The following is a 54,643-nucleotide window of genomic DNA, read 5'->3' as shown; positions in this document are numbered from 1 at the left end:
GAGTGTTGTTAGGCACGGTAATCTTACCTGTATGCGGGTCGAGTGTTGGCGTAGCGGTGCCGGGGGCTTTTGGCGTTGCAGGGGTGACTACACCTATAGTTACCGTGTGGGTTGTAGTGGTAGCGGTGCCGATATGGTCGTTATCAATTACTGACTTGGTGCTAGTACCCGTAGTTAAGGTAAAGGTATCTGGTGATGCGGTAATCGTTGGAGTACCTACTACGATAGTAGCAGTAGCTGTATCACAAGCGGTAACTGCTGCAAGCGTAGTACAAATACGGTAACCTATTTGATAAGTACCCGACTTGGTACCTGCTGGTACAGTAATAGTACCATTGCTATTGAGCGTAGGTGTAGCACTGCCGGTTGCCCCTACTGCAGGGGTAGTAACCGTTAAGCTGACCGTACTTGTAGTAGCAGAGCGCGTGTTTGCCTTGTCGTTAGTGAGTACCGTTTGGGTAGTGGTGGTAGCTATAGCTCCGTGAGTTACTGTAATTGTTTCACTATTAGCCTCTACACTTACAATAGTAATTGTAGTAGTTTTAGTAGTGGTATTGCCAAAATTATCTTTAGCGGTATAGGTAACTGTTACAACAGTAGCCTCGCAAAGGTTGGCAGGTTTCACACTCTCATAGTTATGAGTAAGGGTCGCGATGGTAGCACAAGGTGCACTAACAGTAGCTGTAGCTGCTTGTTGCAACCAATTGCTGATAGCAGTGGTTACATTAGAATCCTTACAACTTACTACTAAGGTAGGTGATACAGTAAGCGCAGGTGCAGGTACCGCTTTCACCAATACCGTTACCGTTTGAGTAGCCTCGCAACCGTTGGTGCGTTTTACTACTAAGTTATAAGTAACGGTTAGCGCACTGCTAAGTGGAGCTCCCATATAAGCAAAGGTAGGGGTAGGCGTATTGATGTTATTTAAGTAGCCCAATGCATTTGCTGGACTTACCGCCTTCCACTCGTAGCCCGCATAAGCAGGTGCTTGTGTACTATATTGGAAGGTTACACTATCGGTAGCACAAGTAGTAAGGCTATTCACCAATCCGTTAATCTCGGTAGGAGCCGTTACTTTAGTAGCTACATCACCGCAGAGGCATACATTATCTTCATTTTTGAGTACCAAGAGCAAGCGACATACTTTATTTTGGTCTGCTAAATAGTCAAAACTTCTTTCAGGTGAAGTAACTCCTTTGTTCAAAGTTTCGGTAGCGGTATAGGTAGTGAGCTTAGTGTCGCCGCTATCTACCTGACCGTTGTTATTAGCATCGTAATAAAGGCTTGCCACTACAGGGCGCGCAGTAAGAGTAGCTGAAGCGGTAGCTGCATTGGTTACCTTATATTTAATAGTAAGTTTTTCTTTACCGCTTTGAGGTACAGTAGTAACTTTAATATCTTTAAATGAGAGTTCAGGGCGATCGTTTTTCACTTGTATTGTTCTTTCGAGCGAAGTACCTACCGTTAGTGCAGGACAAGTACTTGGAGGTGGTAAAAGACTACAAGTAACCCCTGTAACTGTATCAGTTGTAAAGGCTTTTAGGGTTTTAGGGGTAGTGCAATCTATAAGTGTATTGGCTTTTTGTATTATCTTAATACCAAACTCAAAGAACTGTCCGTTTGACATTCCAGCAGGAATATCTAATACCAATTCACTACCACTGGCTAAAGTGCGTTCTTCAGCTTGTTTTCTGACTGGATTAGACCAATGTGCTCCAGGCCCGTAAGGAGTTCTAGCACCATAAAAAGCAAACGAAGAGGCTAACTCATACCCTTCGGGAATAGTAAATCTTAAACGGGCGTTACTACCCATTGCAAAAGTTGGGTCGCTACTGTTTACTGTTACCCTTGTTTTATAAACTACCCCCGAATCGCATTGGGTTCCATTACCACTTACATAGGTAAGAGGATCAAGGGTAATATTATATTTATTAACATTTACGCCAGCGATACCCGCAATGATAGCACGGCTTTTATCGCCAGAAGCAGGGTTGCTACAGAGGTCATTGCCTTCAATATCAATATCAAAAGAAGAACCAGCTGAGAAATCACAATCAGGCATTACCTTAAAGGTAAGTTTAAGCTGACGATTAGCAGCTATTGTTGGCTCTGATAGTGACCCTGGCAAGCTACCTCCTGGCAAGATGGCACTAATATCAAAGGTATGTTTACTACCTGTGATAGTATGTCCTATTTTTTTACCATTTACAGGGGTAGTAGTATTATATTTAACACCACTACCAAGCGGATATTCCACTTCTATGTCGTGGAAAGTAATACCAGCTGCTTGTGTAACTACCAATTTAGCATCATAAATATCTCCTTCATCGGCACTATTGATAATATAACTATAAGGTGTTTTAGCACACATAGAAATACTACCTACTTTGTTAGGATCGTGATAACCAGGGTTAGAAGGGTCGGCTGCTATTTCTTTTTTGCTTTTAGCTATCGAAATATTATAGGTGATAGATTTATCGCTACAAGTGCTTTTATAGCCACCAATAGGGTTTCCGTTACAATTCCAACCCGCGTATACTTTTAGCGCGTAGTTAGCATTGCAGTTGGTAATCTTGTAATTTACCTTAAAATAACGAGTGGCATTTTTAGCAATCGTACCAGGTGCACCTCCTTGGTTTAAGAAGAACATCTTTTCGCCCGAAATGCTAGTTTGGGCAGTATAGGTGCGCACGTGAGCCCCTACGTTATCTATTTCGGTAAGCGAAAGTATCTCTACCCCTGTAACATCAGGAATAGACACCCAGCTATAAGGCGCATCAGATTGGGTAGAGTTTGCCAAGCTAAAACGCAGATCTTGTTCGCGCTTGTTCACTTTTACCGTTAGTGGGGTAAGAGTGGTTAGGGTTACATCAGGTTTATAGCGGTGGAATACAGCTGTTTGTCCTTCAGGCATTGCATAGGTTCTGACATCAGAGCCTCCTTGTGCTGCGTAATGATAGTAGAAATCTTCGTATTGTATTTCCGATTTCACCAGCATATTATTAGCTTTTGATTTTGTAAAGTTATCCCACACTTTTGTTTTGCAGGTAGCTTGTAAGGCTGTTTTGATGTAGCTATCGTAGAAGTTTTCTACTGATATTTCACCCGCAGGTAAGTGCCCTGGCTGTCCTTTAGCAGGGTTTATATAGGTATAGGTTTTATAGGTACCGTCATCTGACACCAAAGTAAGGACAAAAGGAATAGGTGATGATTCTGTACCATACTTTTGTCGGTATACATAGGTTGGATTAGCTACGTAATTCATTGAACTCGGTATCTTAAAGGTCAGTTTTTTTATCAAACGTGATGGACGGAACTCATCAAGGAAATAGTTACCTCCTGAATCAAAACGACGTCCTGCAAACACTTGGTTACTTGCTCCTATAGCTGCTGGGGTACAACCATCTACATAATAGGTGTTAGTATTGAGGTGGCTCCACAAGTTGGCGTAAAAGAAAGTAGCATATAGGTTTACCCCACAGTGTTTTTGGGCTATATGATAGCCTTGTGCGTTAAGGGCGGTATCGGTAGCTGGATTATCTAAGCGATAGAAGAAGTTTTCACCACCTGATTCTATGTCGTGAGAACTAGCTCTATCGGTATCGCTATTATTAGTAACCTGATAGGTAGCTACTACCGTAAAAGTACCGTTAGCAGGGATGCCTCCTGTAGGTAGTGCCGAAGTGAGATCCCAGCGGAAATTATCTCTATCGCCTACCGTTGTTTTAACGGCAGTAGTACCCGCTAAAGTAACCGAATGGGTACCCATTGTAAAGACAATTGATTTAGGTTTTAACCCTGGTCGTTTTGAAAAAGAAGCGTGATAATAAAGGTTGTTAGTCGGTACGTTTAGCTCTTTACCGGTAGAAATCACTTCTATATCGTCTAAATACAGTGCACGCTGGCGTTGTAGTTCTGACACTTGGTCGCGGGTTTGGCGTACTGCCATTGTATAGTTTTTCCAACCGTAAGAGTTATCAGCACGTTCTATCTTAGTGCTAAGCATCGTAGGGCCATCTACCGTACAAGAAGTAGTACAAACGGTATTAATCACCGTACTATTACATACATAAGGTATTTCAGAATAGGTATTGGTAGCCCCATTTTTATCTAAATACGAAACACTATAATCTATACTAGCATTGGTACCCGAACAGTTAGTTAGTAGTATATCAAAAGTGATATAACCATAAGCTGTAGTAGTTGTAGTATAAGTAAGTTCTCCTCCTGCTGGCACATTACCTAAAGAGGTGGGTGCTTCGGTAGCTGTACCGTATTTAAATCCTTTGTGAAACTTCACATTTTTAAGTTCTATTCCAGAAGGTAGTTTTATTTTGTATTTATACAAACGAGGATTTTGAAGAGAAGCACCTCCTTTAAGGCGTTGGTTATGGGTGTAGCCCGAAACATTGAAGTTGGCTATAAGATAACCTTGTTTAGATACATTTTCTACCAATTGCTTAGGAAAATAAGACCCGTCAGACACTCCATTTACAAAACGTTCAAAAGTCTGTTCGTGCAGATAGGCACCTCCATTATCTCCAGGAACGCCACAAACATTTTCACAGTACATTTCAGAACTTGGGTTGATAAGGAATTCTTTAAAACCTGAAGATAAACAAGTAATACCGTTATTCTTTACATAGTCAAAACGAAGAGTAAAGCCTGCACTCTTTTTTAATTCATCGCGATAGCCATCGCCATCTTCATCAGTAAAACCTATATTTTTGCTGCCATAAGTAGCGTGAGTAGCCAATAGTTCTGGCATATTGTCAAAACTGATAATTATTGCTTGATTAGCAACCGGTTGACTAATAGCTGTCGCAGGAATGGGAATCTCTTTTTCCACTCCTCCATCAGTATATACTAAGCGGAAGTTAGTAGGTTTATGCGAACGAAAAACACCTATATGTCGTTCAAAAAGTTTAATTCTAATCTTAGAAGCGGTAGGGTTCAACCCTGTACCTATGTTATGATATCTAACCGTATAAGTACCTAATTTATTGCCTGAAAGCCCATCGCCCCAAGTAAAATAGGTGTTGTTAGAATTATTTCTATCTAAATCAATTAACGGCTTACCTGAATCGATATTGAGGGTTTTACTGGCTACTGGACTACTCTCAAAGAGGTTATTAGAGGCTACACCCCAATAGGCGTAGTACATTATTTGTCGCCCACTGGTACAACCTGTAACGGTATAGTTTTCGCGTATCTTCACACTTTGCCCTTTAGCCAAATGTATCGCAGGTGCTTTGTACAAGGGTTTGCCTGCATTAGGGAAACCAGTAGGTACCGTACCTACCTGAGTGAGTGCAGTATAAGTACCACTTCCTATTTTATAGGCTACCGAATTGCCTGTTACTCCTGAGGGATAAGCAATAGAAAAGTACACATCACGCACTATTCCATTCCCTGTATTTTGAATTTCATATTCTTTGTTGTGTGTTCCCGCCGCATTCCCTTGTGTTCCTTCAGGTTGTTGTACTGTAAGGGTAGGACGTGGTAAATTGTAACCTTGTGTATTTTTAGCGGGCGGATTAGTAGAGACACCACCAATGGTAAGCACAGCTTCATCAAACAAACCTGTAGCAAGTTCAGAATTAGTAAGCACAGCTTTAGTAGCCTTACGCTTTAAGCTTACTACTACAGTAGCTCCACCAGCAGCATTGATAGTAAACACTGGTTTATTGGCATTAGTAGCGCCCGCTTTGAGAGCTATAGTGCCCCCCGTAGCTGCCACAGAACCAGAGATATACTCAATACCAGCTGCAAGTCTTACCTCCAACTCACCTGTAGTTTTACCTGCAGGCATATTGAAAGTAATAGTGAGTGTACCTACCGAAAAATCAGCATTATTAGCAAAATGTACAGGGCTCTGAGGAATAATCCCACTGATAACCTGCCCTGTTACTACTATTGGAAGAATTAAAAGGGTAAACATTACCCACTTAAAAAAGATTTTTGACATCATTTGTCGATCCATTGGTTTTATTAATTTCTATTTAATAGAGATATTGATATGTTATTGAAAATATTGTTGTTGGGTATAAAACATAATAAGCGGGCGCAAAAGTATAACTTTTTTGATAGAACACAAATCTTTTTGTGAATTTTTTTTCCAAATTAAATTTTTATATTCATTTTTAAATATTTAACATTTTTGCAATCTACTTTTAAAGTCTAAAAACTCCTGTTTTTTAAAGTTTTTCGCTTCTGTTATTCGTCGTAATTCTTTTAAATATTAGTGACTGAGAATAAAAATATTACATTCATAACAAGTGTTAAAAGAGAGTAAAAACTTTTAGTGTTATAATTAGACTTCTAACAACTAACTCTTTCTAAATTTTGCTATTTCAAAAAAATGTTGTACTTTGCGCCCAATAAACTGCTATCATCTATGCAAACAAAAGAAAAATATCAATTGGAAGTGACTGTAAATGCCTCTCCTCAACTGATTTACCAGTATATTGCTACTCCCGCCGGACTCGCATCGTGGTATGCCGATGATGTGCGTGCTAACGAGGATACCTATACTTTTGTGTGGAATGGCATTGAAGAAACTGCCCAACTACTACGCCAAAAATTAGATGACCACATCCGCTTTCATTGGAAAGAAGATGAAGAGGCTGCTACTTATTTTGAAATTAGAATTAGAGTGAACGATCTCACTCAAGAGGTTTCTCTCGCTATTACCGATTTCGCTCCCGCCGATGAAATTGAAGAAGCTAAACAATTATGGTTAATGCAAATAGCCGACCTCAAAGCTAAAATAGGAGCTGTTTAGATATTAGCTTTCAAGTGTTAGGTATTAGTAACAAATAACAATGAAGATCAATTATAACGGTAATATTATCGGTGAGAATGACCCTATTCTCACCATCCACAACCGCGCTTTTCGCTATGGTGACGGCGTGTACGACATTTGTAAATACAGCTACCAAAAACTCATCTTTTGGGAAGAACACTACCTCCGACTAATGGCCGGAATGCGCATTTTGCGTATGAATATCCCAATGAGCTTTGCTATGGAATTCCTCGAAGAAGAAATGCTCAACCTCATCAAAGCCAATGGTATAGAAACCAAACCTGCAAAAGTGCGATTGAGCATCTTCCGCAAAGAGGGAACTTCTAATGAAATTGACTATCTCATCGAAACCAAAGTTATTGAAAACCCTTTCTACGTACTAAATGAAGAACCCTACGAGGTAGAACTCTTCAAAGATTTCTTCGTACAACCCGACTTGCTTGCTAATGTAAATCATCTCAACCGCAACGCAAATGTATTGGGGCGCATTTTTGCCGACGAAAATGACTATCATAATTGTATCTTGCTCAACAGCAACAAGAGTATTGCAGGAATGCTCGACGGCAATTTGTTTGTAGTAAATGGCAATACCCTCAAAACCCCTGCTCTCACCGATGGCGCTCTCAATGGTATCACCCGCAAGATGCTTATCAAAACCCTTAGTAAAACCAAAGATTACGAGGTGGCAGAGACTTCTATTTCACCTTTTGAACTCCAAAAAGCTGATGAGCTTTTCTTTACCAATAGCATTGTGGGGATACAGCCTATTCGTCAATATAGAAAAAAAGCGTATCCTTGTGAGGTAGCAAAAAGTTTGATAGGAAAATTGAATACCAGTGCGAGATTTGGGGTTAGTTAAGAGGTAAGATAATGAATTTAATTGAGAGTTGTATATGAAAAACATCGTCTTAATACTCTGTAGCATTCTAACACTCAGTGTATCAGCTCAAAAATCTATTACTGTTACTGGAGAATTTAAAGAAGATTTTATTACAAAAGAACCTTCTAAGCAATTGCGAAAAACACTTTTTGTATTGGAAAAAGGAGACATATACTTTCCTGAGGGAATGCTATTTGACCGAATGTATTTCTTAAAACTTTCTGATAAAGATGCTAAAAAATTAGGCGCAAAAGTTATTTTGATTTACCCCTTTTTTGATAGAGAAATCACCTTTATATACAACACTCCCATCACTTTAGAATTGCTTCCTATCCCTAATCTGCCTGATTGCTACTACAGCAAAAAGGCTTCTTGTGCTCAAGTTTCTTCTACTTATCCTCAAAACTTACCTCTTTCAACAATGAATAAAATCAAACAAGTAGAAGTTTTTTCAGTAGAGAATTTTGAAAGAAACGACTATGATTTTCGCGATCTTCCTGAGTGGATTGAAGCTTTAGACAATGACAAGAAAGTACCTATCACTCGAACTCGAAGACTTTATCTCACCGATGACACAGAAAGAACTGAAGAAGAGCTTGATATGATTGCACTTTCAGATTTAGCTAAAATGAAAATGAAAAATGTAAAGTATTTTTTCGGAGATATTGTACCCTTAGCAGAAAACCCCACTAAAAAGGATTGGCAACAGTGGTGGAAGAAACTAATGTTGATAAAACTACCCTATGAACACCCTAAATCAGCTAAAAAATAAAAAAATACTCCTCGCTATTAGTGGCGGTATTGACAGCGTGGTACTCACGCATTTGCTACATTCTCACGGTACTGAATTATTGTTAGCCCACTGCAATTTCCAACTGCGGGGGGAGGAAAGCGACGGCGATGAGGCTTTTGTGCACGACTTTGCTAAAACGCTCGGCATCCCGCTGGAAGTAAAGCGTTTTGACACTCATCAGTATGCCATAGCACACCAACTCAACACCCAATTGGCTGCCCGCGAGTTGCGCTATGAGTGGTTTTATGAGCTTTTGGAAACACATCATTGTGATGCCCTTGCTACGGCACATCACGCCAACGATAATCTCGAAACTTTTTTGATAAACCTCTCTCGTGGCAGTGGCTTGGACGGACTGTTGGGCATCCCGCAGCAAACCGATAAAATTGTGCGTCCGCTACTGCAATGGTCACGCCAACAGATATACGATTATGCTGAAGCACATCGACTACAATGGCGTGAGGACAGCAGTAATGCGAGCAATAAATATGTACGCAATGTCATTCGGCACGAGATTATCCCACAAATGGCGGCGATACACCCTAATTATTTAGAGAATTTCAACCAAACGCAGGAATATTTACATCAATCGGCGCGATTTATTGATTTTTATATAGAAGAATGGAAAAAATCTTGCTTTAACCCCGAAGGGGGACTATCTGTTCCTATTGCCATAGATACCCAAAAACTACAATCTGCCCCCGAAATAGATTTGGTACTTCACAAACTTTTCTATCCTTATGGTTTTGGCAATGTAAAAGACCTAAAAAATCTCCTCTTCAATGCCGAAGCGGGCAAACAACTCCTTTCGGCTACTCACTCTCTCGTGAAAGATAGTAAAGGAGCGTGGCTAAAAGAACTCACTGCTGAAAGTCTTCCCCCTACACTTACTTATGAGGAACTCACTCCCCCATTCAACATCACTAAAGGCGACCCAAATATTGCCTTTATGGATGCCGATAAACTCACCGCTCCCCTCACTCTCCGACAAAAACAAGCGGGTGACTTTTTCTATCCCATAGGTTTGGGAGTAAAGAAGAAACTCAGCAAGTTTTTTATCGATGAAAAATACAGTCAGGTAGCACGTGAAAACCAATGGTTATTATGTAGTGGAGAAGATATTGTATGGGTTATAGCCAAGCGTTTGGATGAGCGCTTTAAAATTACTGAAAACACTCAAAGAATTCTGAAAGTAGTTGTTAGCTAATTTTCAAATTATGTTGTAATTTCGTAGCTTTAGAAAGAAATAATAATCATTATGAAAAAAGTAGTTCTTTTAGCGTTGTGTATGTTCACTATGGCGTCTTGCCGAAAAGATAGTGAACCCGCTGTTCCTGAACATATTATCGGGCAAATTCGCCCAGAACACCCGCGCCTATTCCTTACCAAAGAGGACATACCCGCAATCAAGAATCGAGCACAAACCTCTAACTTAGAGTATTTTAATCAGACTAAAAAGGATATGGATAAGTTTATAACAGAACCTTTTCACTTTAACAATCCTTTGGTAACAACTCCTTTTGACAACAGTGTGATAGTGAGTAAAATATCACAAGTAGCGATGCTCTACCTCATTACGGAAGACACAAAGTACTTGGATTACGTAAAGAAAACTTTACCTAAAATTGTAGATTATTATCATTTGCGCATTGAGCACAATTTGAATATCGACTGGTACGTGTTTTCACAAATCAGTGTGCTGTGTGCTTATGATTGGGTGTATAACAGCTTGACCCCTGCCGAACGCGAACAAATAGGTCGCCCGCTTTACAATATAATGACCAACATTGCTTGGCACGGCAAAGGGCTCCGACCCGTGCGCAATCGCGAGAATACAGGAGATATTGATACGGGATTTTACGGCACAGCAGGGTTACCCTACTATATAGGTATTGCTTTCCACAACGATGGTTTTGACGATGTACACTGTGAACAGATGTTTCAAAAAGGCTTGGCTTTGAATTGGGAAGTGGTGAATTACCGCCGCAAAATTGCCGATGCCAACGGTGGCCCTGGCGTGATTACGGCTTGTATGGGCTATGCTGTAGCTGCTAATCCTGTGTTTGATTTCAATTTCATCCGTTCTTATCACGCCGCTACAGGAGTAGATATAAAAGGCGAAATGAACTACGTGCTGAAGTATTTGGATTTTATCGACTGGAATCGCTTGCCTAAAAACAAAGAATTTGGACTTGCCGACAGTGCTCATTACGACGGATTGTTACCTGAAGAGGATATCAATTACCACCTCCGCGAAATAGCAACACTCTATGGTAATTCCCCTGATTTGCAACGCCTTTTGGCTGAAATAAACAAAAAACATCACTATGAACGTATGGCTTTTATGCCTTTTTTACAAGAAGTACCCAAAGGTAGCCCCAGTAGCGGACTTTCGGGCAAAGGCACCGTGTATTACAAGGGAATAGGTGAATTGATAATGCGCTCGGGAACAGGTGATAACGATACCTATGCCGTTTTAGTAACAGGTGCGCAGTCTAATTACCACAAACATTTTGACAACAATCACTTTACCATTTACCGCAATGGCTATCGCGCTTTAGATACAGGTACCCGCCCAGAACCCAGTTGGCATCTCTCGCATTACTACCCGCGTACAGTAGCCCATAACTGCATCACTATCAAGATGCCTAACGAACAATTTCCTCTCTATTGGGGCATTAAGGAAGGTGCTGCCAACGAAGCTAAAAATTTGCCCATTCCCAACGACGGCGGTCAATATAAAATGACTGGTTCAGTACTGAAAGAAATGCGCACTACCAATGACTACGTGTATGTAGCATCGGATGCTACTGAAAGTTATAACTCTCAAAAAACCAACTTAGTAATGCGTGAATTTATCTACTTCTACCCCGATCTTTTTGTAATTTTTGATAGAGTGAACGCTACCAATAAAAACTATCCTAAAAAATTCTTGTTGCACACTATCAATGAGCCTGTGATGAAAGGAAGTAACGAATTTTCGGAAACCTCACGCGAGGGCAAGATGATTTGCCGCACCCTCTACCCCACCGATGCCGTGCTTACTAAGGTAGGCGGCACTGGCAAAGACTTCTGGTCCGATGGGCGCAACTGGCCACTACCCGTGCTCACCCCTCAAGATTACGGTTACAATATGCGCGCGGCACGTATCCCTCCTGACCATCCTGAGCTGGGGCACTGGCGGGTAGAGGTAAGCCCAAAAACCGCCGCCAACGACGATTACTTTATGCACCTGCTCCAAGTGGGCGACCTCAGCCTCTCAAGCTTGCCGAACGCTCAAGTGCTGAACCGCCCCAACACCATAGAAGTACAATTCACCTACAACGGCAAACACTATACTTTAACTTTTGACAAAACAAAAACTTACGGCTGTAGCCTAACAACAACTAAAAAATAAAAACAGCTGCTAAGCGTGAGTGCTTAGCAGCTGTTTTATTTTAAATGAAAAACTCAACCTCCTTCGGAAAAGAAAATGAGTTTTATTCATAGGGCTCTACTTTACCATATTTGTAATAGCAAGGTATAAAATTCTTTTCCCTTATTATAGACAATATTTCTGGACTGATTTCGTTGCTCTTAGGGCTACCACTGCTGAGATCTTGTAGTATAATTTTAGCTCCGCTATAATTTTCTTTTTGGTGTAAGCTTTTTACAATGGCTTCCATAGTAGCTTTGTTGAGTTGGTTGTTCATTATGTTGATTTCTCTGATATTAGGTTGCTCACGCCTACTTTCGTTAAGAATTAATTGAGTAAGGGAGTTGTTACTAAGGTCTAATCTCTCTAAGGTACTCAAATGTGAGGCATCTACTGATTTTATCTTGTTATTGCTTATATTCAAATCTAAAATAACCCCATAAAAGGTAATCACAGGGCTATCTGCTACGAAACTCCTTTCTTTTTCACTATCCTTATCATACTCAATTGCTTCCCCTTTGTCTTGTTGCCCATTGTTGTTAAGGTCTATCCAATTGACAAGATCGCCTTTAAATTTAAATTTTTCCCCTTTAGAGAGTTGGGTGTAAAGGGTAAGGTAGTATTTTTCTTCGGTATCGATATTGGGGTTGGTCGCCCAACCTAAGTCGATTGTTTTGATATAGGGGTAGAGCTTGCCGTTAAAAGCGACGAATTTTTCTTTATCTATTATATGGCGGCGCTTTGCGATCCATTTTTTAGCACCGATAAGGTCTAACACTTTTTGGTTGTTCGCATCCCCTTCCGAAGGATCAAAACGGCTGAGTACGATGACCGCCCCTGGCTTTTGAGGCAAACTTTGAACAAGAGCTTCCTTTTGAGCAATAGTAAAGTTTTCGACCTCACTGATATCAACCAAGGAAAGATTTGTATTCTTACTAAGGTCTAATGCGGTAATTGTTACATACATAATATTATAGTTTTTAGTTTACCCCCGTTCCCCCGTAGCCAGCGAATACTTGTAGCTGGGTATGTGAGGGACAATCTGCAAAAGCGACTATGGGGGACTATTATAGGGGTTAGAAGTCAGTGGTCAGGGTTGTGACACATTTTTTGGTTGCAACCACTAACGACTAAGCTTCTTTTTTAATCTATCTTAAAAACATTCTACTTTATTTATTCTTCTACCTCAGAAAAACGCTGTAATTTTGCCCCGTAGAAATAAAAAGTTTTCTTTTATGAAAAAATACACTTTACTATGCCTCTTCGCAATAGGGATAACAGCTTCATTACGAGCGCAATCGCTCTCATTTGATGAAGCCCTTAGCCAAATGCGTTCAGGCAACCAAAAACTCAAAGGCATTGAAAAACAAACTGAAGCCGCCGATTATAACCGCAAGTCGTTCCGCGGGCTATACTTGCCCCAATTGAGTGTTAATGCGAGCTATATGCACCTCGCCGACCCGCTCTATCTCAACTTCAACGACTATAAAGCACCCATACAAAACGGTTTGCAAGGCTTTGCTACCCAAGTACCCGCGCCTATGCGTCCGCTATTTGCCCCGCTACTCGGCAGGGTGCAACCCCTCTTTGCCCAAGATTGGCGCTATGAGTTCCAAGAGCAGGACATCTGGAAAGTGAGTGCCGATGCTAAATGGGTGCTATTTGCTGGCGGAAAGGTGCGCGTAGGGAATCGTGTGAGTGCGCTCAACACCGAAATAGCTACTGTAGAAACCAAAAAAACTGAAAATGCCCTCATCAGTGAGTTGGCGGAACGTTATTTTCAAGTACAGTTAGCCCAAAAAGCGTTGGAAGTGAGAAAACAGTCGTTTGAAACAGCGCAACATCACTACGAGAACGCTCAAAAACTCGAAAAGAACGGAATGATTGCTTCGGTAGAGGTGTTACAGGCTAAAAAAGCCGTTACCGATGCCGAGCGTGAGGTGATGGCTGCTGAAAAGGACATACAATTAGCGCAAACGGCTCTCTATGGCGTAATGGGAACTACCGAGCAACCGCTCACTGCCCTCACCACCGAACTCTTCGAGGTAGCCCCTCTCCAATCGCTTGAGTACTACCAACAGCTAGCCAAAGAGCACTACCCTATGATTGTGCAAGCCAAGCTGAAAGCCCAAATGGCTACCCAAAGCGTAAAAGCGCAACAAGCCGCTTATCTGCCCGATGTAGCCGTGGTAGGCAAGAAATACTTGTGGAGCGAAAATCTACCTTTAACCGAACCCGATAACTGGGTAGTGGGTGTAGGGTTACAGTGGAATCTCTTCAACGGTTTGCAGGATAAGAACAAAATAGCCCAAGCCAAAGCGATGCGTGAGAGTGTGGAACTCATCACTGCACAAGCCGAAAAAGACGTACAAACCTTAGTGAAAAAACAGTACACCGAGATTGAAAAGCAACGTGAACAATACCTCAGCTTAGAAGAGAGTTTGCGTTTTGCCGAAGAGCTCGTACGTGCTCGCGACAAAGCTTTTGCCGAAGGTCTCTCCACCTCCACCGATGTAGCCGATGCCAACCTTTATTTGGCTTCTATCAAAATCAAACGCTACCAAGCTCTTTTTGAAATGGACAAAACACTCGCCCAGCTCCTCGAAACCTGTGGAATGAGTGATAAATTCAGCGAACAAGTAAGGTAGCCCCCCAACCCCCGAAGGGGGAGAAGCCGCAAGCAGAATTAATACATTACAAAAATAATAACCATAATAACCGCCTCACATACGCTGGTGCGAGCTTGTAGCTCGTGCCTCTCATAAACTCTTAACTAAATAAACAATGAAAAAGAAAAACATCACCGGTCTTATTGTAACAATCACTGTATTTGCAGTAGTTCTTATTCTTTCTATCTACTTTTTTAGTAACCGCGAACCTGTATATTTGCAAGGACAAGTAGAAGCCAAACAAATCAACGTTGCCCCAAAAGTACCTGGTAGGGTGAAAGCTATCTACAAGCAGGAAGGCGACCAAGTGCACAAAGGCGACCTCCTTTTGGAACTCGAAAGCACTGAACTCGATGCCAAACTCTCTCAAGCCGAAGCAGCACGTTTAGCTGCACAAGCTCAATCCGACAAAGCTCAACGCGGTGCTCGCAGCGAACAAATTCAAGGGGCATATAATGTATGGCAACAAGCCCAAGCGGCTGCCCAGCTCGCTGAAAAAACTTACCAACGTGTGAGCAACCTCTATAACGAAAAAGTATTACCTGCCCAAAAGAAAGATGAGGCTTATACCCAAATGGTTGCCCTACAAAAACAAGCGGAAGCAGCCAAATCACAATACGAAATGGCGAAAAACGGAGCTCGTGTAGAGGATAAAACTGCTGCCCAAGCCCTTGTAGCTCAAGCGCAAGGGGTGATTACTGAGGTAAATGCTTATAAAGACGGTGCTAAAGTGTTCGCTCCTGCCGATGCCGAGATACAAACCATTATCCCCAACGAGGGCGAAATCGTGAATGCGGGTTACCCTGTGATGAACCTCATCGATACTCAGGACGAGTGGGTGGTGTTCAACATACGCGAAGATAAAATGGCAGATTTCAAGATAGGCACTAAATTCAAAGGTATCGTACCCGCTTTGGGCAATCAGGAGATAGAGATGGAAGTAAAACACATCGCGGTACAAGCCGATTTCGCCACTTGGACAGCCACCAAAAGCAAAGGCGACTTCGACAAGAAAACTTTTGCTATCAAAGCCTACCCTACCCAAAAAGTAAAGGATTTAAGACCGGGTATGTCGGTATTAGTTGAAGATAACAGGTAACAAGTAATAGATAATTAGCAGATTATCACTATGAAAATAGACCACATCGCTTTATATGTAAAAGATTTGGAAGTATCTAAAGCCTTTTATGAGACTTTCTTCGGCGCAAAATCAAACGAGTTGTACCATAATCCTAAAACAGGATTACGCACCTACTTTCTAAGTTTTGATAGTGGCGCTCGTTTGGAAATAATGTGGAGACCCAACCTCAGTGAACCTTTGGACAAGGTGACGAGTGAAGGACTTATACACTTTGCTTTTAGTGTAGGGAGTAAAGAAGCGGTTGATGTGCTTACTCAGAAAATCGTAAATGAAGGTTACGAGTGTTTTAGTGCTCCTCGTACCACAGGTGATGGGTATTACGAAAGCGTGATACTTGACCCCGATGGCAATATGGTAGAGATAACCATCTGATTAGATAATATTAAAAAGCAAGTAAGTTTGTTTGATAAAATGAGAATAACTGAAGGATTATCAACTAAAGATAAGCAAGCTATTATACATTGGACAAATAGCAAAGGCGCTGATTTCTTGCAACAATGGGCAGGAGATGCTTTGCCCTATCCTCTTACAATGGAAGCGCTCAATGCTTTGTCTCATTGTTTTCGTATTGAGGTAGAGGGTAGTTTTATAGGGATGATTCAGCAAATAAGAGTAGAAGGGAGCAACATACATATTGGTAGATTTCTTATCAATCCTTCGCTTACAGGAAAAGGATTAGGCACCTCAGCAATGCAGTTATTTATCGCAATGCTTTTTGAGGATAAAAGAGTTCATTCTATTAGCCTAAATGTATTTGATGACAACCCCATAGCTAAAGCTCTTTATACAAAACTTGGTTTTAAAGTGGTAGCAACTGTAGAGGGAGAAAGGAAGAAATACAAGATGATGAAAAGTAATTCGGCAATTAACTAATTAGCTTATTGCTAAATTAGCTAATTATCACTATCTTTGCCCTATAAAAACCTCATTTTACAATGATTGAATCCAAAAACATAGAATACAAGCGACAAGTTACCCCCACGTATTTTGCAGAGTTATCCTAAAGAATCTTTTAAGTTTATGGAAAACACCTTGCGAGTAATCTTTCCTATAGATGAAGATTTACAAGCACTTATGGAAGAAGAAGCGCAAGATACCATACAAGTACCCCCCAAGTTCCCCCCAAGTACCATGCAAGTACCATGCAAGTACCATGCAAGTTACCATGCAAGTCAAAGATTTATTAAATATATTGGAAGAAGTATCTTATAGAGAAGAAATTCAAGAAAAATTAGGCTTGAAAAATAGAGATTATTTCAGAAAAAACTATCTCAATCCTGCCATAGAACAAGGTTTTGTAGCGCTTACCATTCCTGATAAACCCACAAGTAGCAAGCAACAATACTACCTTACTGATAAAGGCAAGGAATTTTTAAAAACATTAAAATAACCCTTAAAAAATGAACTTCAAACGCTAAGAAACACCCATTTGCTAATTATCTCTATGACCTACGACGAATTTTACAACTGTATAGAACAGCTTCCTAAAGAAGTAACCAACAGAGATTTAGAAGCCTATCTCTTGGCATTATATAGGGTAGTGACTCCACACGAAAACACACCCTTCTCCCCTACTCTTTGCCTTGAACTGCTTAAGGAGGCATTTAGTGCAAAGACTGCCACTTATGAGGAGCAGTGGACAAGTATTCGCTCAATGCCCGAAGAAACTGAACATCTTTCCGCCTTTGCTTATACCCAAGCAGTTATTCTCTTTCAGATAGCTGAACTCCACCGTATGAAAGACAAAGAACTTCATAACGAAATGCGTTCCTTTGGCATCACCTCCGAAATGGGCTATGATTGGTACAATTTCAACCCTTTAGACCTCTTGGAGTGTGGCGCACGAGGCTTGTGTGATTATATAGGTGAAGATGAAGCTATCGCTAATGACTGGCGTTTTTTAGGGCATCTGTTAGACTTGGGAAGGTATTATGAATAATGAGCCAATTAACAAACTAATACTATGAAAAAAGAAGAAGCTAACAAAGACGAACAATTTTATACAGAAATCCGTCAGATTATTGAAACGGCGCGTAATAATGCGATACGAAGTGTTGATTTCAGCAGGGTGCAAATGTATTGGCTCTTAGGTAAGCGTATATTTGAAGAAGAGCAACAGGGCAAAGACCGCGCCGACTATGGGGCTTACCTTATCCGCAACTTAGCCGAAGAGCTAACTCCTTTATATGGTAGTGGTTTCTCGGTAAGACAGTTAGAGCAAAGTCGCCGATTTTATCGGATGTATCCAATTGCGAACGCACTGCGTTCGCAATTGAACTGGACACAGTACAGACTGCTCATTCAGAAAAAGTAGATTTTCAAATTGTCTCGACAGTGTCGAGACAATTGAGTTGGTCTCTGAACTCCCCTCACGAGCCCTTTTGCACCAGCAATTACAGAAAATAGTAACAGAGCATAAAGTTTATTTGTAGCATAAAAAAACATCCAATATGAACCTTTTACAAGAAATAGAACAGACTTATAACTTTCAGTACCCCAAGCTATATCACCAGCTTTATGAGGATGGTATGCTCAATTGGGGACAATTTGGTCCTCGTTGGCGTGAACTTGAGTACCCTAAAATCAAAGATAATCCACCATTACTTTTAGAAGGGCGTATGGATTTTGAAATTTTAGAACTCTCTGAAATATCAGAAGAAATAGAATTCTTACACGGTGCCGAAAGTTTTTATAAAATTAAACCTGAGTACCTCTTCATCCCTTTTGGAAAGAATGGAGCAGGCGACTATTATTGTTTATTTTACAATAAAGAAAATCCTCTCCCTGAACCTTGGGTGGTAGTATTTGCTCACGATTGGATTAATGTAGATGTCTTAGCCGATAACTTTCAAAACTTTATCTTCTATGGATTGTTAGAATGCGTATTATATATAGATGAACTCCTTGCTGATGACGATTCTTTTTATACCGAAATAGCCAATATGTTCCGTACGCACCGTCCTTATTTAAGTGAGGAGCAAGCAAAAATAGTAGAAGATATTTATAAAAGAAAAACTTTTGCCTCTACCTACACCTATACATTTAATGATAGGGAATACACCGAAAAATATATAGGATTACTTTCGCGAGAAGAGTTTGATACTTTGTGTAACAAGTTTATTCCCATTCCGAAAGAAGAAAAACAATTTGAATATAGCAATGACTAAAAAGAAAGCTAATATAATAGAAGAAAGCATCATTTTTGAACAAAGAAGAATTGATAGCTATAAAAGAGCGTTTCCCCAAAAAACCTTTTGCCCTCCATCATTGGTTAGAAGGAGCTAACTTTTATGGGGATGCTACAGATAGTATTGCTATATTAGACAAAGGTAGTCAATTAATATATGCTTCTTCTTCTAAAAGTTCTTTTGAGGTGATAGATAGCTTCTTAAAAGATATAGGGGAAGATATGTGAGAAATTAACATCAAACCTCAGCAATATGACCCCATTACAACATATAGAACAGACTTATAACTTTCAGTACCCAAAACTATATCACCGGCTTTATGAGGATAGAATGCTGGATATGGGCGCAAAATATCCATATCATTCTTATTGTCCTATGGAATACAAAAATGGTGATAGATTGCCTAATAAGGAGTGGTTAGAACAAGAATATCCTAAACTGAAAGAGAACCCGCCTTTGTTTCTGTATGTAGATTGGTTTCAGGTGCTCACCCCCTCGCAACTCGCAAAAGAGTTTGAGTTTTTAAACCAACATTTAACACAATATCCTCAGAACCAAAAGGTCTTCTTCGTTCCCTTTGCAAGGGCTGTAGTAGATGATTATATGGTTTATTGTTTTTGTTATAATAAAGAAAAACCAACACAAGAACCAAGTATAGTATTTATCAGAGAAGATGGAGAGGTGGATATCCTTTCAGCCAATTTGCAGAACTTTATTTTTTACCAATTAATAAAATGGCTGGTAGCACATTTTCACGACATCAGTTTTATCTGTTATGGTGATTTTTATGAAAATCTGCGTCAGACACTTCGCACCCATCGCCCTTATTTAACAGAAGAACAAGCGAAGGTGTTAGAGGAAATTTACAAAAGAGAGATTAAAGAATATACTAAAAAACTTACATCTGGAGGCTGTTATACATTTCTTACCTTGCTACACGAAGGAGAGGAAGAAACATTACTAAATAAGTATAACCCACTGCCTAAAGAAACCATTTTATTGAAAACCCTTTAGTTTTTGAGTAATATATGACAAACTACCATACCTTAAATACTTTTAACAACCCTTTTCGCCATTATAGGGTGGTAGATATTGTCCCTTTTCAGGAGAAAATAGCTGTATTGCAATTTGCCTCAGCTGATGTTTCTAAAAAGATGGTGAAAAACGGAGTGTATGTAGATCGTTATATTCTTGTAGATATCTTTTCAGAAGATTTTACATCACAAAAACGACTTTCTTTCTTTTTTGAGGAAGAAGAAACTTGCTATAATAGTGATGTATACTATTATTGGGAAGACAAACGACTTTTTATGCTCATTGAATACTATAAACTCGGCAACATTTTTGTAACCAATAAAGTATTTGAAATTACTGAAAATGAAGTGATAGAACAATCTTTCTGCGTTATCCCTCAAAAGCGAATTCTCAATGATGCTAAAGTCTATTCTTTTGGAGATAAAGAAGTTTTTATGCAATCTCCCTTTATGATGACCTGCCGAGATAAACAGAACCAAAAAACACTTTGGAAATACAAACTCTCTGCTTATCTTTATACTGAAGTAGAGAATTATAACGATATCTTATATTTTGGTACGGCAGGCAAAGGAGGCTATTTTTATGGAATTTCGTTGAATAACGGACAGATGGTATTTAGTTATAATACGGGACAAACAGTACGCTTTGTACGGAGTGGTGAACATATTATCATAAGTGATAAAAAACAAAAACCTATACTTATCAATGCCTTAACTGGAGAGATAATTCATTCATTAGATATTGGCAAATACACTATTGATTATGAGCAACAAATGCTTTGGTACAAAAATCGTTTTTATGGCATTGTTCGCAATAAGAAAAAAGACCTATCGGTGGTGTGTATCAATATATAAAAAAGTAAATCAACAACAAAAAAATACTGATATTAAAAATTTGGCACACGTGTGTGCTGAATTGATAATGAGGAATGAGCCCCCTCTTACCTCTTATCTCTTATCTCTTACCTAAACAAAATGAACTTAGAAGAACTTAGAGAATATTGCCTTTCCTTGCCCCACGTTACTGAGGATATGCCTTTTGGCGAGGATATTTTAGTATTTCGGATTTGTAATCGTATTTTTGTGCTTACAAGTTTAGAATCAGTACCTTTGCGGGTGAGTCTCAAGTGCGACCCCGAGCGTGCGATAGAACTCCGCGAGCAATACCCCGATAAGATTATAGCGGGCTACCACCTCAACAAAAAACATTGGAATACTGTGCTTTTAGAAGGCTTACCCCCTGCCCTTATCAAGGAGATGATACAGCACTCTTACGACCAAGTACTTGCCAAAGTACCAAAGAAGGAAAGAGAAGCGTTAGGGGTGTAAACTCCGTAATCTTTCTTAGGATTGGGAATATCCGTGATAATTTAGTAAAACAACAAAAATTAATTAAAAATGAAAAAGAAAAAACTTTGGATACTTTTTATCATTACTACTTCAGTATATGCCTATTTGATGTTGGTAACCGTACCAGCTCTTAAAGCAATGGCTGGAGGAATGGATATTTTAGATGTGCCTCCGTTTTATGATGCCTCTTACATTCAAGAGCTACTTAGGCGTTTAGGTGAAGAAGGTCGCCATTTCTATTTATACCGACAAATTCCTGTGGATATGATATATCCCGGTCTGTTTGCTATTACCTACTATCAACTGATACGTTTCTTTTTAGAAAAACTCAACCAAAAAAAGCTCCTTTTCTTATCATATTTCCCAATAATAGGAGGTATTTTTGATTATTTCGAAAATCTTAGTACCATTACAATGCTCACACACTATCCTGAAAACTTATGGATAGAGACCTTAGCGCCCTATTTTTCTCTTATGAAATGTATCTTTGTGGTATTTTCTTGGGTATTATTTTTTGTATTAGGAATTACAACATTCATAAAAACAAGAAAACAATAAAACAACTACAATGAAAGAAACCCCAACTTTTACTTTTGGAGCACAAAACCTCCCTGATAAAGAATACCACCAATGGCTGATAGAAATCAAACAGCGATTTCAACAATCGCAAATCAAAACAGCCATAAAGGTGAATACTGCCCTTTTAGAGTTCTATTGGAGCTTGGGTAGTGATATAGTAAAAATGCAAACCGAAAAGGCTTGGGGTAGTGGCTTTATCAACCAACTGAGTTTGGATTTGAGAGAAGCCTTCCCTGAAGCTACTGGTTTTTCATTAAGTAATATTAAATACATAAGACAATGGTATTTATTTTATTATCAAGAGCTTACAAAAAGCCACCAAGTTGGTGGCTTTTTAGAGATGCCTAAAGATTTTGGTTTAATCCCTTGGAGGCATCACATTGAAATTATATCAAAATGCAAATCTATCTCTGAGGCTCTATTCTACATCAAGCAGACGATCAGTCATAATTGGAGCAGGGTACAATTAGTGCATACCATAGAGAGTAAACTCTTTGAACGACAAGGAAAAGCTATTAGCAATTTCGACACTCAATTGCCTATCCCTCAAGCTAATTTAGCTACTGAACTCCTCAAAGACCCTTATAATTTCGATTTTCTCTCTCTTGCCAAAGACTATTCCGAACGAGAGCTTGAAGAGGCTTTGATGCAGAACATTACTCGCTTTTTGTTGGAATTAGGACAAGGTTTCGCCTTCGTTGGGCGACAAATGGAATTGCGTATGCCCGAAGGACAGAGTTTTTTCCCCGACCTTATTTTTTACCATATCCCAATGAAATGCTATGTAGTAGTAGAACTTAAAGTCACGCTTTTCATCCCTGAATACATTGGAAAATTAAATTTTTATGTAACTGCCGTTGATAAACTCTTGCGCGGAGAAGGTGACAATCCTACCATTGGACTACTCATCTGTAAAGATAAAGACGAATTATTAGTAGAATGGTCACTCACCGATGTGAACAAACCTTTAGGCATCGCCTCTTATCAGATCAAAGAAATCATCGATAACACTATCGCTGAATTTGAAAAAAACAAACTTAAAAACTTTTACGAATAGAATGACACGAAGTAAATTAACTTTTATTGTTTATGGCGATATGTTTGATATAGATGAGTTTTCTAAAATCATAAATATATCCCCTACCGAATTTGCTTACAAAGGTGATAAACTAAAATTTAGGATAAGTACAGAAACATTTTGGCAACATTCATTTAAAGATATTATATCTCTTTATGTAGAAGATAGTTTAAAGCCTCTTGAAAAAATTATAACCACAAGAATTGAGGAAATATCTTCATTTATGCAGAAAAACAATTTAAAATCTATAATGCGTTTTAAAGTTGAAACAAATAAAGAACCTGCTCCAGCAATAGTTTTTGAAAACAATATTATCAATTTGCTAAGCAAACTAAACAGTTCTATTGATTTAGATTTGTATATCTATGATTGATATAAGTCACCAATTACAGAAAATGAAAGAAAGTATAAAACTGCTACAAACTTAAAACCTTATAAACATAGAACAATTAACAAAATGTTTAAAATTTAAAAATATAATTTTGCTCTTGTGAATTACAATATACTTGCCCCTCTATTAATAGCTGTTTTGGCTTGGGCGTTTATACTCATTTGGTTTTCCAAGAAAACCAGACAAGAAAGGAAGAAAAGGCAACAACTTTTAGCCCAGATAAAAGAACAACTCCCTATTCCCACATTCAAAGAGTTGTTACAAGCTTTAGAAGCCTTGAACTATAATCCTGCTCAGTGCTATTTTAAAACAAATACTTTTGAGCAAGGAAATGTAGCTGTGGATAACGCTTGTCTTCTGCAACGAGAAAACCAATGGGTGGTATGCCTTGCCGATACTCGTTTCTTCTGTGATGAACAGTCTTTTGATAGCGAACAAGAAGCCTGCGAAAACTTTGTATATAAATATTTTTTCCTTAGTAAAGAAGAAATTAATTGGTTAAAGCAATGAACACATCTAATTATACCACCAAGTTTGGCACCCTCACTTTCTCACAAAAAGTGGGAGACGAGTATTTTTGGGAGGCTTCATATCAGTGGAAAAGTGATTTCTACAAAAAAACTTTACAGCTGCCTTTTTCTGTGTTTAGCAAAAGTGAAACCCTTACCCCTGATACTATTGCTTTTATTGAACAAATCCTTGACAGCGCAGATAAGTTGGTTGCCAAAGCACTTTCTTATTTTCAAGAACAACTGCTGATAGACTCAGAAGACTTTCATCTTTCGGAAGAAGAAAAACGATTGCTAAGTGTTCCCTTGCAGGAAGTTCCTTTTGAACGCCCGCAGTTCCTGTTCTATGACAACAAAGAATGGATATTGCATTTTGCCGAAGGTGGTTTCAGCTTTTGCGAGCCTTATGGAGTTTCTTTTCATTTTAAAAACAAAGAACCTATCCTAATAGAAAACTTAGAAGATGCTGAAGAAATATAATCAACTTACAATTAAAAACTTTCAAAGAGGCTGTCTGAAAAGTCTCAAAATTGCTTTTGCATCATAAACTTTGTCAAAGTCCCAAAACTTTGATAAATTTTATAAATCTGATAATCAATTACTTTTAGTCACATTGTAAGGGCGTTTTGCAAACGCCCCCACAAAATGAAACTTTTAGGACAACTTTTTTAGAAACACATATAACATCATATGAAAAAAATCATATTCATCATTTTAGACAAGTTTGCCAATTGGGAACTGGCTTATCTTTCTGCTGCCCTTGGCGAAAAACAATTAGGAACAGTACAATACTCTGTTTTGTATGCTTCAACCGATAAAGAGGTGAAAACCTCCATCGGCAATCTCAAAGCCTTACCCGACCTTAGTATCTGGGAAATTCCCGAAGATATTTCGGATCTTGTATTTATTGGGGCTGAAGGTTCGTGGCATAATCTTTCTAAGGAACAAACCTCTCAGCTGGTAACCCTTGCTGAGAAGGTAAAAGCCAATGGCAAAGTATTAGGAGCTATTTGTGATAGTGCACGCTTTTGTGCTGTGAATGGTTTGCTGAATGATGTAAAGCATACCACTAATACTTTTGATGAGATAAAAGATGCCGCACTTTATACCAATGGCGAAAATTTTGTACTTACCGCCAATGAAGCCGTAACTGATCACAAGATAGTAACCGCCAAGGGGGATAGTGCATTGCATTTTGCGGTAAGTGTACTGCGTGCTTTAGGCGATATCCCCGAAGAGAATATACAATTTTTCTATACCCTACACACCAAAGGCTTTCTCAAAGCTATTCAAATGAACTAATTTGCTAATTATACTATGAAATATTTTAAAACCGAATGCAAAAACCTTTTCCTATCACCCAAACGACTGTTTTACGTTTTGGTGTTTCCCTTGGTTATCTTTGGGTTCTTTGCGGCTATTTTCTACAAAGGAGTACCCCGCGACCTGCCTATGGCGTATATCAATTACGACCAAAGTCAGCTGTCCGAAAACCTTTTGCGTATGCTCGATGCTACGCCCAATATTGACCTGAAAATCAAACTCACCGATGAACAAGAAGCCCAACGACTTATCCAGCAACAGCAGATAATGGGCTTTATCGTTATCCCTGCCGATTTTCAGCAGAAACTTTTCAAAGGCGAAAACCAATCAGTGATTTGCTATACCAATAGTCAGTTTATGCTCGGGGCAAGTCTTATCCAAAAGGATTTTCAAACTACTGTAGGAATGTTCTCTGCCGGACTGGTGATGAAAAAGAAAATGCAAAAAGGGCAACAAACCGAGAAGGTACGTGCCGAAGCTCAAACCGTAAAGGTAGACGACCACGGATTGTTTAACCCTTATGCTAACTATGCCTATTACCTGCTCACAGCACTTTTACCTATGATGCTCCAAATGATTGTGATGATGGTAACTGTGTATGTATTAGGAGTAGAATTCCGTTACCGCCAAGGGAAACAGTGGCTCAAAAAGGCAGGCGGCAGTCCGCTAAAAGCCTTGATAGGCAAACTCTTGCCTTATACTTTAGTGCTCCTCTTTGTCGCGTGGTGGATGAACTATCTCCTTTTTGGGCTTATAGGCGCACCCCTCCACATCCCGATGTTCAACGTAGTGCTTATCACCTTTGCTTTAGTCATCATTTATCAAATTATCGCGATTACACTCGTCTCTCTCCTGCCTAATTTTAGGTCAGCACTCACCATAGGCAGTGGTTTTACAGCGATTGCCTTCTCATTTGCCGCTTATACTTTTCCGATGGAAGGATTGCCAAAGAGTATGCAGTATTTAGCGCAAATCTTCCCCTATGCTCATTTTATGAAATACTACGTAAATCGTGCGATCAAAGGGATACCTGTAGAGATGACGTGGCAACCCCTTTTAGCCTTATTGCTCTTCGGCTTATTGCTGATAGTTGCCTACCCTATGTTTGTAAAGAAAATAAAATCAGGAGGATATGAAACAATTTAGAAGTTATATATATCAAAGTTCAGCCGACTTCACCCGTGCAATGCTTTGGGAAGCCAAATACATATTCCGCGACAAAGCGGTGTTCTTTTCGTTTGTTATCGTAGCGGTGGTAGTCTCTTTCTTGTACACCTACCTCTATTCCGAAGAAACGCTACAAAAGCTCCCTATTGGAGTAGTTGATGAAGATAATACAGCGCAAAGTCGCCAGCTATTGCGTATGATAGATGCCAATAGTGGCGTGGCTATCTACAGCAGCTATCTCAACCTCAGCGAAGCAGAAAAGGCTTTTCAGCGCGAGCAAATACGCGGTATCGTAACCATTCCTAACGGTTTTGCACGCGACTTACAACGCGGGGAACAACCCGCCATATCAGTCTACGCCGATGCCTCGTATATGCTCTATTACAAGCAAATACTCACTGCAGCGAAACTCTCGGCTGCCTACCTCAATGCGGGCGTGGAAATGAAACGCTCTTCAGCTCAAGGCAAGCTCCCTACCCAAGCACGTGAGGAAGCAATGCCTGTGAGTGCTAAAGTAGTGAGTTTGTACAACCCTTCATCGGGTTATGCTACTTTCCTAATCCCCATAGTGTTGGTAATTATTTTCCAAACCACCATTCTCACAGCAGTAGGCATTTTAGGAGGTACAATGCGCGAAGGTAACAAGCTACGCAAAATATACCCTAATTCGCATAACTTCTGGGGCGCACTACCTATTGTAATGGGTAAAGCTACTACCTATTTAGGATTTTCAACCGTAATTTTGCTCATTATCTTAGGAATTATAATGCCATTGTTTGGCATTCCAGTACGCAGTTCAATGGTCAGCACCTTGGTATTTATGATACCTTTTATCCTTTCGATAGTGTTTATGGGGCTTTGTCTGCTCAACTTTGTACGCCGCCGTGAAGATGCGATTATGCTCATTATGTACACCTCGTTGCCATCGGTAATGCTCACCGGCTTTTCGTGGCCCTCAGTAGCAATGCCACAATGGCTAAATATCTTTTCGTATATCGTGCCTACCACCTTAGGGGCAAAAGGATTTATTTCCATCACCCAAATGGGGGCTCACCTCACTACCATTATGCCTTATTGGTTGGGAATGTGGGGACTCTGTTTAGTGTATTTAGTATTAGCAACTTTCACCCTAAAGAAGGTTTTGAATAAGTAAGAGATAAAAGAAAAAGCTGCCTGAGCACAATGTTCAGACAGCTTTTTTAGTATCTCCTATAATTTGTCATTCCAAAAGAAAAAAGCTACTACCGATATAAAGATAATACAAAGTATATTCAGTACAAAACCAGCTTTCACCATATCCTTCTGACGCACTTTACCGGTACCATAAGCAATGGCATTAGGCGGAGTCGCAACGGGCAACATAAAGGCACAAGATGCTCCTAAACCTATGATGAGTGAAAGTCCTAACGGATTGAGCCCCATATTTTCGGCTACCGAAATGAAGATAGGCACCAAGAGAGCAGCACTGGCGGTATTGCTGGTGAACTCGGTGAGGAAGATGATAAAAGTAGCCACCACAACTCCAATGACAAAGTAACTACTATCAGAAATGAGGAATTGCACCGAATCTACGAGTGCTTTGCTCGCTCCCGATTGAGTGAGGATTACACTTAATGAAAGTCCACCACCGAAGAGCATTAGCACCCCCCAATCGGTGTTTTCTTGTATTTGTTTCCATTCGGCAACGCCAAACAAACACACAAACACGGCAGCAATCATTGCTACCACAGCATCAAAATCTTTTATTTTTTCGATATGTAAGAAAGAAGTAATCACCTCATTGATTACATCGCCAAATATCCAGCAAAGGGCTGTAATTAAAAAGATGAGAATAGTGAGATACTGTTTAGTATTCAGTTTTTCAGTCATTGCTTCACTCTCTATCTTGATATTCAGCTTAGGGCGAAATACCACATACATTGCTCCAATCATCAGAGGGAACAAACCTAAAACTGTAGGCATACCATAGCGCAACCATTGGGCAAAAGTGATGTCCAATTGAGAAGCGACAATCGCATTAGGTGGGCTACCTACCAAAGTACCCATACCACCTATACTCGCGCTGTAAGCAATCCCCAATATCACAAAGGCATAGGTACCTTTATTAGTTTCATAGTCAATGTTTTTGAGCATTCCCATAGCCAAAGGGATAATCATCGCGGCTGTAGCTGTATTGCTAATCCCCATAGAGAGAACAGCGGTAACCAATAACAAAAGGAATACTGCTACCATAAAATTCCCTTTCGCCAAAGAAATCACCTTATGAGCGATATATTGGTCGAGTTTTTGAACACTTAAGGCTGTAGCAATGGCAAAACCACCAAAAAACAAGAAGATTGTAGGGTTTGCAAAAGCCTGTAGCGCACTTTTAGTATTCTCTAATCCTAAAAGTATTGCCAATACAGGCACTAAAAGTGCCGTGACAGTAATATGTAAGGCTTCAGTAAGCCATAAAATTGCTACAAAGGCAAGTAAAGCCAAACCTTTTTTAGTAGGTTCTTCATAAGGAAGAAACCAATAGAGCAAGAGCCCTATCGCTAATGCGATGGCTATAATAACAGAACGTTTGATGTATTTGGTTAGCATATCAATTAGGTTGTTTTAGTTATTTACAGTGGTATTAGGATTTTAGTTTTACTGCGTATTCCTCTTCCGAGACAATTACAATTCCTTTTTGTAACAAAAGATTGTTTGGCAAACTTATCTGTTCACCTTCGGCAGTTTTCAATAGCGTATAAAACGATTTGATATCTATGATTTTAGCTTCAATAGGAAAATCTTTATCTAAAATCTTGATAGTATCGCCTATTCTAAACGGAGAAGAGAAAAACACAATAATGCCTGCTGTAATATTGCTGAGTATAGACCACTGAGCAAAAAAAGCTACTCCTATTACAGTAAGGACTGAAGTAACAAACAAGAAGAGTTGTTCAGTTTTTATTCCCCAAATAGAGACAATAGTAAGAATAGCCAACGCATAGATAAAATAATCTATATATTTTTTAACCAAACTCGTACGACTCACCCCTAAGCCCGCTCTTTTGCCAAACTTTTCGATGATAGAGTTCACCAAATAGCGCAAGGCAGTGAAAACCACCAATGCAATGGCAGTAGCAATGATTTGGTATATGTAACTTTGTATATAGGTCATACGCTATTTTGCTATATTCACAGCACGAGTTTCACGGATTACCGTTACTTTCACTTGACCTGGGTAGGTCATATCAGTTTGGATTTTTTGTGATAAGTTGAATGATAGTTCTGCGGCTTTATCATCGGTTACTTTTTCGCTTTCTACGATTACGCGCAACTCACGACCCGCTTGAATAGCATAAGCTTTCTTCACACCTTGGAAAGTGAAGGCTGCATCTTCGAGGTCTTTGAGACGTTGAATGTACGAATCGAGTACTTGGCGACGTGCTCCAGGACGTGCTCCACTAATCGCATCGCATACTTGTACGATAGGTGAAAGCAATGAAGTCATTTCTATTTCGTCGTGGTGAGCCCCAATAGCGTTGCACACTTCGGGTTTTTCACCATATTTCTCTGCCCATTCCATACCGAGGAGTGCGTGAGGGGTTTCGGTTTCCACTTGTGGCACTTTACCTATGTCGTGCAGAAGTCCGGCACGTTTAGCGAGTTTAGGGTTCAAGCCTAATTCGGCTGCCATTACCCCGCAAAGTTTGGCTACCTCGCGTGAGTGTTGTAAGAGGTTTTGACCATAAGAAGAACGGTATTTCATACGACCTACACATTTCACTAATTCAGGGTGTAATCCGTGGATACCGAGGTCGATTACAGTGCGTTTTCCTATTTCAACGATTTCTTCTTCTATTTGTTTGGTAGTTTTTTCAACTACTTCTTCAATACGTGCAGGGTGGATACGACCATCGGTTACGAGTTTGTGCAATGAGAGGCGTGCAATTTCGCGGCGTACTGAATCGAAGCAAGAGAGGATAATTGCTTCGGGGGTATCATCTACAATAATTTCGACCCCAGTAGCGGCTTCGAGGGCGCGGATGTTACGACCTTCACGACCGATGATACGACCTTTCACTTCATCGGATTCGAGGTTGAATACTGATACACAGTTGTCTACTGCTTCCTCAGTGCCTATACGCTGTATGGTATTAATGATGATTTTTCGAGCTTCTTGATGAGCGGTGAGTTTAGCTTCCTCAATAGTATTTTGGATATATGCCATTGCATCGGCTTGAGCCTCACTGCGAAGAGAATCGGTGAGTTGTTTTTTAGCTTCTTCGGCGGAGAGTCCGGAAATAACTTCGAGTTGTTGCACTTGGCTTTTGTGTAAACGTTCGATTTCTTCTTGTTTTTTGTCGAGAGTTTGGAGGCGGAAATCAACTTCTTCAGTTTTCTTTTCCAACTCGTCTTTCAGGCGTTTGTTTTGAGCTAACTCATTGGATACTTGTGATTCTTTATCACGGATACGTTTTTCAGCCTCTGCCATTTTTTTATCTTTGGCAGCGATTGTTTTTTCGTGTTCGGCTTTTAGTTCGAGGAACTTTTCTTTAGCTTGGATGATTTTGTCTTTTTTAATGTTTTCGCCTTCAACTTTAGCACTTTTTAGAAGAACGTCGGCTTCATTCTGAGCGTTGAGAATAATTTTAGAGGCGTTCTTCTTTTCCAGCACTTTGGCGATAGCAAACCCTATGGCAAGGGCGATAATAAAAACTGCAATACTTATAATAACTGTACTATCCATCTTGTTGATTTAAAAAAATAAAATATTAATATAAAAAAATGCCTATATTGATTAATGTGTTTCACGTAAAACTCTGAAAAACAGGTTTAGGGATACTCAGTAGGTCAAGTATCCGGCAACTGAAAGACCGGCGCGCTTTAGCTACTGTAACTCACCCTTTTGTGAAATGTTAATGTTGAGTTTACCGAAAGGACAATCAATATAGGCAGTAAGTTTTTGTATGTAAATGTACGTGCTTTTACCCTATTTGATTTAGGGTGTTGTATACCTTTTGCAGGGTATTTTTGAGGGTTTCATCTTCTTGGTTTTCATTGAGGCGAGTTTGTTCTATTTGTCGTGCTAAGGTGATAGCGCACATAGCCAACCCGTCTTGTTTATCACGCAATTGATAAATGGTTTCAAACTCTTGAATCATATCATTTATTTTTTTTGCGGCTTTTCTAAAACCCTCTTCTTGGGTAGGTACAATGGTAAGGGGGTATAGCCTATCGGCTACAGAAAGTTTGATTTTCAATTCGTCCTGTTCCATTGTTATTGTTTTGTAAGCTGAACGATACACGCGTCGATTTCGCGTATAAGGGTATTGATTTTCAGTTTAGTTTCTCTCTTGTGTTCTTTACTGCCTAATATACGGTTAGCAACAGCGAGTGTTTCGTTTTTTTCTTTCAGTGAAGTGATTGTGCTCTGAAGCGATGTTTTTTCACTGCGAAGTTGTTCAATGGTTTGCTTTAATTTGCCATTTTCCTCTCTAATACTTTGAAATTGGGCTTGTAGGGCAATGGCTTTTTCGTTTAATAAGGCTACCAATTGTTTTAAATCACTCATCGGAATAGCAAACTTTGTATATTTGGGGCAAAAATACAATAGTTTTTTTAAAAAAGCAATTTTTTTAGTAAAGAACGTAAGTTCAACTTGATAAAAATATACCTAAAATAATGTATGTCAAATAAATAGATAGTTTTACTATTTTTGAAGGGGCTTACAGATTATACGGGCTTTGATACAGATAATCTTTAATTATCAGTTTATTCAACTTTGGCAAAGTGTAGTGATAAAATAATTTTACGAAACTTAATTCTATTATTAGCCATATCCCCTCTCAATAAAAATTTCTCTGTTTAGAAAATTAGTACTACTTTTGCACTCTAACACTTACAATTAATGAAATTTAGTACTTTTATCAAATATTTTTTCCAAGGAATCCTTATTATCGGTCCCTTGAGTGCTACTATTTGGATTATTTGGTCGATATTCAGGAGCGTTGATAACCTCGTCCCCGATCTCTCTAAGGCTTACCCAGGTTTAGTGTTCGTATTAGTGTTATCAGGTACAGCAATTATCGGATTTATAGGTAGCCGACTCATCTTAGGAAAACTCTTAGTCAGTTTGTTGGACTATCTGGTAGCGCATATCCCTGGCGTAAAAGTTATCTATTCTTCTATCAAAGAGGTATTAGCATCGTTTGTTGGTGATAAACGCAAGTTTTCCAATCCCGTATGGGTTCGTGTAAACGAAACTCCTGAAGTATGGCGCATAGGCTTCCTTACTCAATCCTCAATGGATTTTGCTAATCTTGAGGGGATGGTAAGTGTATATTTGCCCCATTCATACGCTATTTCGGGTTGGGTAATTGTTACTTCTGCCGAGAATGTAAAACCCGCCGAAGGCTTTACTGCCCAAAAAGCGATGGAATTTGCTCTAAGTGGCGGAATCACAACAATTAATAAGTGATTAACTAATAAAACAATAATTAACAATTAAAGGCGCGAGCTATGAGCTCGCGCCTTTTTTATCGCCCCATTCCTCTACTGTTACAACCCTGTAACCCCCGGTTACAACTATTTGCCCATTTCTTCAGAACTCCTCAATTTTGCACCACAAATCAAAAAGAAAATGGAACTCCTCAAAGAACAATTCATTACCTTTATAGGGCTCTTGCTCTCTGGCTGGGTAGGCTGGCTCTTCGGCCGACCAAAACAACGCGTCGAACTCCAATCTAACGAATTAGACAATGTTGATAAGGCAATTCACATCTACCGCGAAATGATTGACGACTTAGGTGTAAAATACGCCAAAGCCATTGCCGACCTCAATGAGGCTAACCAACGCATCAAAGAACTTGAGTCTTCTATCGATAACCTTTTAAAACAACTTAGAAAATGACAAACAACGAACAACAAATCGCACATTTTGTAACTACCTACAAGCCCTATGCTTTAGAAACCGAACGAAAAACGGGCATTTCACACCTCTTTATTTTAGCACAAGCAGCCTTAGAAAGTGCTTGGGGAACACACGCTCCCGGTAATATGTTCTTTGGCATAAAAGCTAAACCTAATACGCCCACCGAGGAACGACAACTCTTGCTAACTACCGAAATCCTCCCTTGTGATTGGCAAACTTATCAGCGCAACCCTGCATTACAAAAATTCCCCGAAGTACTAAGCGTTACCAAGCGTCCTGATGGCAAATACACCTATAAAGTAAAAGACTGGTTCAAAAAATACCCCTCTCCCGAAGCCTCTTTCACCGATCACGCCCTGTTTTTCCTGCACAATCCTCGCTACGCAGAGGCTCTAAAGGTCAAAACCGACCCTTACTTATTTGCCGAAGCTATCGCTCGTGCTGGTTACGCTACCGCCCCCGATTATGCTACCCAACTCAAAAAAATCATAAAACAACTATCAAAATGAAACAAATCCTCTTTTTATCGCTTTTTTCACTTCTGCTATCTTGTAAAACGCACAAAATCAAACAAACTGAAACTCTCCAAATGCGTGAGCAACTTAATAGCCTCTACCAGCAACAACACGCCGTATTACACAGCATCGAATGGCTCAACAGCCTGCAAGAAGTGCATCTCACTCTTGAATCGTTTAAGGATAGCACGGGGCGTACCCAAGTACAACTCCACAGCACTACCCGTCTAAAACGCCTGCGTGAATACACCGATAGTTTGCAACAAAATGAGGTACTTCATCTACGACAAAGAATCCTACATTTTCACAAACACCAATCGTTCAAACAAAAAGAACACAAATTTGAGTTATCTCCTAATAACTATTGGCTTATTGTACTCGTTTTGGTAGCGATTGCCTATTACCAATATAAAAAACGTATTCTAAAGAAATAGAAAAAACTATTTACACCACCCCTCCCACCTCCGAGATTTTCCAAGATTTTCCAAGTTTCTCTGAGACTCTCCAAAACACCTCCAGCGGGGGGTAGGCTTTGAAAAAACATCTCTAAATAGAGATTATTTCTAAATAAATTTGTACCTTTGCCCCAATTCTTATCTCTTATCTCTTACCTAAAAAAGAAGTATTATGGAACATTCACACAACCACGACCACGATCATCACCACGATCACCATCACCACCATACAGTAACCGATCTAAGTGCTCTCAATCGCGCTTTCTACATAGGTATTGGGCTCAATTTGCTCTATACCCTTATCGAATTTGTAGTGGGTTTTAAAGTCAATTCATTAGCGCTTATTTCCGATGCAAGTCATAATCTGAGCGATGTTGCTAGTTTAGTGATTTCACTCATCGGAATGAAACTTGCTCACCGCGCTGCTACCCAGCTATATACCTATGGCTACAAAAAAGCATCTATCCTCGCTTCACTTATCAATGCGGTATTGCTGATGTACATCGTGATAAAAATCTTTATCGAAGCCTTTGAACGCCTTTCCAATCCTCCCGAAATGGCTGGAGCTGCTATTGTGATTACAGCTTTTATAGGGGTGATTATCAACGGGCTATCGGCTTTCCTTTTCTATAAAGGTCAAAAAAACGACATCAATATCAAAGGGGCTTTCCTACACCTCCTCCTCGATGCTTTAGTATCGGTAGGGGTGATTATCTCAGGTGCAATTATGTACTTCACAGGATGGTATATCGCCGACCCTATCAGTAGTTTTATGGTGGGTATCGTGATTCTCTTCTCTGCTTGGGGACTCTTAAAAGAAAGCGTAAAACTCATTTTAGACGGCGTCCCTCAGAATATAAACCAAGCTCACATACAACAATTGATAGAACAACATCCAATGGTAGAAAGCGTGCATCACCTCCATATATGGGCACTGAGCAGTGCTCAAAATGCCTTAACAGCCCATTTGGTACTCAAAGAATGTATTACTCTAAAAGAATTTATGACCATCAAAGCTGAACTAAAACACTCACTCTCTCACGAAGGAATTACCCACAGCACTTTTGAAATAGATCCCGAAAATTGCCACTGCAAAGAAGAAAACTGTAATTAAAAAAATATTGCTATCTTTGCCGCCCTAACACTTTTCACTATTCACTTTTCACTTACCTATGGGAAGCAAAAATAAACTCAAACGATTCGAAGAAAATAAAACCTTTGCTAATGTAATTCAGCCCTCACGTGACGAACTCCTCACCGATGCTTTTGCCTATAAAGGACGTTGGAATGAACTCTATTTCAAAAACAACCACCCTATAGTTTTAGAATTGGGCTGTGGCAAAGGCGAGTATTCAGTAGGATTAGCAAAACGTCATCCCGAGAAGAATTTTATAGGAATAGATATCAAAGGAGCGCGCTTTTGGCGAGGAGCTAAAACTGCTATAGAAGAAAATATCGCCAATGTAGCTTTCCTCCGCACTCAAATAGAACTCATCGAAAAATGCTTTGCTTCAGGCGAAGTGAGTGAAATATGGATTACTTTCCCCGATCCGCAAATAAAATATAAACGTACCAAACACCGCCTCACAAACGCCGATTTTCTCGCACGTTACGAGCGTATCCTCGCCCCCGATGGCTATGTGCACCTCAAAACCGATAGTGAGTTTATGCACGGTTATACCTTGGGCTTGTTACACGGAGCAGGACATAAAGTGCTTTATGCCAATCACAATATCTACAACAGCGATGGCGTACCCCCAGAAGTAACCGAAATTAAAACCTTCTACGAACAGTTCTATTTAGAACAAGGCAAACCCATTACCTATATTCGCTTTCAGATAAAAAAACAGTAATGCTTCACAAACTCAATTTAAACGACATACTTTTTTTGGATATAGAAACTGTACCATTACACGAACAGTACAGCGAATTATCGGCTGAAACTCAAATGCTTTGGGAAGAAAAAACGCGTTACCAACGCAAGGAAGAGTTCTCTGCTGAAGAGTTCTACGACCGCGCAGGTATTTGGGCTGAGTTCGGGAAAATTGTGTGCATATCAGTAGGGTATTTTTCATTCAGGCATCAGCAACGCACCTTTAGAGTAACCTCGTTCACAGGTGAAGAAAAGAATTTGTTAGAAGATTTCAGCAGATTAGTAAACGAACATTTTTCACGCCCTAATAAATTGTTTTGCGCCCATAACGGCAAGGAATTCGATTTTCCATATATCTCCCGCCGTATGATTATCAACGGGATAGAAATTCCGCAAAAGCTACAGCTCTTTGGCAAAAAACCTTGGGAAATCCCTCATCTTGATACGATGGAAATGTGGAAGTTCGGCGATTACAAACACTATACTTCACTGAAACTCTTAGCTCATATTTTGGGCATACCCTCTCCTAAAGACGATATCGATGGCAGCGAAGTGCGCAATGTGTTCTACAACGAAGGTGATATCGATCGTATAGCTACCTATTGCGAAAAAGATACCATTACGGTCGCGCAAATACTTCTGCGCTTCCGCAACGATACCCTTTTAAACGATGATGAAATCCTGATTTTAGGACACTGATAAGCGTTATTCCCCCTCTTTTACTTCTTGGGGTGCAGGCTCTTCTTTTACCTCTTGGTATACTGGTTCTTCACTTGAAGGATATACCGACTCTTGAACATTAGGTTGTTCATTCTTGTTTTTAGAGAGTTTTAAACCTGCACCTATAGAAATAGCAATATAGTAACTTTTAGCATCTTTAAAATAAAGATGAGGAATGTATTCTTGATTAGTAAGGGGGGTAAGGTTCGTAGAAAAACGAGCATCTACGGTGAAAATCCATTTAGGAATCTCCCACATCACTCCTCCACCTACGTGGAAACTAAGTGAGGCTTGGTTGAAATATTGTGTCATATTAAACTTCTCACTGTTCTGTTTTTCAGAATACGATGCCAAAAGCAAGATTTTAGGAGCTAATCCTATTTGTCCAAAACCTCTAACCCACTTTTTACCCTCAAATTGTAATAAGAAAGGCATTTCTAAGTAATCAAAACGAATGTGACGGCGGTCTTGCAATTTTAAATCAGAGCCTTCAGGGCGATACGGAATCGCCTCGCGCTTATACATCAACTCTATTTGTGAAGCGAAATGAGTTTTGAAGGGTATTCGCAAGAATAACCCTGAGTTCACTACGCCTGTTTTTCCAAAATACTCCACATTATACCCCTCCATCGATTGTATGGGTGTAATAATCGTAAAAGTACTTGCAGGGCTATTGATTTTCACCCCTATCGCAGTTTGCGCAAAGCTAAATGTAGTAACACTCAAAAAAATGATGATGATTAAAAAACGTTTCATAATATATTGAGTTAAAAAACTAAAATTCTTGTTCTTGTGATGTATTCACCTCAGCAGGAATACTGTCATTAGTAATTGTTGGGAGCTCTTCCTGAGGAATAGCCCTTTCTAAAGGCAATGCCTTCTTTTTAAAAGGTTTGTAACCTGCTCCTAAAGAAAACGCAAAATAATAGCTTTGTGCCTTACTGAAATCAATATCAGGGGTGTTCTTTTTAGAGGTAAGTGGTGTAAGGTTGGTAGCGAGTCTTCCATCAGCAGTAAAAACCCAATCTCTTCTGTTCCATAAAACACCTCCCCCAACATTTAAATTGAGAACAACCCTATTAAAAGAGCTCGTAACATTACGGTCGCCTTTTTCTAAAACTGCAGAGTACTTTGCTGAAGTTAAGAATTTAGGAGACACTCCTAATTGAGCAAACCCTCTTACGGTGCGTTTTCCTTCCCATTGTAACAAGAAAGGAACCTCAGCATACCAAAATTCGTATGTTCCACGATCAGAGAGAAGTTCTTCTATTGTTTCCTCTTGATGAAAAAACCAAACCCCTTCACGCTTGAACAACACTTCGGTTTGTAGTGCCCAATGTGTTTTTAGGGGTATTCGCATAAAAGCTCCTATATTAAAAGCCCCTATATAAAACTCACCAAAAATACCTCCTCCGTTTCTAATCCCCTTAGGTGTATTTGCAATTTGATGTTTCATTACATTAACTGCTACAAACGGATTAGCAACTTTCACCCCTACGGCTATTTGGCTATAGCTAAATGCCGAAATACTTAAAAGCATAGCAGTAATTAAAAAACGTTTCATAATATCTTTAGTGAAAGATTATTCGGTTATAGGTTCTTTATTTACCTCTTCAGTAGGAGTTACGACTTCTTCAGTAGGAAGAGTATTATTTTTCTTTTTAGAGAGTTTGTAGCCCGCACCTAACGAAATGCCAAAAACAAATGTTCTCGCTTTATCAAAATTGATATATTCTGTACGGCTTCCCGATGCTAAGTTCGTTATATTAGCAGAAAAACGGGCATCAACTGTATAAATCCATTTAGGGCGCTCAAATAGCACACCTCCTCCAATATGTCCCATCAACATCACTGTATTAAATTGGGAACTCCCTCCGTAAGTAACATTTTTAGAGGCATCATAAAAAGCAGAAGAGAAGAGAATTTTAGGTGAAAAACCTACAAAACCAAAACCTCTAAACGCTTTCTTACCTTCGTATTGTACTAAGAAAGGCACGTCCAAGTATTCAAATCTATAATAAGAATCTTTGTTGCTATTCTCTATTCTAAAACGCACAGCTTCGTGCTTAAAAAGCAATTCACTTTGTAATACCCAACGCTCTTTTAGAGGAATACGAACGAATCCTCCAAGGCTAACAAAGGCATTGTAGGTTTTCAGATCAACATTGGCTGTTGTATATAAAGGAGTTATTAAGCTAACAACCGACAGTGGGTCGGTTACTTTTACCCCTATCGCAGTTTGCGCAAAACTGAATGTAGTAACACTCAAAAAAGCAATGGTAATTAAAAAACGTTTCATAATATATTTAGTGAATGATTATTCGGTTATAGGTTCTTTATTTACCTCTTCAGTAGGAGTTACGACTTCTTCAGTAGGTGTGATGACTTCTTCAGTAGGAGTTACCACCTCTTCAGTAGGAGGAGTATTATTTTTCTTTTTAGAGAATTTATAGCCTGCACCTAATGAAAATGTAAAAGTATGATTTCTCGCTTCTATGAAATTTAAATAAGGAGAACTGCTATTCGTTGCCATTTTGGTGAGATTAACTGAATAACGTGCTTCGGCGAACAACAACCATCTGGAGCGTTCTACGAGCAACCCTCCTCCTATATTGAAGTTGATGTGTAGTTGTCCTGTGCCAAAATAGTATTTCATATCTTGCACCTCATTGCTTCCTTTATCTCTAAAAGCTGCTCTTGTACTGATTTTAGGTGAAAAACCTAACTGTGTAAATCCTCTAACGGGTTTTTTGCCCTCGAATTGCATCATAAGAGGGATTTCTAAGTAATCAAACTCATAATAAGGGCGTTCTTCGGTATCCCAACTACTATCTTTAGGACGAAATGACAATGTTTCTCGGCGATAAAGCGCTTCAGTTTGTAATGCCCAACGTTTGGCGAGTTGGAAATGCGCAAATACACCTGAATTAAAAGCAGCAATTCGCGGATAAATCTCAATATCATAACTTTCGTTAGAGGTGAGATCGTTGAAAAAATTAAAAGTATGCAATGGTGTATTCACTTTCACCCCTATCGCGGTTTGCGCAAAGCCAACATAAGCAGCACAAAACCATAAAATTGTAGTTAAAAAACGTTTCATAGTATATATTTAGTTAAAGATTATTCTTACCTCTTATCTGTTACCTAAGTCTAAGTATTTTTCAAAATAATCAGCGATGTCCTTGAGTTCTTGGCGGTAGTGATCGTCGTCTTTTTCGGTGAGGATACCATAGCCATAACGACGGAAGTCCTGTAGTATATCCGAAAATCGTTCGCTTGCGAGTTTGAGTGTGATATGTACGTTGTCTTCCGTGCGATTGGAGAGATAAAGTCCTAAAAGTGTCCCCCCGTTTTCCTCTACAATTCTGCTAATTTCAGCAAACGAATAGCTCAGCGCATCTTTCTGTAAGATAAGCACGTGTCCTGCTTCTTGTATAAAAGGGGTTTGGGTGAGTTGTAGCACAAACTCATCTAAGTGATAGTAACCTATAAAGTGTTCTTCTTTGTTAATAACGGGCAGCATATCGGTGTGATAGCGTCCAAAAGCCTCTACCACAACATCCCACGTTGCGGTTAGCGGTACAAAAAAGCGTTCTAACGCATATTGATAATCGGCTACTGTAGCTTCTTTATCCTCCTCATCTACTGTTTCTTTGCGGAGTACCCCTATAAAAGTATTGCCTTCGCACACGGGCAAAGCTGAAAGCAAATGCGTCTCAAAAAGCAACTTTACTTCCTCTATTGAAGTATTAGGTTCTATGTATAAAAAATGTGTTGTCATATTCTTACCTCTTATCTAATCAATAACAATCCGTTTTGATTTGTCCTTTATTTTGGTAGTAGCTCAGCGGTTTTTCTAAATGCTCTCTACAAATCGCCTCTAAGACTTCGGTCACCGCTTTTTCCATTGCAACCGACCCGCATATCATTATAATTCCTTTGTTTTTGAGGAGTTCAGCAAAGAAAGGAGCTTCTCTTTGCAAGATGTCTTGCACATAGAATTTATCACCTTCACGCGAGAGGGCTTGCCAATAGTTGGCTATCTTTCCTTCGCGAGTAAACTGTTCTATATAAGGGCGGTAGATTTCCAAAGAGGCTTCACGGCGACAACCCCATATCAGGGTGATAGGTTTCTTTTGGGTATTTTCGGCTATCATTCCCATAAAAGGCGCCATCCCCGAACCATTGGCAATACACACCACTTGGGGCGCTTTTTTAGGGAAATGGAAATGTTTGTTGGCTACCAAAGCAGCTTGCAACGTATCGCCTATTTGCAAATTGTTCAGCAGGTTAGACACCACCCCTTGTGAATGTAGCTTCACGCTCAACCACACATCTCCTTGGTATTTGGCAACCGAATAGAGTCGTTCGCGCCCATCTTCAGGGGTAATGCCCAAGAGGTCGCCAGACACAAAACTACTTTTTTTGGAAGGGCGTAGCGCTATTAGGAAAATATCGTCGTCCATTACGGGCGTTTTCTCTGTTACCGTAAAAGTGAGCGGTTTGCGCTGAGGCTGTACGCTGAAATCATCAGGCAAAGCCAAAGAGAGCTTTTGCGCCATAGCCCAAGCCGTTGCCCACGCTTTAAACTGACCAAAATCTTGGTCGTTTACGGTATGCAAAGGCAGCGCATATTCTGCTTGTGCAGTAGCCGACAATAGTTGGTCTACTTCTTTGGCATATTTGCAGAAATCGGGGTAAGAGTCAGAGCCAAAACCGAGTACGCTATACGCCAAAGGTTGTGTGGGGGGATATTTCGCCCATAGTTGCGCAAAGTGAGTCGCATTGATAGGCGCCTCACCATCGCCATAAGTGCAAGTAAACACAATGAGTTGCTCTGCTTTAGCAAAACGAGTGTAGGCATTCATATCGGTGAGGTAGGAACGCTTGCCCAAACGGAGGAGTTCGTTATGGAAAAGGATAGCAAACTTGCGGGTGGTGCCTCCTTCGGTGCCTACTAACACGATGTATTTACATTCGCTTTTATCAAACGGATTGTTGATGCCTTTCTTTCGTTTTCTGAGGGTCATCGCAAAGCCAGAGTAGAGGAAGAACAACAGCGCCACACACGAGAGCAACAAGACGGTTGCCCAGAGATAATGCCCTTTGCCAATGTGCAGGGTGCGCACCAAATACGCCAAGCCTTTGTAAGGAGAGGTGGAGGTGCTAATCACCTCGCCCGTAAACTGATTGACTACTATATTTTTATCGATAAAATCTACTTTATAGACCTCTTCTACATCTTCAAAAGCAGGGAATTCCACTTGGCGCACTTCGGCGAGAGGCACTTGGAAGACGGAGAAGTCTTTTGCGGGTTTTGCGGGTGTTTCTTGTAGTGTGCTAACATCGTAATTGTGTTCGGCTTTGAACTTAGGAAACACTTCCACTGTTTCGAGCATCATATACACCCCCGTGAGGGCAATGATAAAGATAGGCACGAGCGCCCAGCGCCCCAGAGCACTGTGGCAATGATTGTAAAATTTTTCTTGTGGAAGCTTGTGGAAGAACCTGCCCCAACGTTGCTGTTTGCGGGCGATGAGCCATATACCCGACAAGGCTACTACACACAAACACAAGGCTGTAAGCCCCATAATCACCCGTCCCGTTTTGCCCATATAGAGCGAGCGGTGTAGCGTTTTGACGAACTGTATAAACTTCGAGGGTTTGTAATTCCCTTTGATAACCTCCCCCGATTGCGGATGGATAAAGAGTTTTTCGCCCTCAGCCGTCTCTATTTGCACAAAGTGATTGCGGTCGATAGAGAGTTTGAGCGCATCTATATTCTTTTCCTTTAAAACGGCAATGGTTTGGGCAAGGGTAGTGCTTTCAAACGCTGCACTTTTGTAAGGCAACGTTTGGTTATACACCGATTCACCTGCCAAGATAGCCCCTGTAAGAGCTCCCAGCAAAATGAATACCCCTGCTATCAGGGAAAGAATTAAGTGAAGTTTACGCATAATAATTACGAATTACGAGAGACGAATTACGCAAAGGCGATTTGTTGATGTGTTAATTTGTTTGGCACGAGCTACAAGCTCGCACCAGCAGAGGGTCAATTAGTCGCAATCTGGTGCTATAGCTATATCGGTTTCTTCAATTTTTATTTCTTCAAGGCGTTTGAGTTTCTTTTCTTTTACAAAATCGTATAGATAGTAATAATCATCAAAAGATACTATAGCAATATTCCCTTTTACATATTCTATACTATTATATTTAGGTTCAGCTATTATTTCTCCTTTCAGATTGATAAGACCTATACCGCCATCAGTATAGTATTCAGCTACCCCATTTTTAAAGGAGCTTACCCCTCTATTAGTAAACTCAAACGGAATCACTACCTCATTTTTTAGGTTGATATACCCCCATTTACCATCTTTGCGTACCGCAGCCAATCCTTCGCTAAAATTACCGACTTCTTCATATTCTAACGGAATTATTACCTTGCCATAGCCATCTATATAGCCCCATTTACCCCCTTTTTTAACCGCGAAAATAGCATCATCACTCAAATTGTTTCTTAAAAGATTGTAGGTGTCTAACAAATTACCATTCAAATCATAGACCATATACTTACATTCTTTACGTACACCTACAATGTAAGTGTTGTCAGAAGGTTCAATCACATTAGCATCAAAATCTTGGATAACAGGTTCTCCTTTAAGGTTGATATATATGTAATCTCTCACTTCCATTACTTTAGCCAAACCTTGTCGAAAGGCAAAAGCATCTCTGTAGGTAGGAGGTATCACCCATTCATTTTTAGTATTGATATATCCTTCTTTGCCATTCAATTCTGCTACAATAGGAATATTGTCATCTATCTTATCGGTGTAAATCCAGTGATAGCTTATAGGGATAATTTCTTTTCCTTCAAGGTTAAAAAGACCTACTTTCCCATTAAGTTTTACGGTATACCCATTTTTGTTAGAGTTTATAAATGAATATTTTAAGGGGAGTATTATAGTGCCCTTTTCAGAAACTACCCCATACTTTTCATTCTTCTCAACAATAAATTGACCTTCACAACCAAATCTTATAGAGTTATAAGTTCCTTTAAGAATGGGTTGTAAATTTTCGTTATACACCGAACAGCCTTTTGCTTGCTTACAAGCAATGATGTATGGTTGTTTTTCTTTTATAGAATTAAAAGTAGGGGCTAACACTGTTTTTCCCTGCAAATCTACCAATCCTAACTTACCCTTTTCTTCAAAGATAAAGTATTTAGGTTGTGCCAAAGCCGTAAAGCTACACAGCAACAAGGTTAATTTTAATAAAAAATGGATTTTTTTCATTGTTTTTTTTATTTACTGATTTACTAATTTATTTGGCACGAGCTACAAGCTCGCGCTAGCGGTGAATTACTTATGTCTCTCTTTTTCTAATTTATAAGATGAATTAGTTTTTTTTGATAAGGAATTAATATACGCATTTTTTATAAAGAATTGTTCTCCCTTCATTATAATTTTGGATTCTTCGTCAAAATTAACACCTCCTATATTGTCCTCTATATTGCTAATATACAAAAATAAAGTATCTTTTTTCGAGATTCCAGATAATAGAAATCTCTGATATAATTGGTATCCTTTTGCTTCATAAACTATAGAATCTTTTGAGATATCAATCTTAATATCATAAATTTCTCTCCAATCATCATTATTTTGATTGAGTGTTAAAGTGTATTTTCCAAACCATTTACAATCTATCTTTTTTCGGAAAAGGATGTTATGATATAACATAAATTTTTCATTTAATTTTTGTTTTACTTCTTTAGAAGAATATAAATCTTCTTCTTTACTCACCTTAAGTTTTATATTCTTTGAAAGGTATATAGGTTTTTCATAAGAATAAAGAATATGATTAGCTTTTTTTAGTTGATCATTGAAGGTAAATAAATACCTCTCCTTTCCTGTTTCACCTAAAATTTCACTCTCTATAATAGAATCAAGAGTGATTTTATTGACATATAAATAGATTTGTTCTCCTTCTGTTGAACCATCTAATATAATAGTATCTTTCAGCTTTTGTAAAGAATTATTTTGATTATTTGTGTGAGTATTCTTATTTTGGCTATTGCAAGATATAAAAAATACTGAAACTAGGTATATAACATATCTATAAAGGAATTTTTGTATGATCATTATTGTTATCAAAACGTGTTTAAACTTTTTTGAGGAACTTGGAGTGACGCAAGGGTGATTGTTTTATTCGGTACGAGTTATAAGATCGCACCAGCGGTGGGTAAAAAAGGCTTCTCTTCTAATGTTTCTAAATTGAGTGTGCTAAAGTTGTCATTTTTATATATAAATAGCAATGAATTGTTGAAAAACTCACTAAACCCTACTCTTCCTAATTTGTACTTTTTGTATGAAAAATCATTGCGATTGACGATGAACAACCAATTGCCATCTAACAAATAAACCGCTATATAATCAGGATTATCAGAAAGACATATTGAAAAAAGTGTTTTGCCACTAAGTTTTTCTTTTTCTTTAAAATTGATGCGCCAAACTTCCTCGTCCTCATTGTTCATATACACTAAGATATTACTGCCTAAATAGTAGTAACCTTTGTTGTCGCAAGCTACTTTACAATCAAATATACGTATTTTTTTATCAGTAGGTACGGCTGAAAACGCAAGTGTATCAAAGTTGAATTTGTACAGATTAGGCTGTTTGAAAGCACTAAAATACACCGAATTGCTCTCAGGATGATAAGCAGTGTTACCCCATTGTGTTTTTTCGTCGAGAGTAGCTATTACTTTACCCGTTTCGGCATCTACACAAAAAGGGTTTCCATAAATATTCTTATAAATATCGCTTTTAGTTACTGAAAACACTTTGCTACCTTCTCTATCAAGACAAGGATAGATAAAAGTATGATTATAAATGGTGTTTATTATAGTTTTTTTATCAATATCAACCATAAGTAATGGTTCATTAGTACCGATATTACGAGAAACAGCTATGGTTTCCCCGTTATCAGCTATTGCTCTAACCATATAATCCTTGTACAAAGAGTCTTTTAACACACAAAATGCTTTTTCTTTATTAAAATCCCGACACCAAATACCCTCTTTCCCGAAGTAGTATCCGCGCCAAAAATACATTCGTCTGTTAGTAAAATCTGTAATTATACTCATTTTATTGATTTATTTGGCACGAGCTACAAGCTCGCATCAACAGTGGTTTTTTTTCTGATTTGTTTTCAACTTTGCCAAAGTTTCAGACTTTGGCAAAGTGTAGTGACGCTTTTCTTACCTCTTACCTCTTATCTCTTACCTAACTCAAATCGTATTTTCTTCGCATTCTTTAGCGCCTCGTGACTGATAAAATAGGATTTGTAAGGCTTGTTGTCGATGAAAATATTCTTAATGTAAATATTTTCAGGCGAAGCATTACTTTCTATTACCAAATCACCAGCAGGATAGTACTGCGGATTGCGTTTGAGGGTGATTTTAGTAAACTTAGGCGAGGTGAAAGTATAGTTAGGATCAGCGGGAGTAATAGGATAAAAACCTGCCATTCCATAAATGAGCCAAGCCGACATCACCCCTGTATCTTCATTGCCTGGGAGTCCCGCAGGTTTGTTTTGAAAATACTCATTGATGAGTTGGTCTACTTTCAGTTGGGTTTTCCACTCCTTGCCTTTTAGGAAGTTGTAGAGATAAGGATAGGCAATATCGGGTTCGTTTGCCATATCGTACTGCTTGCTGTCAAAAATATGGTCAAGTTGCTTTTCAAAAGGTTTTTCACCGCCCATTAGCTTGATCATTCCTTTTACATCGTGGGTTACCATATATACGTATTGCCACGCATTGCCCTCGATATAGCCTACATTTTCTTCAAAGTTAGCCCCACTTTCGGGGTTGAAAGGCGCATACCACTTGCCATTGGCGTGACGCGGACGCAATAAATGGGTTTCTTTGTCGAATAGTTTTCTATACGAATAGGCTTGTTTGTTAAACTTCTCGTAATCGGCTTTTTTGCCGAGTTTCTTGGCAATTTGTGCAATGGCAAAGTCGGCAGCATTGTACTCTTGGGTAGTAGATACAGGACCTCTTACCCCTCCATCTACACTCAGGTAGCCCAATTTCCAATACTCTTTCACCCCTGGGCGTATAGGATTATTTTCAAGCGTATTTGCCCCTTTGAGCATCGCCTCGTAAGCTGTTTGTATATCAAAATCGGTGAGACCGCGCAGGTAAGTATCTGCTAATACTATGCTGGCAGGGTCGCCTACCATCGTAAAGGTTTCGGTAGAATTGAGTTCCCATTTGGGCAGCCAACCGCTTTCTTTGTAGATATCGAGCATCGTGCGCACCATTTGCAGTTGCTGTTCGGGATAGAGCAGGGTGAGCAATTGGTGGTAATTGCGATAGGTATCCCACAATGAGAACACCGTATAACGCTGGTGATTTTTGCCTATTTTGTTAGTCTTGCTCTCAGGATAATCACCATTCACATCGTTCAGAAGGTTGGGGTGAATAAGCGCGTGATAGAGCGCTGTGTAGAATATCGTTTTTTGGTCGTCGGTACCCCCTTCTACGGTAGCGCGGAGGGCATCGTTCCACGTTTGGCGGGTAGCGGCATACACCTCGTCGAAAGTGCGGTTGCCTATCTCTTTTTCAAGGTTTTCACGGGCGTTGGCTATGCTCACGTACGAAATGCCCACTTTGAGTTCCACTACTTCATCTTTGTCAAATTTATAACGGAAATATGCCCCTATACTATCGCCTACTACCTCGCGGGCAAATTGTTCTTTGAGGCGAGTTTTGCCATTGTACCACATCCATTGAGCTTCCACCCCTTGGTGTTTTTCTGGCTGATGCCATACGCCATAAGAAGGTGCTACTTTGCTTACTTTGGCTACAAAATACACCGGATATGCCAGCTCCGGACTGTTATAGCAGAAAGTCCCTACCATACGCATACCTTCCACCTCGGTAGGCGATACGAATTTGAGCATTGCGCCCTTTTCGTTGGTGAGTCCGAGTCCGAGATTGATGAGTAAATTAGCTTCTCCTTTTCGGAAGTGATAGCGAGTGATACCTGCGCGGGTAGTGGCAGTAGCTTCGGTTTTGATATTGTATTTAGTGAGGAAATTGCTGTAATAACCCGCTTTGGCGACTTCTTTTTGGTAAGTAGAGCCGTATTTTAAGTGATTTACCTCCAATTTGCCAGTGGTAGGCATTGCGATAATCACCCCCAGTTCAGGACAGCCTACACCGCTGAGGTTCACGTGAGTAAGCCCCGTGAAGAATTTATTTTCATTTACATAAGGATTAGAAAGCCAGCGACTATCTTTTTCGAGCGGAGCTTTTACGCCAGTAGTATCGAATGCCACGTTGAAAGGTGAAATGCTAAGCATACCACGGGGAGCAATTGCGCCAGGGTGGGTAGCGCCAAAATTAGAAGTACCAATCAACGGATTGATATAATCCACCGGTTGTTGTTGTGCGTGCAGTGATAAAGCCACCCACAAAGTGGCAAAAGAAAGAAGTTTCTTCATTCGTTCAGAACTCTAAATGGTTAATCAGGCTACAAATGTACGATTTTTTTTTGAAGTTACAACCTTGTTACCTCCTTTTTTCGTAATTCATAATTCGTCTTTATTTATTATCTTTGCCCCGTTAAACATTATTTTTTTAATATTATGACACAAGCCCAAACACTCAAGCATATCATTACCTCTCGCAAAAGTGTGTATCCACCCGAATATAGCGATACCCCTATACCCGAAGAAGTGTTACAAGAGATTATCAGCTCGGCTAACGAGGCACCTAACCACAAACGCACTGAACCTTGGCGATTAAAACTGTATAAAGGTGATGAGAAAGTGCGTTTGGGAGAAGAATTAGTGCGTTTATACAAAGAAAATGTACCAGCAGAGAGTTTTTCCGAAATAAAAATGAATGAAATTGCAAAGAAAGTGGCTAAATCTTACGCCATTGTAACTATCAGTGTTCATTTTAGTGGTAAAGTAGCCGAATGGGAAGAAATTGCTGCTACAGCGATGGCAGTACAGAATATGTACCTCACCTGCACTGCCCACGCGGTAGGGTGCTATTGGGGCACCCCTGGTTTTATGTTTCAACTGAAAGATTTTCTACAATTAGAAGAAAACGAACGCTGCTACGGACTCTTTTTTATGGGAATGAAGAAGTAAATCGTGCTACGATTACTTGTCGTACTACGACCAAAATCGCTTTATGGCTAAAGGTAAGCCTTTCTCACGCTTGTATAGAATAGTCCCTATCACACCTGTGACAATTAGCAGTATAAAAATGGGAATTTTAAGAAAAGTCAATCCATTGGCTAAGTTCAATACTAAATGCGCAAATACTACCACCCAAAGATTGAAATTCCATTCTACATAAGGCCAATAAAGAAAACTAGCCGTTAGAATAAACCTCAGAAGGCTTAAAATTCCTTTTAATAACAAGTCCATAGGAATCATATTTAATAATTTCAGGTCATCACCTATTTTCGATAAGATTTCACTGTTAAATAACAAACTTACGAATGCTGTTACAAGGGCTACAGCCGAATAGATAGCCACGTAAAACAAAATTATGCGAAAGAAGCTCCATCCAGTGTAGGTGGTGATTTTCCTAAAGAAGAATGCTTGTACACACAAATCAATGACAAAAACCTCTATAAAAATATAAAAAAGCCATTTTACATAAACCAAATTGCGTAAAAAATCCAAAGAAAAAATTGAAAATATCCAAGCGGCTAAAAATAGAACACCTCCTGCAATCAATCCTTCTTTAATATTACCTTCTACACCAAAAACTTGAAGGTAATTTCCCTTATCGCCCAATAATTTGTATCCTATTACAATAGGAATCATCACGATAACCGAAGTGATAAAAGTTATGAATAATCGCACAAAATCATAGTTGAGTAGCATCAAAAAAGGAGAAAACCAATTCAGTAAAATATACCCCACAAAGCAGAGAACTACAATGCGAATATTGCGATAATTGTTTTTAAAAGCCGTTGTTGCCATTTTTTATAGTTTTGTAAAAATATCAAAATCTTTATTGATGAGTAGTATGAAAAATTCGAGAACTTCAACATCTTCTCAGAATACTAATTTTATCCAAGTAGTTAGTCTACAAAATTGTTATATACAACAGGTCTCAAGGTTTGATAGTTTTAATAGCCAAAGCGCCTATACAAAAGAGAATCTTTTCATATTTTTTTTATTTCAATGAATAATTTCGACAAAAGTATGCGAAAATTAGCTAATTAGCAAATTAGTAAATTTTAAATCTCTTATCTCTTACTTTTCATCGCCTACTTTAGTGTTAAAATATTCATCATACCTCACAGAAAAGGGTATTCTTTTCTCAATAAAATAAAAATACAATAAAATCAATTAAAACATAAATATTATTCAATAAAATATAATAAAATTTAAAATATCATCAATAAAAAACATTTTTCATTGAAAAATAGACAATGAAAAACACCCTTTAAAAATGTTAAAAAAAAACTAAATACGTTAAATATTCGTTTTTTTTTACTCAAATAGTAGTGTAACACAAAAAAAATAAATATCTTTGCTGAAAATTTTGCGAGTTGTACCTATATATTAATAGGTATGTTTCACAAAATCAAAATTGAGTATTATAGCAATCTAATAGTTTAATTTTATCAACAATGAAAAAAATAGTTTTGTTTGTTTTAGCAGTATGCGCTTTTGCTCCAAAAGCCTTCTCTCAAGAGCTAAATTTACCACAACAAAATCAGTACTTAGCAGATAGCGAATTTCTTATCGCTCCTACTTACGCTGGTATTGGTGACTTCGTGCGCATCCGCCTCTCTGGGGTTACTCAGTGGGTAGGTGTAAAAGGCGCTCCCGACTATCAATCGCTCGCTGGCGATATGCGCCTCGGTGAACGAAGCGGAGCAGGGGTGATGCTCTATAACGACCGCAATGGTTTTACCAAACAAATGGGAGGTAAAGCTACCTTTGCTCACCACCTCACCCTCGACCGTTATGACAACCACTTCGTCTCTTTCGGTATCTCCTACGCTTTGAATACCTTTAAAATAGAGATCGATAAATTCGATAAAAATATATCTGGTAATGACCAAGCAATTACAAACGACCGCTTTACCGTGAACCACAACTTCGATGTCGCTGTCCTTTATCGTTATAAAAGATGGTGGATAAACCTCACCGCCCTCAATATCCTCAACAAAGATATCGAACGTTTCTATAAAGAAGAACCTAAAGCGCTTCGCAACTATATGGTGTATGGAGGCTACCGCTACAAACGAGATAAAAATAGTAAATTCGAAATCGAACCCTCTGTACTCTTCCAACACTACGAAAGCGACGGTCGTTCCACAACCGACTTCAATATCAAATTCCGTTGGCTCGATATCGAAGATTACTATTGGGTAGGTTTAAACTACCGCTCCCTCAACGATCAAATCTTCCGCCCTCTCAACATAGGCCCTATGGCAGGAGCTAAACTCGGTATGTTCTACGCCGCTTATTCTTATCAAATTACTCTCAACGAACTCATAGGCTATAACTCTGGTACCCACATGTTAACCTTAGGCCTTGACCTCTTCCAAGGAGTTAGTAACTGTAAGTGTGCACAACGATAAAAATGGAAGAAATTATCCTAAAGAATATACGTGTCTATGCCTATCATGGTTGCCTTGCTGAAGAAGGTGCTATCGGTAGTGATTATCGTGTCGACTTAAAAATCTATGCCAACTTAAAAAAAGCAATCCAAACCGATGAACTCATCGATACTGTGGATTATGTGCACCTAAATAAAATAGTAAAAGAGGAAATGGCTATCCGTGCTAAATTATTAGAGAATGTAGCAGGTCGCATCATCGACAAAATCTTTATAGAACTCCCTCAGGTTCAGAAACTAAAGATTAAAATAGCCAAAATTAATCCTCCTATAGGAGGCGATGTAGCACAAGTAATCGTAAAAATAAAACGAAAAAGATTTGGAAGTTAAAAAAAATAAATCTACTTTTGCACCCTGAACAGTAAAAGGCATCGTGGCCGAGGGGTTAGGCGGAGGTCTGCAAAACCTTATACAGCGGTTCAAATCCGCTCGATGCCTCACTTAATTTTTTATTCAATAATAATAATAATAATAATAATTTAAAAAGAACTTACAAGATGACAAATGTTTTAGACAAATTTATTCAGGATGTAAAAAACAACATTCCTGGATTCGTTGCCGTTTCAGTAACTGAAGTACGTTCAGGGGTTTCTTACGGCGCAGAATCAGTAGATCCTAGTTTTGATCCTAACTTAGCTTCTGCTTATAACTTAGAGGTAATAAAAGCTAAACAAAATGCGCTTCAAGTACTCGGATTGGCTTCTAAGGAAAAAATAGATGAAATTATAATCGTTCTAACAGATCAAAATCACATTCTTGATGTGGCAGCAAATGGTAGTTATTTCATTTATTTAGTAGTAGACTCAACCAAAGCAAACTATGGTATGACAAAAGCTTTACTTGCTAAGTACAAAAAAGACTTAGCAGCTATCTTCTAATAAAGTAGCTGATAAGATTTAAATTATAATGCTTAAGAACCATCCTCTAAAGGATGGTTTTTTTGCAAATTATTACCTGTTAATTGCTAATTCTTAATTAATTATTAATTGAAGAAAACTTACACCGTCCAAGAAGCTAAAGCCCGCCTCGAAGCCTATTGTGCCTATCAGGAACGCTGCCATCGCGAGGTGGTTACTAAACTCCGCACTATGGGGATGATCCCTTTGGCTATCGACGATATCCTTGTCCACCTCATCCACAACGGATTCCTCAACGAAGAACGATATGCCCGAAGCTTCACACGCGGTAAATTCTATGGCAAAAAATGGGGGCGACTCCGCATCCAGCGTGAACTCAAAGCACGAGGGCTTACCGATTATAATATCGAAGCTGGCTTGAGCGAAATTACCGATGATGATTATGCCGATACTCTTGACCTATTAGCCGAAAAAAAACAAACAACTATCAAAGAAAAAAATCCTTATAAAGCCAAAGCTAAATTAGCCAACTTCCTCCTCTACCGAGGATTTGAACCCGACCTCGTCTATGAAAAAGTAGACGAATTATACGACGAATAATATGAAAAGCAGAGCACAAGAATCCACAAACGCCATCGAGCGTATGTACGTAACAATGCGACACCTCTTCTCAAGAGGCTTCTATAAACCTATGGGCATCTCAGGCGAGGCACTCCGCGAGTCTCTACTCGTACTCCGACCCGAAATCTACGGCACTATCGCTGAAAGTAAATCTGAACTCAGCGGACTCATCTATGTGCTCGATCGCCTCCCCGAAGGTATTGAGCAATGTAAATACATCAACCTAATCGCCGATGAAGGCTACCGCCAATCGCACTTCAAACCTATTATCCCCCCTAAACGCCGCCGCAATTGCTATCGCATCGACCCTGAGCAAATGAATATCGAAATTACTCGTGGCCGTTCCGATATCTACGACGTGCTCACTCACCTCACTTTCCTATTTATAGAATCTCACAAAATCGCCGACCGCATTTTCTTAGACGATAATAAAATCTCACACGATTGGGCTAAACTCGAGGCTAATATCCAAAAGAACAAACTTACTCTTGCTGAGCGTGAAGCTACTTTTATACACATCGGTAACTTATTAGGGCGTACCTTTGAAGAAGTTCTCACTGCCTACAAAGCTTTGGCTACCCCCGCCTTCCCCGATCGCTTTATCCATATCATCTACTGGTTGGGTAAATTAGCGTTCAACGAACGTGTGAACGACGATAAACGCGTAATTACCTTCAGTACCGTACTGCGCGAACGCATCGGGCATCACCTTCACGGCGAAATCTGGGCTGAACACATCAAACATATCCTCCTCAAAAACGGACTTTTAGACCGCCCTCTCCACATCATCAGTGCCAATATGCACAGTGTGATGAATAGCCTATTTGCCGAAAAAGCTCTTGCAAACGAAGTAAAAGTGAGTTCCCGTATAGAACTTTTTGAACTCCTCAGCTTGCCCGAGAGTGAACCTCTGCGCAAAAAAGTAAAAGCCTATGCACACAAACACGGAATGATTTCAGTAGACGATACCTCAGGTACCAATATCGATGTACAACTTTTCGATACTGCTAAAATCGATTTTTCCGATACTCCTTATAAAGTGCATCACCTTGATGAAAACCAAAAACCTATAATCTTTGTGATGGACTACGCCTTTGGCGAACAAGCCTATGAAACTATCGACGAACTGCTAAAACCTTATCACAAAGCTGGCAAAACTTATTTTCTCGATGTACTTTCCATTTCGATTATGGGCAAGGCGGGCATCTTGGAAGGCGAAAAAGGCGACTTGATGATTCCTACCGCGCATATCTTTGAAGGTACTGCCGATAACTATCCTTTTCACAACGAATTTTCTAAAGCCGATTTTGAAGGTAACGGGCTCAAAGTATTTGAAGGCTCGATGATTACAGTGCTCGGAACTTCTCTCCAAAATAAGGACATCCTAAAATTCTTCCTCCACTCTACGTGGAATGCCGTCGGTTTGGAAATGGAAGGTGTTCATTATCAAAAAGCGATACAATCGGCTTCTAAAATACGCAAGAGTATACGCGAAGATGTAAAAGTGCGTTATGCTTACTACGCTTCCGATAACCCCCTCGAAACGGGGAGTACCCTTGCTTCTGGTGGCTTAGGTACTACAGGCGTAAAACCTACCTACCTCATCACCTTTAAAATATTAGAACAAATTTTTAATTAACTAAAAAAAGGAGCTGAACGAAAAGTCTAAAGATCGCTTTTACATTATAAACTTTGTCAAAGTCCCAAA

At 39.4% G+C, this 54,643-nt stretch carries 56 protein-coding genes, 1 tRNA gene and 1 other RNA gene; 39 read left to right on the top strand and 19 right to left on the bottom strand.

Annotation, left to right across the window (positions count from 1 at the left end; translation table 11 throughout):
- Positions 1-5,971 (bottom strand): hypothetical protein (locus HMPREF9073_RS03645; RefSeq protein WP_034555274.1); only part of this gene is annotated, 5,971 nt, incomplete at its 3' end.
- Between the two features lie 426 nt (positions 5,972-6,397).
- Between HMPREF9073_RS03645 and HMPREF9073_RS03640 the strand changes: the two genes are divergently transcribed.
- From HMPREF9073_RS03640 to HMPREF9073_RS03620, 5 genes are read left to right on the top strand one after another with little or no spacing between them, the layout of a single operon-like run.
- A complete protein-coding gene (locus HMPREF9073_RS03640) occupies positions 6,398-6,784 on the top strand; it encodes an START-like domain-containing protein (protein ID WP_034555255.1) in 387 nt (128 codons plus the stop codon).
- Positions 6,785-6,824: 40 nt separating this feature from the next.
- Positions 6,825-7,664 carry an aminotransferase class IV gene (locus HMPREF9073_RS03635; RefSeq protein WP_009412640.1) on the top strand — a complete coding sequence of 280 codons (840 nt, stop codon included), beginning with the start codon at positions 6,825-6,827 and terminating at the stop codon, positions 7,662-7,664.
- A 34-nt stretch (positions 7,665-7,698) separates the two neighbouring features.
- On the top strand, positions 7,699-8,457 hold the full coding sequence (locus HMPREF9073_RS03630; protein WP_009412639.1) for a hypothetical protein: 759 nt from the start codon (positions 7,699-7,701) through the stop codon (positions 8,455-8,457).
- Positions 8,429-9,685, top strand: coding sequence for a tRNA lysidine(34) synthetase TilS (gene tilS / locus HMPREF9073_RS03625; RefSeq protein ID WP_009412638.1), 1,257 nt, complete (start codon positions 8,429-8,431; stop codon positions 9,683-9,685). Before HMPREF9073_RS03630 ends, tilS begins: the two co-directional genes overlap by 29 nt.
- A 51-nt stretch (positions 9,686-9,736) precedes the next feature.
- The gene (locus HMPREF9073_RS03620) at positions 9,737-11,875 is read left to right on the top strand and encodes a heparinase II/III family protein (protein WP_009412637.1); all 2,139 of its coding nucleotides are present in this window, start codon (positions 9,737-9,739) and stop codon (positions 11,873-11,875) included.
- 82 nt (positions 11,876-11,957) lie between these two features.
- Here HMPREF9073_RS03620 and HMPREF9073_RS03615 read toward each other — a convergent pair whose 3' ends face one another.
- The gene (locus HMPREF9073_RS03615) at positions 11,958-12,860 is read right to left on the bottom strand and encodes a leucine-rich repeat domain-containing protein (RefSeq protein ID WP_009412636.1); all 903 of its coding nucleotides are present in this window, start codon (positions 12,858-12,860) and stop codon (positions 11,958-11,960) included.
- Between the two features lie 268 nt (positions 12,861-13,128).
- Here HMPREF9073_RS03615 and HMPREF9073_RS03610 point away from each other — a divergent pair, with 268 nt between their 5' ends.
- The 20 genes from HMPREF9073_RS03610 to HMPREF9073_RS03515 all read left to right on the top strand — a co-directional run bounded on the left by HMPREF9073_RS03610 (position 13,129) and on the right by HMPREF9073_RS03515 (position 27,475).
- Positions 13,129-14,541: a TolC family protein gene (locus HMPREF9073_RS03610; RefSeq protein WP_009412635.1), complete on the top strand. Its 1,413-nt coding sequence runs from the start codon at positions 13,129-13,131 to the stop codon at positions 14,539-14,541.
- Positions 14,542-14,677: 136 nt separating this feature from the next.
- Entirely contained in the window at positions 14,678-15,661 is a 984-nt protein-coding gene (locus HMPREF9073_RS03605) for an HlyD family secretion protein (protein WP_009412634.1), read from the top strand.
- 30 nt (positions 15,662-15,691) lie between these two features.
- Complete coding sequence (locus HMPREF9073_RS03600) at positions 15,692-16,075, top strand: VOC family protein (RefSeq protein WP_009412633.1); 384 nt, start codon at positions 15,692-15,694, stop codon at positions 16,073-16,075.
- A 39-nt stretch (positions 16,076-16,114) separates the two neighbouring features.
- Complete coding sequence (locus HMPREF9073_RS03595; RefSeq protein ID WP_009412632.1) at positions 16,115-16,576, top strand: GNAT family N-acetyltransferase; 462 nt, start codon at positions 16,115-16,117, stop codon at positions 16,574-16,576.
- A 319-nt stretch (positions 16,577-16,895) separates the two neighbouring features.
- Complete coding sequence (locus HMPREF9073_RS16210) at positions 16,896-17,093, top strand: Fic family protein (RefSeq protein ID WP_232212869.1); 198 nt, start codon at positions 16,896-16,898, stop codon at positions 17,091-17,093.
- A 54-nt stretch (positions 17,094-17,147) separates the two neighbouring features.
- Positions 17,148-17,642, top strand: coding sequence for a hypothetical protein (locus tag HMPREF9073_RS03585; RefSeq protein WP_009412630.1), 495 nt, complete (start codon positions 17,148-17,150; stop codon positions 17,640-17,642).
- A 24-nt stretch (positions 17,643-17,666) separates the two neighbouring features.
- A complete protein-coding gene (locus tag HMPREF9073_RS03580) occupies positions 17,667-18,017 on the top strand; it encodes a DUF1016 N-terminal domain-containing protein (RefSeq protein ID WP_009412629.1) in 351 nt (116 codons plus the stop codon).
- A gap of 136 nt (positions 18,018-18,153) precedes the next feature.
- Positions 18,154-18,870, top strand: coding sequence for an SMI1/KNR4 family protein (locus tag HMPREF9073_RS03575; RefSeq protein WP_009412628.1), 717 nt, complete (start codon positions 18,154-18,156; stop codon positions 18,868-18,870).
- Between the two features lie 35 nt (positions 18,871-18,905).
- Positions 18,906-19,118 carry a hypothetical protein gene (locus HMPREF9073_RS03570; RefSeq protein ID WP_009412627.1) on the top strand — a complete coding sequence of 71 codons (213 nt, stop codon included), beginning with the start codon at positions 18,906-18,908 and terminating at the stop codon, positions 19,116-19,118.
- A 25-nt stretch (positions 19,119-19,143) separates the two neighbouring features.
- Positions 19,144-19,905 (top strand): hypothetical protein, encoded by a 762-nt coding sequence (locus HMPREF9073_RS03565; RefSeq protein WP_009412626.1) that lies wholly within the window; start codon positions 19,144-19,146, stop codon positions 19,903-19,905.
- 14 nt (positions 19,906-19,919) lie between these two features.
- Positions 19,920-20,780: a PQQ-binding-like beta-propeller repeat protein gene (locus HMPREF9073_RS03560; protein WP_034555249.1), complete on the top strand. Its 861-nt coding sequence runs from the start codon at positions 19,920-19,922 to the stop codon at positions 20,778-20,780.
- 120 nt (positions 20,781-20,900) lie between these two features.
- A complete protein-coding gene (locus tag HMPREF9073_RS03555; protein ID WP_009412624.1) occupies positions 20,901-21,254 on the top strand; it encodes an MmcQ/YjbR family DNA-binding protein in 354 nt (117 codons plus the stop codon).
- A gap of 69 nt (positions 21,255-21,323) precedes the next feature.
- On the top strand, positions 21,324-21,833 hold the full coding sequence (locus HMPREF9073_RS03550; protein WP_009412623.1) for a hypothetical protein: 510 nt from the start codon (positions 21,324-21,326) through the stop codon (positions 21,831-21,833).
- A gap of 10 nt (positions 21,834-21,843) precedes the next feature.
- Positions 21,844-22,911 (top strand): YhcG family protein, encoded by a 1,068-nt coding sequence (locus HMPREF9073_RS03545; protein ID WP_009412622.1) that lies wholly within the window; start codon positions 21,844-21,846, stop codon positions 22,909-22,911.
- Positions 22,877-23,305, top strand: a complete 429-nt coding sequence (locus HMPREF9073_RS03540) for a DUF4279 domain-containing protein (protein ID WP_009412621.1) — start codon at positions 22,877-22,879, stop codon at positions 23,303-23,305. Before HMPREF9073_RS03545 ends, HMPREF9073_RS03540 begins: the two co-directional genes overlap by 35 nt.
- 117 nt (positions 23,306-23,422) lie before the next feature.
- Positions 23,423-23,833 carry a hypothetical protein gene (locus HMPREF9073_RS03535; protein ID WP_009412620.1) on the top strand — a complete coding sequence of 137 codons (411 nt, stop codon included), beginning with the start codon at positions 23,423-23,425 and terminating at the stop codon, positions 23,831-23,833.
- Positions 23,830-24,312 (top strand): hypothetical protein, encoded by a 483-nt coding sequence (locus HMPREF9073_RS03530; RefSeq protein ID WP_009412619.1) that lies wholly within the window; start codon positions 23,830-23,832, stop codon positions 24,310-24,312. Before HMPREF9073_RS03535 ends, HMPREF9073_RS03530 begins: the two co-directional genes overlap by 4 nt.
- 210 nt (positions 24,313-24,522) lie before the next feature.
- Complete coding sequence (locus HMPREF9073_RS03525; RefSeq protein WP_009412618.1) at positions 24,523-25,134, top strand: DJ-1/PfpI family protein; 612 nt, start codon at positions 24,523-24,525, stop codon at positions 25,132-25,134.
- A 15-nt stretch (positions 25,135-25,149) separates the two neighbouring features.
- Positions 25,150-26,301: an ABC transporter permease gene (locus HMPREF9073_RS03520; RefSeq protein ID WP_009412617.1), complete on the top strand. Its 1,152-nt coding sequence runs from the start codon at positions 25,150-25,152 to the stop codon at positions 26,299-26,301.
- Positions 26,288-27,475 (top strand): ABC transporter permease, encoded by a 1,188-nt coding sequence (locus tag HMPREF9073_RS03515; protein WP_009412616.1) that lies wholly within the window; start codon positions 26,288-26,290, stop codon positions 27,473-27,475. The genes HMPREF9073_RS03520 and HMPREF9073_RS03515 overlap by 14 nt, the downstream gene beginning before the upstream one ends.
- 56 nt (positions 27,476-27,531) lie before the next feature.
- Here the strand turns inward: HMPREF9073_RS03515 and HMPREF9073_RS03510 are convergent, their stop codons facing one another.
- From HMPREF9073_RS03510 to HMPREF9073_RS03490, 6 genes are all read right to left on the bottom strand, one after another.
- A complete protein-coding gene (locus tag HMPREF9073_RS03510; RefSeq protein WP_009412615.1) occupies positions 27,532-28,908 on the bottom strand; it encodes a DASS family sodium-coupled anion symporter in 1,377 nt (458 codons plus the stop codon).
- 34 nt (positions 28,909-28,942) lie between these two features.
- Positions 28,943-29,473 (bottom strand): mechanosensitive ion channel family protein, encoded by a 531-nt coding sequence (locus HMPREF9073_RS03505; RefSeq protein WP_009412614.1) that lies wholly within the window; start codon positions 29,471-29,473, stop codon positions 28,943-28,945.
- Positions 29,474-29,476: 3 nt separating this feature from the next.
- The gene (rny, locus tag HMPREF9073_RS03500) at positions 29,477-31,045 is read right to left on the bottom strand and encodes a ribonuclease Y (protein WP_009412613.1); all 1,569 of its coding nucleotides are present in this window, start codon (positions 31,043-31,045) and stop codon (positions 29,477-29,479) included.
- Between the two features lie 68 nt (positions 31,046-31,113).
- Positions 31,114-31,226: non-coding RNA, 6S RNA (ssrS, locus tag HMPREF9073_RS15435), on the bottom strand.
- Positions 31,227-31,283: 57 nt separating this feature from the next.
- Entirely contained in the window at positions 31,284-31,574 is a 291-nt protein-coding gene (locus HMPREF9073_RS03495) for a cell division protein ZapA (protein WP_009412612.1), read from the bottom strand.
- A 2-nt stretch (positions 31,575-31,576) separates the two neighbouring features.
- Entirely contained in the window at positions 31,577-31,870 is a 294-nt protein-coding gene (locus HMPREF9073_RS03490) for a hypothetical protein (protein WP_009412611.1), read from the bottom strand.
- Positions 31,871-32,206: 336 nt separating this feature from the next.
- Between HMPREF9073_RS03490 and HMPREF9073_RS03485 the strand changes: the two genes are divergently transcribed.
- The 7 genes from HMPREF9073_RS03485 to HMPREF9073_RS03455 all read left to right on the top strand — a co-directional run bounded on the left by HMPREF9073_RS03485 (position 32,207) and on the right by HMPREF9073_RS03455 (position 36,771).
- Positions 32,207-32,776, top strand: coding sequence for a DUF502 domain-containing protein (locus HMPREF9073_RS03485; protein WP_009412610.1), 570 nt, complete (start codon positions 32,207-32,209; stop codon positions 32,774-32,776).
- Positions 32,777-32,938: 162 nt separating this feature from the next.
- Positions 32,939-33,208, top strand: a complete 270-nt coding sequence (locus HMPREF9073_RS03480) for a hypothetical protein (protein ID WP_034555243.1) — start codon at positions 32,939-32,941, stop codon at positions 33,206-33,208.
- A complete protein-coding gene (locus tag HMPREF9073_RS03475; protein ID WP_009412608.1) occupies positions 33,205-33,738 on the top strand; it encodes a glycoside hydrolase family 73 protein in 534 nt (177 codons plus the stop codon). The genes HMPREF9073_RS03480 and HMPREF9073_RS03475 overlap by 4 nt, the downstream gene beginning before the upstream one ends.
- The gene (locus HMPREF9073_RS03470) at positions 33,735-34,178 is read left to right on the top strand and encodes a hypothetical protein (protein ID WP_009412607.1); all 444 of its coding nucleotides are present in this window, start codon (positions 33,735-33,737) and stop codon (positions 34,176-34,178) included. The genes HMPREF9073_RS03475 and HMPREF9073_RS03470 overlap by 4 nt, the downstream gene beginning before the upstream one ends.
- A gap of 193 nt (positions 34,179-34,371) precedes the next feature.
- The gene (locus HMPREF9073_RS03465) at positions 34,372-35,313 is read left to right on the top strand and encodes a cation diffusion facilitator family transporter (protein WP_009412606.1); all 942 of its coding nucleotides are present in this window, start codon (positions 34,372-34,374) and stop codon (positions 35,311-35,313) included.
- Between the two features lie 58 nt (positions 35,314-35,371).
- The gene (gene trmB, locus HMPREF9073_RS03460; RefSeq protein WP_009412605.1) at positions 35,372-36,052 is read left to right on the top strand and encodes a tRNA (guanosine(46)-N7)-methyltransferase TrmB; all 681 of its coding nucleotides are present in this window, start codon (positions 35,372-35,374) and stop codon (positions 36,050-36,052) included.
- Positions 36,052-36,771 carry a 3'-5' exonuclease gene (locus HMPREF9073_RS03455; protein WP_009412604.1) on the top strand — a complete coding sequence of 240 codons (720 nt, stop codon included), beginning with the start codon at positions 36,052-36,054 and terminating at the stop codon, positions 36,769-36,771. The genes trmB and HMPREF9073_RS03455 overlap by 1 nt, the downstream gene beginning before the upstream one ends.
- A 6-nt stretch (positions 36,772-36,777) precedes the next feature.
- Here HMPREF9073_RS03455 and HMPREF9073_RS03450 read toward each other — a convergent pair whose 3' ends face one another.
- The 10 genes from HMPREF9073_RS03450 to HMPREF9073_RS03405 all read right to left on the bottom strand — a co-directional run bounded on the left by HMPREF9073_RS03450 (position 36,778) and on the right by HMPREF9073_RS03405 (position 48,300).
- The gene (locus HMPREF9073_RS03450) at positions 36,778-37,548 is read right to left on the bottom strand and encodes a porin family protein (protein ID WP_009412603.1); all 771 of its coding nucleotides are present in this window, start codon (positions 37,546-37,548) and stop codon (positions 36,778-36,780) included.
- A 19-nt stretch (positions 37,549-37,567) separates the two neighbouring features.
- Entirely contained in the window at positions 37,568-38,356 is a 789-nt protein-coding gene (locus HMPREF9073_RS03445; protein ID WP_009412602.1) for a porin family protein, read from the bottom strand.
- 18 nt (positions 38,357-38,374) lie between these two features.
- The gene (locus tag HMPREF9073_RS03440) at positions 38,375-39,091 is read right to left on the bottom strand and encodes a porin family protein (protein ID WP_009412601.1); all 717 of its coding nucleotides are present in this window, start codon (positions 39,089-39,091) and stop codon (positions 38,375-38,377) included.
- 18 nt (positions 39,092-39,109) lie between these two features.
- Positions 39,110-39,892, bottom strand: a complete 783-nt coding sequence (locus HMPREF9073_RS03435) for a porin family protein (protein ID WP_009412600.1) — start codon at positions 39,890-39,892, stop codon at positions 39,110-39,112.
- Between the two features lie 33 nt (positions 39,893-39,925).
- The gene (locus HMPREF9073_RS03430; protein WP_009412599.1) at positions 39,926-40,573 is read right to left on the bottom strand and encodes a CBS domain-containing protein; all 648 of its coding nucleotides are present in this window, start codon (positions 40,571-40,573) and stop codon (positions 39,926-39,928) included.
- A 19-nt stretch (positions 40,574-40,592) separates the two neighbouring features.
- The gene (locus HMPREF9073_RS03425; protein ID WP_009412598.1) at positions 40,593-42,749 is read right to left on the bottom strand and encodes a PepSY domain-containing protein; all 2,157 of its coding nucleotides are present in this window, start codon (positions 42,747-42,749) and stop codon (positions 40,593-40,595) included.
- Positions 42,750-42,848: 99 nt separating this feature from the next.
- The gene (locus HMPREF9073_RS03420; protein ID WP_009412597.1) at positions 42,849-44,084 is read right to left on the bottom strand and encodes a WG repeat-containing protein; all 1,236 of its coding nucleotides are present in this window, start codon (positions 44,082-44,084) and stop codon (positions 42,849-42,851) included.
- A gap of 66 nt (positions 44,085-44,150) precedes the next feature.
- A complete protein-coding gene (locus tag HMPREF9073_RS03415; protein WP_009412596.1) occupies positions 44,151-44,930 on the bottom strand; it encodes a hypothetical protein in 780 nt (259 codons plus the stop codon).
- Between the two features lie 77 nt (positions 44,931-45,007).
- Positions 45,008-45,931 (bottom strand): hypothetical protein, encoded by a 924-nt coding sequence (locus HMPREF9073_RS03410; RefSeq protein WP_009412595.1) that lies wholly within the window; start codon positions 45,929-45,931, stop codon positions 45,008-45,010.
- Between the two features lie 128 nt (positions 45,932-46,059).
- The gene (locus tag HMPREF9073_RS03405) at positions 46,060-48,300 is read right to left on the bottom strand and encodes a GH92 family glycosyl hydrolase (RefSeq protein WP_009412594.1); all 2,241 of its coding nucleotides are present in this window, start codon (positions 48,298-48,300) and stop codon (positions 46,060-46,062) included.
- Between the two features lie 144 nt (positions 48,301-48,444).
- Between HMPREF9073_RS03405 and HMPREF9073_RS03400 the strand changes: the two genes are divergently transcribed.
- Entirely contained in the window at positions 48,445-48,957 is a 513-nt protein-coding gene (locus HMPREF9073_RS03400; protein ID WP_009412593.1) for a nitroreductase, read from the top strand.
- A gap of 24 nt (positions 48,958-48,981) precedes the next feature.
- On the opposite strand, the gene HMPREF9073_RS03395 is transcribed toward HMPREF9073_RS03400, so the two are convergent.
- Positions 48,982-49,803, bottom strand: a complete 822-nt coding sequence (locus HMPREF9073_RS03395; protein WP_009412592.1) for a hypothetical protein — start codon at positions 49,801-49,803, stop codon at positions 48,982-48,984.
- Between the two features lie 656 nt (positions 49,804-50,459).
- Between HMPREF9073_RS03395 and HMPREF9073_RS03390 the strand changes: the two genes are divergently transcribed.
- The 6 genes from HMPREF9073_RS03390 to HMPREF9073_RS03365 all read left to right on the top strand — a co-directional run bounded on the left by HMPREF9073_RS03390 (position 50,460) and on the right by HMPREF9073_RS03365 (position 54,574).
- Positions 50,460-51,419: a type IX secretion system membrane protein PorP/SprF gene (locus HMPREF9073_RS03390; RefSeq protein WP_009412590.1), complete on the top strand. Its 960-nt coding sequence runs from the start codon at positions 50,460-50,462 to the stop codon at positions 51,417-51,419.
- A gap of 2 nt (positions 51,420-51,421) precedes the next feature.
- On the top strand, positions 51,422-51,787 hold the full coding sequence (folB, locus tag HMPREF9073_RS03385; RefSeq protein WP_009412589.1) for a dihydroneopterin aldolase: 366 nt from the start codon (positions 51,422-51,424) through the stop codon (positions 51,785-51,787).
- Between the two features lie 37 nt (positions 51,788-51,824).
- A tRNA-Cys gene (locus HMPREF9073_RS03380) sits at positions 51,825-51,895 on the top strand.
- A 59-nt stretch (positions 51,896-51,954) separates the two neighbouring features.
- Positions 51,955-52,335: a hypothetical protein gene (locus tag HMPREF9073_RS03375; protein ID WP_009412588.1), complete on the top strand. Its 381-nt coding sequence runs from the start codon at positions 51,955-51,957 to the stop codon at positions 52,333-52,335.
- A gap of 108 nt (positions 52,336-52,443) precedes the next feature.
- A complete protein-coding gene (locus HMPREF9073_RS03370; RefSeq protein ID WP_009412587.1) occupies positions 52,444-52,914 on the top strand; it encodes a regulatory protein RecX in 471 nt (156 codons plus the stop codon).
- Between the two features lies 1 nt (position 52,915).
- Entirely contained in the window at positions 52,916-54,574 is a 1,659-nt protein-coding gene (locus tag HMPREF9073_RS03365; RefSeq protein ID WP_009412586.1) for a hypothetical protein, read from the top strand.
- Positions 54,575-54,643 lie beyond the last annotated feature (69 nt).

Origin of the sequence: Capnocytophaga sp. oral taxon 326 str. F0382, from assembly GCF_000318295.1 — a bacterium.
Classification (GTDB): Bacteria; Bacteroidota; Bacteroidia; order Flavobacteriales; family Flavobacteriaceae; genus Capnocytophaga; species Capnocytophaga periodontitidis.
The sequence above is the reverse complement of the archived record's forward strand: the minus strand, read 5'-3'. Positions and strand labels throughout refer to the sequence as shown.

Excerpts from the sequence above, each read along its gene's own strand:
- HMPREF9073_RS03465 (WP_009412606.1), top strand. The coding sequence starts at position 34,372 with ATGGAACATTCACACAACCACGACCACGATCATCACCACGATCACCAT.
- HMPREF9073_RS03415 (WP_009412596.1), bottom strand. The coding sequence starts at position 44,930 with ATGATCATACAAAAATTCCTTTATAGATATGTTATATACCTAGTTTCA.
- HMPREF9073_RS03480 (WP_034555243.1), top strand. The coding sequence starts at position 32,939 with ATGGAACTCCTCAAAGAACAATTCATTACCTTTATAGGGCTCTTGCTC.
- HMPREF9073_RS03425 (WP_009412598.1), bottom strand. The coding sequence starts at position 42,749 with ATGCGTAAACTTCACTTAATTCTTTCCCTGATAGCAGGGGTATTCATT.
- HMPREF9073_RS03430 (WP_009412599.1), bottom strand. The coding sequence starts at position 40,573 with ATGACAACACATTTTTTATACATAGAACCTAATACTTCAATAGAGGAA.
- HMPREF9073_RS03390 (WP_009412590.1), top strand. The coding sequence starts at position 50,460 with ATGAAAAAAATAGTTTTGTTTGTTTTAGCAGTATGCGCTTTTGCTCCA.
- HMPREF9073_RS03630 (WP_009412639.1), top strand. The coding sequence starts at position 7,699 with ATGAAAAACATCGTCTTAATACTCTGTAGCATTCTAACACTCAGTGTA.
- HMPREF9073_RS03555 (WP_009412624.1), top strand. The coding sequence starts at position 20,901 with ATGAACTTAGAAGAACTTAGAGAATATTGCCTTTCCTTGCCCCACGTT.
- HMPREF9073_RS03545 (WP_009412622.1), top strand. The coding sequence starts at position 21,844 with ATGAAAGAAACCCCAACTTTTACTTTTGGAGCACAAAACCTCCCTGAT.
- HMPREF9073_RS03375 (WP_009412588.1), top strand. The coding sequence starts at position 51,955 with ATGACAAATGTTTTAGACAAATTTATTCAGGATGTAAAAAACAACATT.
- HMPREF9073_RS03395 (WP_009412592.1), bottom strand. The coding sequence starts at position 49,803 with ATGGCAACAACGGCTTTTAAAAACAATTATCGCAATATTCGCATTGTA.
- HMPREF9073_RS03455 (WP_009412604.1), top strand. The coding sequence starts at position 36,052 with ATGCTTCACAAACTCAATTTAAACGACATACTTTTTTTGGATATAGAA.
- HMPREF9073_RS03450 (WP_009412603.1), bottom strand. The coding sequence starts at position 37,548 with ATGAAACGTTTTTTAATCATCATCATTTTTTTGAGTGTTACTACATTT.
- HMPREF9073_RS03515 (WP_009412616.1), top strand. The coding sequence starts at position 26,288 with ATGAAACAATTTAGAAGTTATATATATCAAAGTTCAGCCGACTTCACC.
- HMPREF9073_RS03440 (WP_009412601.1), bottom strand. The coding sequence starts at position 39,091 with ATGAAACGTTTTTTAATTACCATTGCTTTTTTGAGTGTTACTACATTC.
- HMPREF9073_RS03610 (WP_009412635.1), top strand. The coding sequence starts at position 13,129 with ATGAAAAAATACACTTTACTATGCCTCTTCGCAATAGGGATAACAGCT.
- HMPREF9073_RS03560 (WP_034555249.1), top strand. The coding sequence starts at position 19,920 with ATGACAAACTACCATACCTTAAATACTTTTAACAACCCTTTTCGCCAT.
- HMPREF9073_RS03580 (WP_009412629.1), top strand. The coding sequence starts at position 17,667 with ATGAAAAAAGAAGAAGCTAACAAAGACGAACAATTTTATACAGAAATC.
- HMPREF9073_RS03550 (WP_009412623.1), top strand. The coding sequence starts at position 21,324 with ATGAAAAAGAAAAAACTTTGGATACTTTTTATCATTACTACTTCAGTA.
- HMPREF9073_RS03510 (WP_009412615.1), bottom strand. The coding sequence starts at position 28,908 with ATGCTAACCAAATACATCAAACGTTCTGTTATTATAGCCATCGCATTA.
- HMPREF9073_RS03565 (WP_009412626.1), top strand. The coding sequence starts at position 19,144 with ATGACCCCATTACAACATATAGAACAGACTTATAACTTTCAGTACCCA.
- HMPREF9073_RS03420 (WP_009412597.1), bottom strand. The coding sequence starts at position 44,084 with ATGAAAAAAATCCATTTTTTATTAAAATTAACCTTGTTGCTGTGTAGC.
- HMPREF9073_RS03475 (WP_009412608.1), top strand. The coding sequence starts at position 33,205 with ATGACAAACAACGAACAACAAATCGCACATTTTGTAACTACCTACAAG.
- HMPREF9073_RS03520 (WP_009412617.1), top strand. The coding sequence starts at position 25,150 with ATGAAATATTTTAAAACCGAATGCAAAAACCTTTTCCTATCACCCAAA.
- HMPREF9073_RS03435 (WP_009412600.1), bottom strand. The coding sequence starts at position 39,892 with ATGAAACGTTTTTTAACTACAATTTTATGGTTTTGTGCTGCTTATGTT.
- HMPREF9073_RS03505 (WP_009412614.1), bottom strand. The coding sequence starts at position 29,473 with ATGACCTATATACAAAGTTACATATACCAAATCATTGCTACTGCCATT.
- tilS (WP_009412638.1), top strand. The coding sequence starts at position 8,429 with ATGAACACCCTAAATCAGCTAAAAAATAAAAAAATACTCCTCGCTATT.
- trmB (WP_009412605.1), top strand. The coding sequence starts at position 35,372 with ATGGGAAGCAAAAATAAACTCAAACGATTCGAAGAAAATAAAACCTTT.
- folB (WP_009412589.1), top strand. The coding sequence starts at position 51,422 with ATGGAAGAAATTATCCTAAAGAATATACGTGTCTATGCCTATCATGGT.
- HMPREF9073_RS03575 (WP_009412628.1), top strand. The coding sequence starts at position 18,154 with ATGAACCTTTTACAAGAAATAGAACAGACTTATAACTTTCAGTACCCC.
- HMPREF9073_RS03615 (WP_009412636.1), bottom strand. The coding sequence starts at position 12,860 with ATGTATGTAACAATTACCGCATTAGACCTTAGTAAGAATACAAATCTT.
- HMPREF9073_RS03470 (WP_009412607.1), top strand. The coding sequence starts at position 33,735 with ATGAAACAAATCCTCTTTTTATCGCTTTTTTCACTTCTGCTATCTTGT.
- HMPREF9073_RS03405 (WP_009412594.1), bottom strand. The coding sequence starts at position 48,300 with ATGAAGAAACTTCTTTCTTTTGCCACTTTGTGGGTGGCTTTATCACTG.
- HMPREF9073_RS03530 (WP_009412619.1), top strand. The coding sequence starts at position 23,830 with ATGAACACATCTAATTATACCACCAAGTTTGGCACCCTCACTTTCTCA.
- HMPREF9073_RS03485 (WP_009412610.1), top strand. The coding sequence starts at position 32,207 with ATGAAATTTAGTACTTTTATCAAATATTTTTTCCAAGGAATCCTTATT.
- HMPREF9073_RS03600 (WP_009412633.1), top strand. The coding sequence starts at position 15,692 with ATGAAAATAGACCACATCGCTTTATATGTAAAAGATTTGGAAGTATCT.
- HMPREF9073_RS03525 (WP_009412618.1), top strand. The coding sequence starts at position 24,523 with ATGAAAAAAATCATATTCATCATTTTAGACAAGTTTGCCAATTGGGAA.
- HMPREF9073_RS03495 (WP_009412612.1), bottom strand. The coding sequence starts at position 31,574 with ATGGAACAGGACGAATTGAAAATCAAACTTTCTGTAGCCGATAGGCTA.
- HMPREF9073_RS03595 (WP_009412632.1), top strand. The coding sequence starts at position 16,115 with ATGAGAATAACTGAAGGATTATCAACTAAAGATAAGCAAGCTATTATA.
- HMPREF9073_RS03365 (WP_009412586.1), top strand. The coding sequence starts at position 52,916 with ATGAAAAGCAGAGCACAAGAATCCACAAACGCCATCGAGCGTATGTAC.
- HMPREF9073_RS03640 (WP_034555255.1), top strand. The coding sequence starts at position 6,398 with ATGCAAACAAAAGAAAAATATCAATTGGAAGTGACTGTAAATGCCTCT.
- HMPREF9073_RS03400 (WP_009412593.1), top strand. The coding sequence starts at position 48,445 with ATGACACAAGCCCAAACACTCAAGCATATCATTACCTCTCGCAAAAGT.
- rny (WP_009412613.1), bottom strand. The coding sequence starts at position 31,045 with ATGGATAGTACAGTTATTATAAGTATTGCAGTTTTTATTATCGCCCTT.
- HMPREF9073_RS03490 (WP_009412611.1), bottom strand. The coding sequence starts at position 31,870 with ATGAGTGATTTAAAACAATTGGTAGCCTTATTAAACGAAAAAGCCATT.
- HMPREF9073_RS03620 (WP_009412637.1), top strand. The coding sequence starts at position 9,737 with ATGAAAAAAGTAGTTCTTTTAGCGTTGTGTATGTTCACTATGGCGTCT.
- HMPREF9073_RS03445 (WP_009412602.1), bottom strand. The coding sequence starts at position 38,356 with ATGAAACGTTTTTTAATTACTGCTATGCTTTTAAGTATTTCGGCATTT.
- HMPREF9073_RS03410 (WP_009412595.1), bottom strand. The coding sequence starts at position 45,931 with ATGAGTATAATTACAGATTTTACTAACAGACGAATGTATTTTTGGCGC.
- HMPREF9073_RS03635 (WP_009412640.1), top strand. The coding sequence starts at position 6,825 with ATGAAGATCAATTATAACGGTAATATTATCGGTGAGAATGACCCTATT.
- HMPREF9073_RS03605 (WP_009412634.1), top strand. The coding sequence starts at position 14,678 with ATGAAAAAGAAAAACATCACCGGTCTTATTGTAACAATCACTGTATTT.
- HMPREF9073_RS03585 (WP_009412630.1), top strand. The coding sequence starts at position 17,148 with ATGACCTACGACGAATTTTACAACTGTATAGAACAGCTTCCTAAAGAA.